This window comes from Mycobacterium sp., assembly GCF_965229265.1.
In the GTDB taxonomy this organism is placed as follows: Bacteria; Actinomycetota; Actinomycetes; order Mycobacteriales; family Mycobacteriaceae; genus Mycobacterium.
Genome location: NZ_CBDDIY010000010.1, coordinates 1888138 through 1942954, shown reverse-complemented (window position 1 = coordinate 1942954; position 54817 = coordinate 1888138). Strand labels below are relative to the sequence as shown.

Sequence of the window (54817 nt, the reverse complement as noted above, 5' to 3'; positions counted from 1 at the left end):
CGCGCCGATCTACGCCAGCAGCACGTTCGCCCAGGATGGCGTGGGCGGGCTGCGCGGCGGATTCGAATACGCCCGCACCGGTAACCCGACCCGCTCGGCGCTGGAGGCCGTCCTGGCCGCGGTCGAGGACGGCACGTTCGCGCGAGCGTTCAGTTCCGGCATGGCGGCCTCCGACTGCGCGCTGCGCGCGTTGCTGCGTCCCGGCGACCACGTGGTGATTCCCGACGACGCCTACGGCGGAACCTTCCGGCTCATCGACAAGGTGTTCACCCAGTGGGGGGTGCAGCACACCCCGGTCGCGCTGTCCGACCTCGACGCGGTTCGCGCCGCGATCACCGGCAGCACCCGGCTGATCTGGGTGGAAACGCCCACCAACCCGTTACTGTCGATCGCCGACATCTCCGCGATCGCCGAGATCGCGTCGGCGGCGGGACTGAAAGTGTTGGTGGACAACACGTTCGCGTCTCCGGCGCTGCAACAGCCACTGACGCTGGGCGCCGATATCGTGCTGCACTCGACGACGAAGTACATCGGCGGGCACTCCGACGTGGTCGGTGGCGCGCTGGTGACCAACGACGAGGAACTCGACACCAAGTTCGCTTTCCTGCAAAACGGTGCGGGCGCGGTCCCCGGCCCGTTCGAGGCCTACCTGACGATGCGGGGCCTCAAGACACTCGAGGTGCGGATGCAGCGGCACAGCTCCAATGCCGCACAGGTCGCCGAGTTACTCGCCGGGCACCCAGCGGTCAGCCATGTGCTCTATCCGGGGCTACCCGAACACCCCGGCCACGACATCGCTGCCCGTCAGATGAGCGGGTTCGGCGGCATGGTGTCGGTGCGGATGCGCGGCGGAGCCGAGGCTGCACGCCGGTTGTGCTCGCGGACAGAGGTTTTCATACTCGCTGAGTCACTGGGTGGGGTCGAATCGCTGATCGAGCATCCCGGTGCAATGACCCATGCTTCGACGGCCGGCTCGCAATTGGAGGTGCCCGCCGACCTCGTCCGGCTCTCGGTGGGTATCGAAGACCCGTCGGACCTGCTCGGCGATCTGGAGCAGGCCCTAAGCTAGCCCGGCGCGCACTGCGGCGGTGGTTACCGCCAGGTTGACGTCGGCCAACTTTGTGGCGTCAACCCATGTGCCACTTGCGATTTCACTGGCCCGGCCGCTGACCCACTGCCAGCCACGGTCGTTGAGGGACAACAGCACACCAAGACTGCCGGTGGCCGACAGTAGTGCGACGATGGCGGCTGTCACAGGGTCGGGGCGGTGCCCGTCGAACAGCGCCGCCAGCAGTGCCGAGCGTGCCCGGTCCACCCGCGCACGGCTGGCCAGCGGCCAGGCGTAGGAATTGCGCCGAAACCGGTGTGCCGACAGCGCAACCTGGTGCAGCTGCCCGGTGCGCAGCAACTGGTCGAGCACCTCGTCCTCGACGTGTTTGCGCAGTTTTGCGATCGCGGCCGCGGCGGTAATCGGTGCCTGCTGCAACCGGCTCAAGGCCGGGCGCATGACCGGGTCCAGCATTGGCGGGCCGGCCAGGACGACAAGTCGGTCCGAGGCCACCGGCTCCTGCGGCAGCGCCGGGCGAATCCGGCAGTCGTAGGCAAGGTCGAGCAGGATCGCTGCAGCCAGCAGCCGTTGCAGCCGGCCACGCTCCAGTCCGGGCTGCGCCGAGGCGTTGTCGAGCAGCAGGAGAAGCAGGTCTTCGGCGATGCGCGCCACGCGGCGAACCGCTACGAGTGGTAGGGCTCCGCGCTGACCAAGGAGACCTTCACGGTCTTACCGCTGGGCACCATGTACTCACGGGTATCGCCGACCTTGGCGTTCAGCAGGGCGGCGCCCAGCGGCGAGTTCGGCGAGTACACCTCGAGCTTGTCGTGGTCGATGCCCTCCTGGCGGGTGGCGATCAGGAAGGTCTCGGTGTCGGACTCGTCGCCGTCGTAATAGACCTTGACCACCGATCCCGGCAGCGCGACGCCGGACTGCTTGGGAGCCTCGCCCACCTTGGCGGTGTTGAGCAGCTCCTGCAGCTGACGGATCCGGGCCTCCTGCTGGCCCTGCTCCTCGCGCGCGGCGTGGTAGCCGCCGTTCTCGCGCAGGTCGCCTTCTTCGCGGCGATCGTTGATCTCGGCGGCGATGACCGGGCGGTTGGCGATCAACTGGTCGAGTTCGTTCTTCAGTCGGTCGTACGACTCCTGGGTAAGCCAGGTCACCTGGGTATCGGTCATCTCGTCGCGCTCCTCATTCGTTGATGCCGCGATGTTCGCGTTGCAGTCTGTCGTCGGTGCCGGGAGCTTGCGGGCGATTCCGCGTGTATTGCCTTCGAAAAGCTGCGATCAAACGCGCAAATGAAGCAATACACGGCCCCCAGCAGGAACCGTGTATTGAAAAAGTCTACCACCGCACCGACGGGCAGTTTTCATTCATTCGCAGTTCGCCGTTGGTTGCGCACCGGCCGATCAGGAGGCGATCAGGTAGCCAGGAACGTCCGTGCCGCACCCGTAGATGTCGCCGACGAACGGCCGTTTGTAGGACTTCACCGTGGTCGTGACCTGCACCGTCGCCTCGGCCGCCGGTGGCACCAGGATCTCGCGGCGGCCGGTCTCGGCCCCGTCGCGGGAGCGCACCCGCACGATGCAGTGCACCGGCCGGGACGGGTCTTTTCGGGTCACGCTGATCGTGACCGAGGCCGTCTGGTCGTCGAGGACTTCGTACGAGGCGATCTTGCCGTCGACGTCATTGCCCTCGAAGCGCTGGTAGGCGATCAGCGCAACGACGACCCCGGCCGCCACGGCCAGGACACCCAGCGCGAACGCCACCCGGCGGCGGGTGGCCGGACGCAGCCCGGGCCGCCCGTATCGCGATTCGGGCGGCCGCGCAGGACTGTGGGCCATAGGCGTGCGACGCAACTTTCGTGAGCAGGTTGGATTACGGGTATCCACCCCCCGGATGGAACTATTGGACTATAGGACGTGTTGAAAATGTTCCAGCACGACGTAAGGGAACGAACAACACAAACAAGTACAGGGGAGAAGTGACCGAACTGCGGTTGATGGCCGTACATGCCCATCCGGACGACGAGTCCAGCAAGGGTGCGGCCACACTTGCGCGTTACGCCGCCGAAGGTCACCGGGTGCTGGTGGTCACGCTGACCGGCGGTGAGCGCGGTGACATCCTCAACCCGGCGATGGACCTGCCGGAGGTACGAGGTCGCATCGCCGACGTCCGCCGTGACGAGATGGCCAAGGCCGCCGAGATCCTCGGCGTCGAGCACCGGTGGCTGGGCTTCGTCGACTCGGGACTGCCCGAGGGAGACCCGCTTCCGCCGCTGCCCGACGGGTGTTTCGCAGCGATCCCGCTTGAACAGCCGGTCGCCGAGTTGGTGAAGCTGATTCGCGACTTCCGTCCGCACGTCATGACCACCTACGACGAAAACGGTGGCTACCCGCACCCGGATCACATTCGGTGCCATCAGGTTTCGGTGGCCGCCTACGAAGCCGCCGCCGACTTCCGGCTGCATCCCGACGTCGGCGAGCCGTGGTCGGTCAGCAAGCTGTACTACAACCACGGGTTCCTGCGCGCACGCCTGCAACTGCTGCAGGACGAGTTCGCCAAGAACGGCCAGGAGGGCCCGTTCGCCAGCTGGCTGGAGAAGTGGGATCCGGAAATCGACGTGTTCGCCGGCCGGGTGACCACCCGGGTGCCCTGCTCGGACTTCTTCCACCAGCGCGACGAGGCGCTCAAGGCGCACGCCACCCAGATCGACCCCGACGGATTCTTCTTTGCGACGCCAATAGAGTGGCAACAGCGGTTGTGGCCCACCGAGGAGTTCGAACTGGCTCGTTCGCGGGTGCCCGCCGAGTTACCTGAAGACGACCTGTTCGCCGGAATCGAGATCTTTGAGTGAATGACCTGCTGATGACGGCCGTGTCGGTACTGGCCGACCCGCCCAAGAACACCGGCCCCGACTTCGGCAAGGCCAGCCCGATCGGTCTGCTCGTCGTCGTGCTGCTGCTGATCGGCGTCTTTGTCCTGGTGTGGTCGATGAACCGCCACCTCAAGAAGCTGCCCCAGAGCTTCGACAAGGAATCGCCCGAAACCGTCGACGACAACGTCGTCGCCGCGACCGTGGACGACAGCGCGGGCCAGGAGCGCACCACCGACAAGCCCCCGCATGAGCCCGGCGGGTAACACCCTCGCCGCCGCGACCAGTCCCTACCTGCGTCAGCACGCCGACAATCCGGTGCACTGGCAGCAGTGGACCCCAGAGGCACTCGATGAGGCCGCGCGCCGCGACGTGCCGATCCTGCTCTCGATCGGATACGCGGCCTGCCACTGGTGCCATGTCATGGCCCACCAATCCTTCGAGGACGAGCAGGTGGCTGCCGCCGCCAACGCCGACTTCGTCTGTATCAAGGTCGACCGCGAGGAACGCCCCGACCTCGACGCGGTCTACATGAATGCCACGGTGGCGATGACGGGGCAGGGCGGCTGGCCGATGACCTGCTTCCTGACGCCCGACGGGCGGCCGTTCTTCTGCGGCACCTACTACCCCAAGCCGCAGTTCCTGCAGCTGCTGGCCGCGGTGGCCGACACCTGGCGGACCCGCCGCGACGAGGTGGAGCAGGCCTCCGACCAGGTGGCGGGCGAGCTGCAGCGGATGGCCTCCGGGCTCTCCGGCGGCGGGCCGGACGTCGATCCCGCCCTGTGCGACCACGCCGTCGCGGCGATCCTGCGCGACGAGGACACCGAACGCGGTGGGTTCGGCCGCGCCCCGAAGTTCCCGCCCTCGGCATTGCTGGAGGCGTTGCTGCGCAGCCACGAGCGCACCCGTTCGCCGATGCCGCTGACCGCGGTCGAACGTACCGCTTCGGCGATGGCCCGCGGCGGCATCTATGACCAGCTCGCCGGCGGGTTTGCGCGCTACAGCGTGGACGCCGACTGGGTGGTGCCGCACTTCGAGAAGATGCTCTACGACAACGCACTGCTGCTTCGGGCGTATGCGCACTGGGCGCGGCGCACGGGTGATCCGCTGGCCCGCCGGGTTGCGATACAGACCGCGGCATTCTTGATCGACGACCTCGCCGACGGTGACATGTTCACCTCCGCGCTCGACGCCGACGCCGCCGGTGTGGAGGGATCTACCTATGTGTGGACGCCCGCGCAGCTGCGTGCGGTGTTGGGCGAGGGCGACGGCCGTTGGGCTGCAAAGGTTTTCGAGGTCACTGAGGGGGGAACCTTCGAACACGGCGCGTCGGTGCTGCAGTTGCTGACGGATCCGGATGACGCCGAGCGGTTCGAGCGGGTGCGGGTCGCGCTGCTGGCGTCCCGGCTGACCCGGGTGCAACCCGCCCGCGACGACAAGATCGTCACCGCGTGGAATGGGCTGGCCATCACGGCGTTGGCTGAAGCCAGTGTGGCACTTGGTGATCCGCGGTTACTGGACGCGGCTACCCGGTGCGCCTCGGCGCTGGTCGGATTGCACATGGTCGACGGCCGGCTGCGCCGGGCCAGCCTGGGCGGCGCGGTTGGCGACAGCGCGGCCATCCTGGAAGACCACGCCGCGCTGGCCACCGGGCTGCTGACGCTGTATCAGCTGACTGGGGACTCGTCGTGGCTGGCGACCGCGACGGAGCTGATCGGGCTGGCGCTGGACCACTTTGCCGATCCCGACCGCCCTGGCCGTTGGTTCGACACCGCCGACGACGCCGAGCGGCTGATGGTCCGGCCCGCAGACCCGCTCGACGGAGCGACACCGGCGGGCGCTTCCTTGATCGCCGAAGCATTGCTGACCATCGCGCACATCGTCGATGGCGACCAAGCCGCCCGGTACGGCGAAGCCGCCGAGGCCACCCTGCGGGCGCATTCGCCGCTGCTGGCCCGTGCGCCACGCTCGGCCGGCCACTGGCTGGCGGTGGCCGAGGCCGCGGTGCGTGGCCCGCTGCAGGTGGCCGTCGCGAGCGAGGACCCGGCCGCCGAATTGTTGCTTGCCGCACGGCGGCTGGCGCCGGGCGGCACCATCGTCGTTGGCGGCACCGTCGACTCTTCGCCGCTGCTGGCCGGCCGGGACCGCGTCGGCGGTCGCGACGCCGCCTACGTGTGTCGCGGCCGCGTGTGCGATCTCCCGGTTACTGGCACGGGGGAACTTGCCGAGGCGCTGGGTGCGTCCGTGTAGCGTGCCGCACATGACCGATGCCCTCGATCTCGAAGCCCTCGTTACCCGCTACCTGAATACCGTCGCCGCGGGCAATGCGGCCGACGTCGCGGCTCTGTATGCGGAGGACGCGACGTTGGAGGACCCGGTGGGTGGCGGTGAAGTCCACATCGGTAGGCAGGCGATCGAAGGCTTCTACAAGGTGGTCGAGGGTGCCGGTCTGGCAACCGAGCTGCTGAGCTTCCGCGCCGGTGGCCACGAGGCGGCGTTCGTCTTCGCCTTGACGGTCGGCGGCGCGATGCGGATCGAGCCGATCGAAGTGATGACATTCGACGGCAGTGGCCACATCACGTCGATGAAGGCCTACTGGGGCCCGGAGAACGTCACTCAGCTCTAGCTGACGCTGGAGAAGACCGCGAACCACATCGCGATGTAGTGGCAGATCGCGGCGACGGCCGTGCAGGCGTGGAAGAACTCGTGGTGGCCGAACGTCGTCGGCCACGGGTTGGGCCACTTCAGTGCGTAGAGCACCCCGCCGACGCTGTACAGCGCACCGCCGACGACGAGCAGCACCATCGCCGCGACCCCGGCGCCGTTCATGATCGGCCCGATGAACCACACCGCGACCCAGCCCAGCAGCAGGTAGAGCGGAACCCCGACCCAGCGCGGCGCCGACGGCCAGAACATCTTGAGCAGCACACCGGCCGACGCGCCGCCCCAGGCGATCCAGAACAGGATCCAGCCGCTGCGCTCGGGCAGGGCAAGCAAGGCGAACGGGGTGTAGCTACCGGCGATGAAGATGAAGATCATCGAGTGGTCGAGCCGCTTCATCCACTTGCGTGCCACCGGCGATGTCCAGTTCACCCGATGGTAGGTACCGCTGACAGTGAACATCGCCACGATGGTCAGGGTGTAGATCAGGGTGGCGATGCCGGCGCGGGTCGACTCCACTGACCACGACACCGACACCAGGGCCGCACCCGCGATCGCTGCGATGACGGCGGCGTAGACGTGAATCCAGCCCCGTAACCGGGGTTTTCCGAGGAACTGGGCGGCGGCGTCGACGACGGCTTCGGGGAAGTCCTCGGCCGCGTCGTTATCCGGTGACTGGGGTCGGTGGGGATCGGTGGTGTCGAGGCTTGCGGTCATGTGACCTCCATTCGCACCCGGTGGTACCTCAACCTCACAGTAGTCTTGATTTTCGTGGAGATCATTCCCCCGCGCCTCAAAGAACCGGCCTACCGGCTCTATGAGATGCGGCTGCGCCAGGAGCTCGGACGCTCGAAGTCTGAGCTACCGCGCCATATCGCGGTGCTCTGCGACGGCAACCGGCGGTGGGCTCGTGACGCTGGTCACGACGACGTCAGTTACGGCTATCGGATGGGTGCGGCCAAGATCGCCGAGATGCTTCGGTGGTGTGCCGAGGCGGGCATCGAGATGGCCACGGTGTACCTGCTGTCGACGGAGAACCTGCAGCGCGACCCGGATGAGCTGTCCTGCCTGATCGAGATCATCACCGATGTCGTCGAGCAGATCTGCGCACCGACAAATCGGTGGAGCGTGCGCACCGTCGGGGACCTGGAGTTGTTGGGGGACGAGCCGGCTCGCCGCCTGCGGGATGCCGTCGACAGCACCGCCGGGTTGCCGCCGGCGTCGTTTCACGTCAACGTCGCCGTCGGCTACGGCGGACGCCAGGAGATCGTCGACGCCGTGCGTGCTCTGCTGAGCAAGCAGGTGGCCAACGGCGCCACCGCCGAACAGCTCATCGAGGCCGTCACCATCGACGGTATCTCGGAGAACCTCTACACCTCGGGGCAACCCGACCCCGATTTGGTGATCCGGACCTCGGGGGAGCAGCGGCTGTCCGGATTCCTGCTCTGGCAGAGCGCCTATTCGGAGATGTGGTTCACCGAGGCGCACTGGCCGGCATTCCGGCGCGTCGACTTCCTGCGCGCGCTGCGGGACTACAGCCGCCGCCACCGGCGCTTCGGGCAGTAGCCCTAGGGGCTGCCGGGCTGGCCCGGTTGACCGTTCACCCCGGGCGCCAGTCCGGTGCCGGGATTGCCGCCTTGGCCCCCGGCGGTGCTACCGCCTTGGAGGGCAGTCGCGTCGCCGCCGTCGCCGCCGTCGCCGCCGTTGCCGCCCGCGACGGTGGCGTTGCCGCCGTTGCCGCCGGTGCCGCCGGTGGAGGTGCCACCCGCGTCGGTTTGCCCGACGCCGCCGGCACCGCCATCGCCGCCGGAAGCGCCGTCGCCGCCATCGCCACCCAGGCCTCCAACGGCGGTACCCGGCGCATTGGACGTCAGTCCGAAACCGCCCATTCCGCCGACACCACCGGTGCCGGTTCCGCCGGTTCCGCCGGTTCCACCTCTGCCGCCGGTCGCGAGACCGCCATCCAGGGTTTGGCCTTCCCCGCCGTTTCCGCCTGCGCCGCCGGCATTGCTGCCGGCAGCGCCCGCACCACCGACCCCGCCGGTGCCCGTGCCGGTGCTGTAGTTGACACCGATGCCACCAACTCCACCGGCCCCACCGTTCGGGCCGCTGCCGCCCGTTCCGCCGGCCCCGCCGACGGCATTGCCCGTCGAGCCGACTTGGGCAACGGTTGCCTCGCCGCCGGTTCCGCCGGTTCCGCCGGTGGTGCTACCGCCACCGCCCGTGCCGCCCGCGCCGCCGACGGCGTTCGCCTGCGACTGCTGAGCCGAGAGAAGGACCTGGCCGCCCGTGCCGCCCGTGCCGCCGACACCACCCGAGTTGTCGCCACCCTGACCGCCGGCGCCGCCGGTGACAGTCCCTTGAGCACTGGTAAAGGCGCTGCCGCCGGTTCCTCCCGTGCCGCCTCCGGTGGTGCCGGCGCCGCCGGTGCCGCCGGTGCCGCCGACTGCAGCCGTGGTGGAGCCGTCGTTGCCGATATCGGCGTGACCGCCGGTTCCACCGGTGCCACCCGCGCCGGCCGTGCCGGCACCGCCGGCGCCTCCGGTGCCGCCGATGATCGTGCCGGTCCCGGAGTTGCGGACGTCGCCGCCCTTCCCGCCGTCACCGCCGGTGGGCCCGGTACCACCGGCGCCACCGGTGCCTCCCGTGGAGGTTCCGCCGGTGACGTTGACGGCGGTGCCGCCGACTCCGCCCTGACCACCCACGGTGCTTCCTGTCCCACCGGCCCCTCCGGTTCCGCCGGTGACGTCGCGGACTCCGGTATGGGCCGACGACGCGCCGCCCGCTCCGCCCGACCCGCCCACACCGTCGGCCGCGTCGCCGCCCGCGCCGCCGGTACCACCGTTGCCTTCGCTGCCGCCGTCACCGCCCGCGCCACCGGCGCCGCCGTCGCTGCTCGAGGTTGTCGCGTCCCAGCCATGGCCGCCGTCGCCACCATTACCGACCGGGCCGGTGACCGGGTTGCCGTTGGAACCCGTCGTCCCCGCAGTGCCGCTGGTGCCGCCGGCACCCGCACGGCCGCCCACGGCGCCGAGCCCGACCGCTCCGGGATTACCGCCGTTGCCGCCGTTGCCACCCGTCTTCGTGGTGGCGTCGCCGTCGCCGCCATGGCCCCCGTCACCCGGTGTTCCCGCGTCACCTCCGGCGCCGCCGGACCCGCCGCTGCCGTTGCCGCCGGCCCTTCCGGCGAGGATGGAGCCCCGCCCGGCATCGCCGCCAGCGCCGCCTGCTCCACCGTTGCCGCCGTTGGTTCCGTTGCTGCCGTTGGCCCCATTCTGGCCGGCTGTGCCGGCGGCCCCGTCGGCCCCTGCACCACCGGAACCTCCCGTACCGCCGCCGCCACCGGCACCGCCGCTGCCGCCATTGCTGAACAGGGAGAGCAGCCCGGCGCTGCCACCCGAACCCGCTGCGCCGCCGGTGCCGCCCGCCCCTCCTGCGGTGATGGCGGTGCCCGCGGACCCCGCCGCGCCCTGCCCGCCGTCGCCACCTGAACCGGCGGTGCTGATCCAGGACAGCAGGCCGGTGTTGCCGCCGGCTCCGCCGGCGCCGCCGGTGCCGTTGTTGGTCCCCGCTACCCCGGCAGCCCCCTGGCCGCCTCCGCCGCCGTCACCGTGGAGCAGTCCGCCGGAGCCACCGGTGCCGCCGGCGCCGTTGGCCACTGTGATGACGCCGGCACCGCCGACCCCGCCGTTGCCGAACAGTCCGGCTGATCCGCCGTTGCCGCCATTGAAGCCGCCGCCGCCATTACCGGCGAGGAGGCCGGCCCGTCCACCGGTGCAGGCCAGCCCGCTGGTGCAGGTGGTCGCGGTGTAGGTGAAACCGTTGCCGACGAGCAGTCCGGCGTCGGGATGCTCGGCGGTGCCGTCGCCGACGAAGATGGCGATGAAATCGGCGACCGGGTTAGTGGTGACCGCCGCGGTGGTGGCGGCCGTCGCGCGGCTGATCTCGCGGCGGCTGTAGGCGGCGAGGGCCAAGTCCAGTGGGAGGGATTGTGGCGCCACCGGCGTGGTGTCGGTGCGTGCGCTCGAGAATGTCGTGGCCCCGGCTCGAGATCGGGTGCTCGCAACATACTGGCGGGTGCGGGGGGTACCCGTGGCGGCGCGCGCCGCCGAGTGCGACCGGCCTGGCGTGGACGAAGACGCCGAATGCGCCGAGTGCTGCCGCGCCGAGCCCCCCGTCGAGCCCCCTGTCGAGCCCCCCGTCGAGCCACTGTCAGCCTGGGCGGTGGCGGGCAGGCTCGCGATCGCCAACCCCACACCCAACGCCACCGCCAGTCCGCCGATGCGGCCGACGGAGTAGACCCGCTGGGCGGGCGAGGGAACGTGCGCTGAGCTCATGATTGGGCGTCCTCGGGATCGGTGCTACACGAACGTGAATCGAAGACGGACACCACGACACACCCCGGACCCGACCCCAATCAGCAAACCCTAACCATCGGATATTGACGCGGACAACACTTCCGCACGCCGGGATTTCTCGCATGTCACACTGGACCTATGGCTGCGCTGTCGGCGGTGGTCTTCACGCTGAGCTGGTGGCTGGGCCTGTACCTGCTGGCGCGTGATCCGCGAAAGCCGGTGCTGGCCTTGGCTGCCGTCGGGTTGTGCGGATTCGCGGTGGTAGTGGCGCTGGACGCGGTGCGGCTGGTCAGTCCCGCCCATGCCGAGCTGCTGAGCCAGGTCGAGATTTATCTGGTCGCGGTGCCCGGGGTGGCGTGGTTCGCCGTTGTCCTCGAACTCGCCCGGCCCGGCGACACCTGGCGCGGTCGGGCTACCGAACTGACGCTGGTCGGTGTCGTCGCCGCGCTGACCGTAGTTGGCGCGGGCATGGCAGGCAGCGTCGAAGGACCGCTGCGCGCCGGGCATTGGGTGATGTTCGCGGTGATCTCGACCTCGACGCTGGGGGCGATGGTGGCGGCCGTGCGCCGACCGTCGCAGCCGGTGCGGGTGGCCGGGGTGGTGATCATCGCGACGTTGTTCTTCGCGTTGGGCAACGCGATCCTGGTGATCCCGCTGGGCCTGGTACCGAGCTGGCTTGCCTTGGCGTCGACGGGATTCGATGTGCTGCTGCTGGGCGTGGCCGTCGCGCTGTGGGACGCCTTCGACGAGGGTCAGGCCCTGCGCGCCGACATGCGGCGCTCCTTCGTCGGGACCTCGGTGGTGGCCGTGCTGTTCGGTGGGCAGGCGCTCATCGCGATGGGGGTCACCGGCGCCGACGGGCCAGGACGCACCGCATTGATCGTGCTGCTGTTCACCAGCCTGGCCGTCGCGATCGCCATCAACGTGCTGGCTGATCCGCTGGCCGGTCTGCTCGACCGGCTGGCCTTCTCGCGCTCGCCGCGGCTGCGCGCCGACCGCGCCGCACTGCGCAGCACCGAGGCGGCGTTGCCGCTGGTATCGCCCAACCCATTGGACGACGTGGACGACGACACCTTTGCCCGGCTGACTCGCCGCGCGTTGGGCCATTACGGCGATCTGTCCAAACTGGTCGCCAGCCCGCTGACCCAACTGCCAGTGATCGACGAGCGGCTGACCGCTCGCGGCGCACCCGACCAGCCGCTGGAGCGGGCCAACGAGCTCAAGGCATTGCTGGCCGATCACATCGCCCGACTCAAGCCGCGCGACGGCGGCGAATTCGGCACCACCGAACACTGGCGGTACTACAACTCGCTGTACTTCCCCTACGTGGTCGGGGTGCGCGCCTACGCGCAGAACGCCACCGCCGCCGGCCTGGACCCGGTCGCCCGGCAGGCCTGGCAGTGGTTAGTCACCGAGGTGCCGCAACGGTCGCTGCACAACTGGCAGAACGCCGCTGCCCGGCTGATTGCCACGAACCTGCGTTCCCAGCCGGCGCCCGCATCGTCGCTGACCTGACCTGGGCGGGTCGGCTCCTCCTCGGGCTCGTTCCGCGCCCGCATCGTCGCTGACCTGCGCTTGGCAGTAGTTGGCAGCGTGGGGCGTCGATTTGGCAGTGCCTGTTGAGCAGTCTCGAGGGTGTCAGATCCCACGCTCATAGAGGAGCCGCTCATCATGACCGCCATCGTCACCAGAGCCCGACCACTGTCGGATTCCACCGACTCACTGCTGCGCTTCGCCATGCGCCTGGACGCCACGCTCACCGGCGTACTGGGACTGGGTATCGCGGCCATGGCCGACCCGCTGGCCGATCTAACCGGCCTGACCGCGGCTCAGGAGTACCTCGTCGGCGCGACCTTCGTGCTGTACGGGCTCGGCGTCTACGCGCTGGCCGCCATGCCCGACGTTCGGCGGGTCGGGACGGGCCTGGTGTGGTTCAACGCCATCGGCACGGTCGCGTTCGCCGCGGTCGCGATGGCCGAGGTGTTGCCGCTGACCGGGGCCGGCGTCGTCACGGCCTTGGCCAGTGCGGGCTACACCGCCGTGTTCGCGGTCTTGCAGTACCTCGGAGTGCGCCGTCTGGCGTGACTCCCGCCCCACACCGGCTTCGCCTTCAGCACCACGAAAGGACCGTCCCATGACCACTCTGTCCTCCACCCGCACCGCGCCGGATTCTCTGCTGCGACTGGCCATGCGTGCCGATGCCATCTTGTCCGGGCTATGCGGCATCGGTTTGATTGCGGCCGCCGGACCGCTGTCCGGTTTCACCGGCTACTCGAAGGTCGTCGAATACAGCATCGGCGCCGGGTTCGTCGCGTACGCGACCGCCGTGTTCCTGGCCGCCGGGCTGGAACGGGTGCGCCCGGCCGGCGTCGCGACCATGATCGCCAATTTGCTGTTCACCGTCGCGGCGGTGATCGTGGTGCTGGCCCGGCCGGTCGACCTCACTACCGCTGGAGTGGTGCTGACGCTGGCCAGCGGCCTGTACACCCTGGTATTCGCCGATCTGCAATACCTCGGGGCGCGACGGATCAGGCGCTAGCCCTGCTGGGCGCAACTTCTGACGGTGTCGGCACACGGAAGCCAGACCTTCTGCCGCTCGGGAAGCCGACCACCGCTAGTGTTGTCCGTCATGCAGGTCGACGCATTCGCGGCATCACGTAAGGCAGTACTGGAAGAAGCCGGCGGGGTTGCCGCTGAAGGCTTCCCGATGACCAGCTGCTATGTGGAGAGTTTGCCCGCTCAGATCACCGTTCCGCTGGTCCTGGCGGTGCACACCGCGGGTGGGACCGACTACGAGCCGCGCCGCTTCATCATCGCTAAGTCTCCAGAAGGGGAGCGGGTGGGCTTGCTGGAGTTCGCCTGGCAGTGGCCCGACAACCCCGGAGTGCCGGTCAAGTTCCGGGTCTTCGCCCACCACCTGCCGATCACGGTCTACTCCGCGGGTGTCTACACGGTGGGTCTCTACGACCACCCCGAGGCCGTGGAAGCCGAATCCTCGTTTCCGCTGCCGGTGTTGCGGCTCAACCCCCTGACCGGGGTGCCGACCAACTAGAGCTTGCGCAGGCGCAGCCGGTTGATGGAGTGATCGGCGTCCTTGCGCAACACCAGGGTGGCGCGTGGCCGGGTCGGCAGGATGTTCTCGATCAGGTTCGGCCGGTTGATGGAGCTCCAGATGTCGCGGGCGGCGGCAACAGCCTGGTTGTCGGTCAGGCCCGCGTAGTGGTGGAAGTGCGACGCCGGGTTGGCGAACGCGCCGGCGCGCATGGCCAGGAACCGGTCGATGTACCACTTCTCGATGTCCTCGATGCGTGCGTCGACATACACCGAGAAGTCGAACAGGTCCGAGACCATCAGCGTCGGCCCGGTCTGTAAGACGTTGAGTCCCTCGAGGATGAGAATGTCCGGGTGGGTGACGACGTGTTTTTCGCCGGGGACGATGTCGTAGATCAGGTGGGAGTAGACCGGGGCACATACCTGATCGGCACCCGACTTCACTGACGTGACGAACCGCATCAGCGCGCGACGGTTGTAGCTCTCCGGAAAACCCTTGCGGTGCATGAGGTTCCGACGGCTCAGCTCGGCGTTGGGGTAGAGGAAGCCGTCGGTGGTCACCAGGTCGACGCGGGGGTGATGCTCCCAGCGGGCCAGCAGCGCCTGCAGCACGCGCGCGGTGGTCGACTTGCCGACGGCCACACTGCCTGCCACCCCGATGATGAACGGCACCGGCCGGTTCGGGTTCTGCTGCTGCTCGCCAGCCGATTCGCCCAGGAATTCGGCGGTGGCGGCGAACAACCGTTGGCGGGCGGCCACCTGCAGGTGGATCAGCCGGGCCAGCGGCAGGTAGACCTCTTCGACCTCCAGCAGGTCGATCTGTTCGCCAAGCCCACGCAGCCCAACCAGTTCGTCCTCGGTGAGCTTCAACGGGGTCGACATGCGCAGTGAACGCCATTGACTCCGGTCGAACTCCACATAAGGGCTGGGTTCACTCAGCCGCGCCATGGTGCCAGTCTTGCAGTTAGCTTGGTTCCCATGCAGCCCGGCACCCTTATCCGCGACTACCTGACGCTCGGCTTGCGGTTCGACCGCATCGAGGAGGGTTACGTCGACTCCTTCACCGGCGATCCTGAACTGCGGCGTGCCGTCGCCGACGAACCCGCCCCCGACCCCGCCGAACTGGCCCGGCAGGCCGATCGGTTGCTGGCGGAATTGCCGAATGTCCCGCGCGACCCCGCCCAGTCCACGGGCTTCACCGATCAGCGTGCCGACTTCATCGGCGCGCACCTGCGCGCGTTGGCCTTCTCGGCGCGCAAGTTCGCCGGCGAGCCGGTGGGCTTCGTCGACGAGGTGCGCAACTACTTCGACGTCGAGATCAGCCGGGGGGACGAGGAGCGCTACCGGGCCGCGCATGCCCGCATCGACGAGGTGCTCGGTGGGGCCGGCCCGTTGGTCGAGCGCATGGAAGCCCATCGCCGTGCCGACGAGATCCCGCCGGAGCGTCTCGAGGAGTGCATCCACGCCTTCTCCAGCGCCCTGCGCGACACGGTGCGCATCACCTACCCACTGCCGGACGCCGAGACGATCGTCTACGAGGTCGTCACCGACAAGCCATGGTCGGGGTTCAACTACTACGAGGGCAACTACCGCTCCACGGTGGCGGTCAACGCCGACCTCAAACAGCAGATGGCGAACCTGCCTCGGCTGGTCGCCCACGAGGCCTACCCCGGGCACCACACCGAGCACTGCCGCAAGGAGGCCGGTCTGGTGGCGGGCCAGGACCAGCAAGAGCAGACCATCTTCCTGGTCAACACACCGCAATGTCTGATGGCCGAGGGCCTAGCCGACTTGGCGCTGCACGCCGCGGTGGGGCCGGGCTGGGGGCACTGGGCCGCCGAGATCTACGCCGACCTGGGCCTGCGGTTCGACGGTGAGCGCGCCGAGGCCCTGTCGGAAGCGACCTCCGCGCTGGCAGACGTGCGCCAGGATGCCGCCCTGATGCTGCACGACGAGCACCGCGACGTCGACGAAGTCGTCGCCTTCCTGCAGCGCTGGCTGCTGGTCAACGACACCCGGGCCCGGCAGATGCTGCGGTTCCTGTCCTCGCCGCTGTGGCGGGCCTACACCTCGACCTACGTCGAGGGGTACCGGCTGCTGCGCACGTGGCTCGACGACCGGCCGGCCGGGGTGGGGCTGACCGAGCGGTTCGGGCGGCTCCTCGACGAGCCGCTGATCCCGTCGGCGCTGCGCTCACTTGCCGGTTAGCTGGTCGATCAGGGTGTAGCTGGTCGGGTCGTCGGGTAGCACCCAGGCGAACCCCTCCAGGAAGATGATGGCGACGACGTTGGCGGCGATGACCGCGATGAAGAGCCAGATGATGCCCGTCGAGATCCGCCGCAGCGGGCTAGGAGAAGGTGGCGACGCGGGGATGCTGAGCGGCATCAGGACCAACATGACGCCGCAATAGATCATCACGATGACGAAGGTGATGAAGGCCCAGGTGTAGAGGTGCAGCCCCAATATCGGCTCGCCGTAGCCGGCGTTGCCCGGTTCGATGTGCAGTTCGATCTGGCGTGTCGACACCGAGGCTCCGGCGAGCGCTCCGAGGAGCCCGAGCCCGAGGCCTTGCGCGTAGCGGGAGGTCGTCAACGTGCCCTGGCGGGCCTGCACGATGACGAACAGCGCTCCCAACGAGGACAGGAACATCCCATATCGCTGCAGCATGCAGAGCGGGCAGGGGAACTCGCCCAAGGCGAACTGGATGTAGAACGCACTCAGCACGACCACGCTGTAGCCGAGGATCCAGGCGTGCAGGCCCCAGAAGGTGATCAATCCCCAGATGCCGTGACCGGGTGCCGACGACTCCGCCGGCGACTGCGCGACCGGTTCCCGCTCAGCCTGGACTGCCTCGCTCATCAGAAGCTCAGATCCAGCTGCGAGGTGACGTGGAACCGGAATAGGCCGACCATCGCCACGAGGGCCAGGATCCACAGCCCGAGGATGAGTCCGCGCTTGGACCCCCGCCAGATGAGCAGGGCAAGGCCCAGCAGAAGAACCATGATGAGGATGTCCACGCCCGCAGGGTAGGACGAACGGTGCAACAGCGGTGACCGTTCTCGCGATCTCATGTCCAACGGCAGGGCTCGAGAGTTTGCGCGCCGCCGCTGATCGCGTCGTCTGCGGACGCGGATAGGCTTGTGCCATGACCGCAGACTCGACGATTTCGACGCAGGTGTCCGCCCCGGGCGCCGACTACGCCGCCACCGCCAGCGAGGCCTACCGCGCGGCACTAAAGGTCATCGAATCGGTTGAACCGCGCATCGCGGCGGCCACCGCCAAAGAGCTTGCTGATCAACGGGATTCGCTCAAGCTGATCGCCAGCGAGAACTACGCCTCACCGGCCGTGCTGTTGACGATGGGCACGTGGCTGTCCGACAAGTACGCCGAGGGCACCGTCGGGCACCGGTTCTACGCCGGCTGCCAGAACGTCGACACCGTCGAGAGCATCGCCGCCGAACACGCCCGCGAGCTGTTCGGCGCCCCGTACGCCTACGCCCAGCCGCACTCCGGGATCGACGCCAACCTGGTGGCGTTCTGGGCCATCCTGGCCACCCGGGTCGAGGCGCCCGCCCTGGCCGATGCCGGGGTCAAGGGCGTCAACGACCTGTCGGAAGCCGAATGGGAACGGCTGCGCGCCCGCCTGGGCAGCCAGCGGCTGCTGGGCATGTCGCTGGACGCCGGCGGCCACCTCACCCACGGCTTCCGGCCCAACATCTCCGGCAAGATGTTCCATCAGCGCAGCTACGGCACAGATCCCGAGACCGGGCTGATCGACTACGACGCCGTGGCCGCCGTGGCCCGCGAGTTCAAACCGCTGATCCTGGTTGCCGGCTACTCGGCCTATCCGCGCCGGGTCAACTTCGCCACGATGCGTGAGATCGCCGACGAGGTCGGCGCCACCCTGATGGTCGACATGGCGCACTTCGCCGGCCTGGTTGCCGGCAAGGTCTTCACCGGCGACGAAGATCCGGTGCCGCACGCCCACGTCACGACCACGACGACGCACAAGTCGCTGCGCGGTCCGCGCGGCGGACTGGTGCTGGCCACCGAGGAGTACGCGCCCGCTGTCGACAAGGGCTGCCCGATGGTGCTCGGCGGGCCGCTGTCGCACGTCATGGCCGCCAAGGCCGTCGCGCTGGCCGAGGCCCGCCAGCCCTCGTTCCAGGCCTACGCGCAGCGGGTGGCCGACAACGCCCAGGCCTTCGCCGAGGGTCTGCTCAAGCGCGGTGCGCGGCTGGTCACCGGCGGCACCGACAACCACCTCGTGCTGCTCGATGTGCAGTCCTTCGGGCTCACCGGGCGCCAGGCGGAATCGGCGCTACTGGACTCCGGTGTGGTGACCAACCGCAACGCCATTCCCGCCGACCCCAACGGGCCCTGGTACACCAGCGGCATCCGGTTCGGCACGCCTGCGCTGACCACCCGCGGGTTCGGTCCGGCCGAGTTCGACCGGGTCGCCGAGCTGGTAGTCGAGGTGCTGTCCAACACCGAGGCCGACGGCGCCTCCAAGGCCAAGTACACGCTGGCCGACGGCACGGCGGAGCGCGTGCACGCGGCGGCCGCCGAACTGCTGGAGGCCAATCCGCTGTATCCAGGGCTGACGCTCTAGGGGCGCGAAACGCCGGCCGGCCAACTTTTCGGCAGCCGTGTCTGTGAGTTACAGTTACCGCATGGCACAGCTACCTGTCCCCAACGCGCTGACCCTCGAACTTGAGCCGGTTGTCGCCGAGAACCTGGCCCGTTTTCTGGAGACTGCCGACGAGTGGTACGCCCACGATTTCGTCCCATTCGACCAGGGTGAGAACTTCGCCTTCCTCGGCGGCCAGGACTGGGATCCCTCCCAGGTGACGTTGCCCTCCGACGTGGTCGACGCATGCGAGATCATGCTCGTCACCAAGGACAACCTCGCCGGATACCACCGTGAGCTCGTGGAGCACTTCATCCTCGAGGACAAGTGGGGCCGCTGGATGGGCCGGTGGACCGCCGAAGAGAACCTGCACGCCATCGCGATCCGCGAGTACCTGGTCGTGACCCGCAACTTCGACCCGACCGCCAACGAGGACGTCCGCGTCGCCCACGTCATGCGCGGCTACCGGGCCGACAACTACACCCAGATCGAGACGCTGGTGTTCATGGCGCTCTACGAGCGCGCCCATGCGGTGTTCCTGCGCAACCTCGAGGCCAAGATCGAGGAGCCGGTACTCAAGGGTTTGATCGGCCGGATCGCGAACGACGAGGAGCGTCACGAGGCGTTCTTCCACAACCTCGTCGCGTACTGCCTCGAGACCCACCGCGACTCGACGATCGCCGCGGTGGCGCGCCGGGCCGGTGGACTCGGTGTCGTCGGCGGCGACATCTTCGAGTACCAGGACAAGCTGCACAACGTCGCCCAGGCGGGCATCTTCAGCTTCGACGACGCGCGCCAGGTGGTCTCCGACCGCATCAAGGCCTGGGGCCTCGACGGCGAGTCGGTGCTGGCGAAGTTCGTTCTCGCCTGACACGGCGGCGCGCCTGAAGGGCGCGCGGGCGGGGACCGGAGTAGCGTCCCTGGTGATGGCTAGCGACATGCTCTGCTGTCCGGGCGGCACCTTTCGTTTCGACTACGACAGGACCGGCCCCGGTCCTGGTGCCGCAGTGTCCGCCGAGGGATTCGTGCGGGGCCGCGCGGGTCTGAGGAGCGCCCAGTGATCGATTCGCAGTCGCCCATTCGGACTTATGTGCTCGACACCTCCGTCTTGCTGTCCGACCCGTGGGCGTGCACCCGGTTCGCCGAACACGAAGTGGTGGTACCGCTCGTGGTCATCAGTGAGCTGGAAGCCAAGCGCCACCACCACGAGCTGGGCTGGTTCGCCCGGCAGGCGCTGCGGCTTTTCGACGACCTACGCCTGGAGCATGGTCGCCTCGATCAGCCGATTCCCGTTGGGACGCAAGGCGGAACGCTGCATGTCGAACTGAACCACAGTGACCCCGCAGTGCTGCCGGCCGGATTCCGGACCGAGAGCAACGACGCGCGGATCCTGACGGTTGCCGCCAACCTGGCCGCCGAAGGCAAGGCAGTCACGTTGGTCAGCAAGGACATTCCGTTGCGGGTGAAAGCCGGCGCGGTGGGCCTGTCGGCCGACGAGTACCACGCCCAGGACGTGATCACCTCGGGCTGGACCGGGATGTCCGAACTCGACGTCGCCACCGAGGACATCGACGCGCTGTTCGCTGAGAATGAGATCGACCTCGCCGACGCCCGTAACCTGCCCTGCCATACCGGCGTTCGGCTGCTGAGTGGCAGCTCGAGCGCGCTGGGCCGGGTCAACGCCGACAAGAAGATTCAGCTCGTACGCGGGGATCGCGAGGTGTTCGGCCTCCGGGGAAGGTCGGCCGAACAGCGCGTGGCCCTGGACTTGCTGCTCGACGAGTCGGTCGGCATTGTTTCGCTGGGCGGCAAGGCCGGCACCGGCAAGTCAGCGCTGGCGCTGTGCGCCGGGCTGGAAGCGGTGCTCGAGCGGCGCACCCAGCGCAAGGTCGTCGTGTTCCGCCCGCTGTACGCCGTCGGCGGGCAGGAGCTGGGCTACCTGCCCGGCAGCGAGAGCGACAAGATGGGCCCCTGGGCGCAGGCCGTGTTCGACACCCTCGAAGGGCTGGCGAGCCCGGCCGTGCTCGAGGAAGTGCAGTCTCGCGGCATGCTCGAGGTGCTGCCGTTGACCCACATCCGCGGCCGGTCGCTGCACGACTCCTTCGTGATCGTCGACGAAGCCCAATCGCTGGAACGCAACGTGCTGCTGACCGTGCTCTCGCGACTGGGCAGTGGCTCGCGGGTGGTGCTCACCCACGACGTGGCCCAGCGCGACAACCTGCGCGTCGGTCGCCACGACGGCGTCGCGGCGGTCATCGAGAAGCTCAAGGGCCATCCGCTGTTCGCCCACATCACGCTGATGCGCAGCGAGCGCTCGCCGATCGCGGCGCTGGTCACCGAGATGCTGGAGGAGATCAGCCCCAACGCGCTGCCGTGACGCGGTTGTGGCGCCCGGATACCGACGCTGCGTTGAATGCGCCGACTCTGCGATGAGCGTGCATTTTTCGGCTGAGGACGCGCGCTCAGCGCAGAATCGATGTGGCTGAGACGGTCGGTGGTGCCGCGCGGACAGGGACCGGTCAGCCGCGGCCGGTAAACTTGCCCGCGTGCCGCGCCGACCCGACAGCCTGTCCTGGTCCTATCTGCGGACCGTGATCGGCGTCTGCGCGGGCGTGGCCGTCGTCGTCGTCGGTGGATTCACCGGCCACGTCAAGGTGGCCAAGGCCGATACCGTCGACTGTTCGGTGGTCAAGTGTGTGGCGCTGACCTTTGACGACGGGCCGACGCCCTACACCGACCGGCTGCTGGGCATCCTGGGTGATGCCGACGCCAAGGCCACGTTCTTCATGATCGGCAACAAGGTGGCGGCCAACCCGGCCGGTGCCAAGCGGGTCGCCGACGCCGGGATGGAGATCGGCAGCCATACCTGGGAACACCCCAACATGACGACGATCCCGATCGAGGACGTCCCCGCCCAGTTCAGCAAGGCCAACGACGCGATCAAGTCCGCCACCGGGCAGACACCCACGCTGTGGCGCCCGGCCGGCGGCCTGACCGACGACGCCGTCAACCAGATCGCCGCCCAGTACGGTCTGGCCGCGATCCTGTGGGATGTCATCCCGTTCGACTGGATGAACGACTCCAACACGGCGGCCACCCGTTACATGCTGATGAGCCAGATAAAGCCCGGTTCGGTGGTGCTTTTCCACGACACCTACTCGTCCACCGTGGATCTGGTCTACCAGTTCATCCCGGTGCTCAAGGCCAACGGCTACCACCTGGTCACCGTCAGTCAGCTGCTGGGCCCGCGGGCACCGGGCAGTGTGTACGGCTCCCGGGACAACGGGCCGCCGGTCAACCTGCTGCAGGACATCCCCGCCAGCGACATTCCGACGTTGCCGGCCACCCCGTCGCCCAAGCCCATGCCGAACATTCCGATCACCGACATTCCCGGGGCCAATTCCGGCGGCTCCAACAATGGTGCTTAGAGCCGGCTCTTAGTTGCATACCGCCACCTCGTTCGTCCTGACCCTGCTGGTTCTCGGCTATGCCGTGGTGTCGGGTCTGGTGAGCCGGTGGTACGTCGCGCCGGCGCTGATCTTCGTCGGACTGGGCATGGCGCTCGGTCCGTTCGGGTTCAATCTGCTCGACGCCGGGCCGGGCACCCAGGGCTACACGGTGCTGGCCCAGCTGGCGTTGACGGTGATCCTGTTCAACCAGGCGGCCAAACTCGATCCGGCCCGGGTGCTGCGGCGCGGGCATGTCACCTTCCGGCTGCTGGTGGTCGGCATTCCGCTGACCCTGGCGCTGAGCACGCTGACGGCCGCGCTGCTGCTTCCGGTGCTGCCGTGGTGGGAGGCCATGTGCCTGGCCGCGATCGTGGCACCCACCGAGGTCGCGCTGATCGACGCGCTGCTGGAGGACCACCGCATTCCCGAGCGGGTGCGCAACGCACTGTCGGTCGAGAGCGGTTTCTACGACGGGTTCGCGTTGGCGGTGGTGCTGGCCGCGCTGGCGGTGGCCTCGGCGCACACCGATCCGCGGGCCCGCGACTGGACCTGGTTCCTGTTTCGCACCGAGGTGGTCTCACTGGTGCTCGGTGCCGGGGTCGGTCTGCTCGGCGCCGGGCTGATCGCGTGGTCGCGCCGCAAGGAATGGATGAGCGACACCTGGGCACAGCTGGCCACGGTGGCCGTGGCACTGATCTGTTTCGAGTTCGGTGAACGGGTGCACGCCAGCGGTTTCGTCGCCGCTTTCACCGGTGGACTGGCGTTCGCGGTGGTGGCGCGGCGCAGCAATGCGCAAGTGGCGACCCAGGTGTCGGATGCCACCGCGCAGCTACTGGAGCTGACGGTGTTCGCCATGTTCGGCGCCTTCGCGGTGATCGACGCCTGGCAGCACGCCAGCTGGCGGGTGGTGGTGTTCTGCATTCTGGCGCTGTTCGGGATCCGGCTGGTGGCGGTGCTCGTGGCGCTGATCCGCACCGATCTGCCGGCCTACAGCCGACTGTTCATCGGCTGGTTCGGTCCCAGGGGCATCGGCACCGTCGTGCTCGGGCTGCTGGTGATCGACCGCGGCGAGATCCAGCACGCCGACCTGCTCACCCAGGCCGGCGTCATCGCGGTGACGCTGAGCCTGGTGTTGCACAGCCTCACCGCGCCGCTCGGCATCCGCCGCTATGGCTAGTCGCCGTCTTCATCCAAAGATGCTCCGGGCTCGTTCGCGCAGGCGCTCACTCGCCGTCGCGCACCTTGGCCATCGCCAGCACGTCGAGGCGCTTGTCGAGCTCTTCCTCGGAGAGCTTGTCGCCGATCAGGCCGCGGTCGATGACCGTCTGCCGAATCGTCTTGTGCTCCTTGAGCGCTTCCTTGGCGACGGCGGCGGCCTCTTCGTAGCCGATCGCGGAGTTCAGCGGCGTCACGATCGACGGCGAGGACTCCGCGAGCCGGCGCAGGCGCTCCTCGTCGGCCACCAGGCCGTCGATGCAGCGCTCGGCGAACAGCCGAGAAACGTTGGCCAGCAACGTGAACGACTCCAGCAGGTTGCGGGCCATCATCGGGATGTAGACGTTCAGCTCGAATGCGCCCGACAGGCCGCCCACGGTGATGGCGGCGTCGTTGCCGATGACCTGCGCGGCCACCTGCGTGACGGCCTCGGGGAGCACCGGGTTGACCTTGCCCGGCATGATCGAGCTGCCCGGCTGCAGGTCGGGCAGGTGCAACTCGGCCAGGCCGGTCAGCGGGCCCGAGCCCATCCACCGGATGTCATTGGCGATCTTGGTCAGCGAGGCAGCGATGGTCTTCAGGGCGCCGGAGGCCTCGACGAGTCCGTCGCGGGCGGCCTGGGCCTCGAAAGAGTCCTTCGCGGTGCGCAATTCGGCCAGTCCGGTCTGCTCGACCAGCACTGCGACCACCTTGGCGCCGAAGCCGTCGGGGGCATTCAGGCCGGTGCCGACCGCGGTGCCGCCGATGGCCAGCTCGCCCAAACGGGGAAGGCTCGCGCGCACCCTTTCGATGCCGGCCTCGACCTGGCGAGCGTAACCGCCGAACTCCTGGCCCAGCGTGACCGGCACCGCGTCCATCAGGTGGGTGCGTCCACTCTTGACGACTGTGCGCCACTGGCGGGCCTTGTTGGTGAGCGACTCGTGCAGCACCTCAAGGGCCGGAATCAGCTGGCGCACAGCGGCTTCGGTGGCCGCGATGTGGGTGGAGGTCGGGAAGGTGTCATTGGACGACTGGGACATGTTCACGTCGTCGTTGGGGTGCACCGTGACGCCCTCGCGTGCGCAGATCGAGGCGATCACCTCGTTGGCGTTCATGTTGGAGCTGGTGCCCGAACCGGTCTGGAACACGTCGATGGGGAACTGGTCATCGTGTAGACCGTCGGCGATCTCCCCGGCGGCGGCGATGATGGCGTCGGCCTTCTCCGCGGGCAGTTTGCCGAGGTCCTTGTTGACCTGGGCGCAGGCAGCCTTCAGTAGCGCCATGGCGCGAATCTGGTTGCGGTCTAGGCCGCGGAAGGAGATCGGGAAGTTCTCGACGGCCCGCTGTGTCTGAGCGCGCCAGAGGGCTTTGGCCGGGACCCGGACCTCGCCCATGGTGTCGTGCTCGATGCGGTATTCGCCCTCGCCGGCTTCGCTGCCAACGACAGAGTCGGTCATGTAATGCCTTTCTTAGGGGAGTGGGTAGGCCGCGGACTTGTCCCCGGTGAAGTCCACCGCGGAGTATTCATTGAGCTTGGAAAGCCGGTGGTAGGCCTCGATCATCCGGACGGTGCCGGACTTCGAGCGCATGACGATCGACTGGGTGGTGCAGCCGCCACCGAAGAACCGCACGCCCTTGAGCAGGTCGCCGTCGGTGACGCCGGTAGCGCAGAAGAAGACGTTCTCTCCCGAGACGAGGTCGGTGGTGGTCAGCACCCGGTCCAGGTTGTGGCCCCGGTCGATGGCCTTCTGCCGTTCCTCGTCGTCCTTGGGCGCCAGGGTCGCCTGAATCTCGCCGCCCATGCAGCGGATGGCCGCGGCGGTGATGATGCCCTCCGGGGTTCCGCCGATGCCGACGAGCAGGTCGGTACCCGACTCGGGCCGGCACGCCGAGATGGCGCCGGCCACGTCACCGTCGGAGATCAGCCGGATCCGGGCGCCGGCCTCACGGACCTCGGCCATCAGCTTGGTGTGCCGGGGCCGGTCCAGGATGCAGACGGTGATGTCGGAGACCGAGGCCTTGCGGACCTTGGCGATGCGCTGGATGTTGGCCGCGATCGGCGAGGTGATGTCAATGAAGTCGGCGACGTCGGGTCCGGCGGCGATCTTGTTCATGTAGAACACCGCCGACGGGTCGAACATGGCGCCCCGTTCGGCCACCGCGAGCACGGAGATGGCGTTGGGCATGCCCTTGGCCATCAGGGTGGTGCCGTCGATCGGGTCGACGGCGAAGTCGCAGTCGGGACCGTCGCCGTTGCCGACTTCCTCGCCGTTGTAGAGCATCGGGGCGTTGTCCTTCTCGCCCTCGCCGATGACCACGACGCCGCGCATCGACACCGAGTTGACCAACTGGCGCATGGCGTCGACGGCGGCGCCGTCGCCGCCCTCTTTGTCACCCCGGCCTACCCAGCGGCCGGCGGCCATGGCGCCCGCTTCGGTGACCCTGACCAGTTCCAGAGCGAGGTTGCGATCGGGTGCTTCACGGCGACGGGCTTCTGGCATGGCTGAGATTGTCCCAGAAGACTCCCAGCCGTCCAGACCTGGGATACTGGCGGGCGTGACCATCGAGCCGCACGCGACCCCGGCGCCCAAGGAAGCCAAGCCGAGGCTGCTGCAGGACGGCCGCGACATGTTCTGGTCGCTGGCCCCGCTTGTGGTGGCCTGCATCGTCCTGGCCGGGCTGGTCGGCATGTGTTCGTTCCAGCCCAAAGGCCCCGGAGGTGGCGCGGTGCCGTCCTACGACGCGCCCGCCGCACTCAAGGCCGACGCGGTTGCGCTGGGCATCCCGATCCGGTTGCCGCAGGTGCCGCAGGGTTGGCAGGCCAACTCCGGCGCTCGCGGCGGTATCGAAGCAGGACGGACCGATCCCAAGACCGGCCAGCGGGTCCGCGCCGTCAGCTCGACCGTCGGCTACATCGCGCCGTCCAAGATGTACGTCAGCCTCACCCAGAGCAATGCCGATGAGCAGGCGCTGGTGGGCTCCATCCACCAGTCGATGTATCCGACCGGTGCCCAAGACGTCGACGGGGTGAAGTGGATCGTCTACGAAGGCGGGGAGGGCACCGAACCGGTGTGGACCGCCCGCCTGGACAGCCCGGCCGGTTCCGTTCAATTGGCCATAACCGGCGCCGGAAACAGCGATGACTTCCGTACCCTTGCGCTTGCCACCCAAACGCAGCAGCCCCTATCGACCGGCCCTTAGGAGTAGTCGATGCCCGGACCCGAAGCCGATCTCACCGGATGGAGCCGGGAGCCGTTCACCGCGGCCGGTTTCACCCACGATGTTTACCGCAAGGGTGAGGGCCCCGGTGTGGTGCTCATCCCCGAGATGCCTGGCGCCCATCCTGGGGTGCTGGCGTTGGGGAATTACTTGGTGGACAACGGCTTTACCGTTGCGATTCCGTCGTTGTACGGGACGCCGGGTGCGCCTGCGATGACGCCGGGCGCGGTGCCGACCCTACTGCGCGGGTGTGTGACCAAGGAGTTCGCGGCGTTCGCGACGAACAAGGAACGCCCGGTATCGCACTATCTGCGGGCATTGGCGCGCGACCTGAAGGACAAGACCGGCAGCAAGGGCGTCGGGGTGATCGGGCAGTGCTTCTCCGGCGGGTTCGCACTGGCGGCCGCCGTGGACGACAGTGTGCTCGCCCCGGTGCTCAGCCAGCCGTCGGTGCCGATCGGGCTGACCGCCAAGCAGAAGCGTGATCCCGGCTTGTCCGAGGGGGAGCTGAAGGTCATCGAGAAGCGGGCCGCCGAAGATGGCTTGTGCGCACTCGGCCTGCGGTTCAGTGGTGATCCGATGGCGCCCGCGGAGCGCTTCAAGACCCTCAAGGATCGGCTCGGCGATGCCTTCGAGGTCATCGAGCTGGACTCCTCGCGCGGCAATAAAGATGGTTTTGGGCGGATGGCGCACTCGGTGCTGACGCTGGAGGTGCGTGAGGTGGATAACCACCCTGCCTACGAGGCGCGCAAGCGCGTGGTGCAGTTCCTCAAGGAGCGCTTGAGCTGACATGCACGAGCAGACCCGCCGGGACAGGTGGTGCTGCTACTCGCGCTCGACTCGCTGTAGCCCGCCGGCCGGCGTCCACCATTCGATGACGAGCAGGGTGCCCTGTTCGTTGAGGTGGGTGAGCACGACCCCGGTGATGTCGGCGTGGAAGACGTCGCTGTCGGGACTGTCGGAGGGGATCGCGCGCCCGGAGATCTTCGCCTCGCCCGGCCATTGCGCTTCGGCTCCCTCGACCGGGTCGACGGTCGCGCTGTGCAACGCGAACCGCGGATCCGCAAGCAGATCGGCACCTTTGCGTGCCTTCGGCATCGAGCCGAAGGTGAGCATGCCGTCGTCGAAGGTCGCCTCAATGCCCGATATCCGCGGTGACCCGTCGGCGCGCACCGTAGCGATTGTCTTGTGCTTGTGGCTATCGAACAGCGCCTGGACCCGTCGGGCGAATTCCGGCACCGCGGCTTGGACATCACGCCATGTCGTCATGGACCCAGCATGCGCTGCGGGTGGCGATCTTGTCGGACCCCCCTGGCAGTATCGAACGTATGTTCGGAACGAGTCAGCTGCACGACTATTTCGAGCCGTCCGACACGGCCGAATCGCGTGCGCTGCTGGCCAGCATCGGCGCCTCAGCGCGCGCCGAGAACCAGGCGGTGGCGCGCCGGCTCAACGCAGTTGCTGAGCTCTTCGAACTGCGCCGCCTCGAGCGGGGCGAGCGCGAGGACTGGGCGGTAGATACGTGGGCGGCAGTCGGTGCCGAACTGGCCGCAGCCCTACGGATCAGCCTGGCCAAGGCTGGCAGCTACATGAACTACGGGCTGGCGATGAAGCGGTTGCCTGCGGTTGCGGCCGTCTTCATCGCCGGCGACATCGATATGCAGATGTTTCAGACCATCGTTTACCGCACCAGCCTCATCGACGATGACGCTGTCATGGTCGAGGTCGACCGCCGACTGGCCGAGCGGGCCGCCCGCTGGCCCTCGATGACGAGGGGGCGGCTGGCCTCGGAGGTGGACCGGGTTGTGGCCAAGCATGACCCCGACGCCGTGCAACGGGTGCGTGAGCGCGCTCGCGACCGCGAAGTGGTCTTCGGTGACGCCGAGAACGGCTGCACCGAACTCATGGGGCGACTGTTCGCCACCGACGCCCAGGCTCTGGATCAACGACTCGACGTCCTGGCCAAGTCGGTGTGCGATGCCGACCCGCGAACCGTCGCGCAACGCCGCGCCGACGCGCTTGGCGCCCTCGCGGTGGGCGCCGACAGTTTGGCGTGCCGCTGCGGTGAATCGCTGTGCGCGGCGGCTCAACGACCCAGCGCGGGAGCGGTTGTCATCCACGTCGTCGCCGACGAAGCGACCCTCGAGGGGCGTTGTGGCCAACCGGCCTACCTGTTGGGTGCCAATGCGCTGATCCCCGCCGAGCTGGTGGCCGATCAGGCCAAGCAGGCACGGCTTCGCCCGCTGATCCACCCCACCGATGCACCGGCCGAACGCGGGTACCGGCCCTCCCGTGCACTGGCCGACTTCGTGCGGGCCCGCGACCTGACGTGTCGCGCCCCTGGCTGTGACAAACCGGCGACTCGCTGCGACATCGACCACACCGTCCCGTGGCCGAACGGGCCGACCCACGCCGGCAATCTGAAATGTCTGTGCCGCGATCACCACATCCTCAAGACGTTCTGGGGCTGGCGCGACCGGCAATTGGCCGACGGCACGGTGATCTGGACGCTGCCCGACGATCAGATCTTCGTCACCACACCGGGCAGCGCCGTGCTCTTCCCCAGTCTGGTGGCACCCACCTCGGCGCCGCCGGGCCGGCCGGTGGCCACCGAGCCATCCGGCGATCGCACCCTGATGATGCCGCGGCGCAAGACCAGTCGGGCCCAGAACCGCGCCAGCTACATCGCCGCCCTGCGTGCCGGCAACCGCGCGCAACGACGAGCCCGTCACGCGGTGATCTTCGGTAACGCCCCGCCGTCGGGAGACGACGACGATCCGCCGCCGTTCTGATTGCGGTTAAATGCGGACGACGGCGTTGCGGCGCGCCTGCTTGGCTCGATACATCGCCACGTCGGCGCGGGCGGTCACCGCTGTTGCCGGTTCACCGGGCACCGCTACGGTGGCCCCGATACTGAGTGTCGCGCAGATCATCTGTCCGGCATGGTATATCGGCTCGGCGGCTCGGCAACGAATCTTCTCGGCGACTCCGGCTGCGTCATCGATATTGCGGATGCCCGGAAGGAGGACCACCATCTCGTCACCGCCCACTCGTCCGACCGTGTCCCCGTTGCGGACGCTGTCGGTGATCCGCGCGGCGATGGTCGAGAGCACCACATCGCCGGCGGAATGGCCGAAGGTGTCGTTGATGGACTTGAAGTGGTCGATATCGCAGAACAGGATGCCCAGCTGCGCGTTGGGTGAACAACGCTGCACCAGTGCGCTATCCAGGCGGTCGAGCACTTCGGAGCGGTTGAGAAGCCCGGTGAGGGTGTCGAACCTGGCTAGCCGGTCGAGCCGCTCCTGTGCCTCTACCTGCCCATCGACGATCCGCAACGCCGCGATGATGCCGTCGGTGTTACCGTCCGCATCCAGGTATGACTTTGCATTCCCGTCGACCCAGTGGTACTTGCCGCTGGAGGTGCGGACCCTGAATCGGGCAGATGCCGTTGTCTTGCAATCGATGTCGAGCATGGTTGTCGTCGCTGCAATGAGGTCGTCGTCGTGAATATGCACGCTCAGGTCAGAGCCGACCCAGCGTTCGGGTGGGTCGCCGAACGCGGCTGTCACCGATGGTGAGACCCATGCGACCCGGCCGCCGTGCAGATGGAACACGACGTCGACGGCGTTGTCGGCCAGCATGCGATAGCGTTTCTCCGCCTCGGCGCGTTCGATGAGAAGTCGCTGCTCCCGCTGACTGGCGTAGAACGTGACCACCCCGATGATGACGGTGGCGGAGGTCGTCGCAAGAATCCACGCCGCTTGGTTGCCCAACCCCAAGGCCAGGAACGGGAGGCGAGCCACGCTCACCAGAAAGGGCAGGCCGCACAGCACGACGACAAGTCGGAGCAATGACCACCGGTCCGAACGCGCGAGAAACCAGGCAATCGGGTTGCGGTCGGGACGCGCTAGCGCGGCGGCGGCAGCCAATAGCAGAACGCCGATGGCCGTGGGCAGCCCTTGGCCGGTGGTCTCCGCCATCTGCACCACCGAGGTGGCCCTGAACGTATGGCCGACGACGGTGGCCACCGGTGCAGCCATCGCCGCCGAAAGCAAGACGCCCCATACCAACCCGGCCCACCGGCGCCTGACGAGCATCAGCAGGCTGGCACCCGACAGATACAGGATCGACGTCGCAGTGCGCAGGGTCGGCCCGATCGGGTGGCCCATCAGGTGCGCGACGAGCACCACCGCGGCAGAGGTGCCCACCACCGCGGCGATTACGCGGCCACACCATATCTGGGTGACTGACGGCCGTCCGGTCTGCGCCAGGATCGCCGAGGCCAGCCCGCCTAGCCACACGGCTCTGCATGACGTGACGCCGTCGGCTCGACTCGCCGAAACCAGCAGGTCGACCGCGGCGATGACCAGCACCAGGCCCGCGACGCGTTGCGCCCACCTCGTCAGCCCGGCTTCAGCTGAGGCGACTGTGCTCCCCACTGGCTACTCCCTCGCGACGGAACATGGCAAAGGCGCTGCAAGTAAGCATTACAGCAGATGTGCTGCTTTAGCCGCCCGTCTCGGGCTTGCTCTGCCGAGTGAACAGGCGGCGTCGCTTTTCGGGTGTCTCGTGCACGGTCATCTCCACGCCTTTATATACGGCCAGATACACCGAGATCGTGGTGACGATGATGATCATCAGCACCGGCCCCAGGACGATGCCCCAGAACCCGAACATCGCGATGCCGGAGAACACCGCCAGCAGCATCAGCGCCGGGTCGAGCCGGGCCTCGCGGGGCACCAGGATGGGGCGCAGGAAGTTGTCGACGTTGGTCACACCGATGACGTGGAACAGCACCACGAACAATCCGCCGGGGATATTGCCGAAGAACATCATCCCGATGCCGAACGGGATGGTGACGATGCCGCTGCCCAGGGGGATGACCGACAGCGCACTCAGGAAGATCGCGAAGATGAAGAACCCGTTGTGGAAGCCGCCGATGTAGATCGACAACGCGCCAAGGATGCCCTGCACCAGGGCGATGATGAACTGCCCCTTGACAGTTCCCTTCACCATGGCGGCCATCTTCGTCAGGTAGAGGTCGGTGACCTCCTCGCCGAGCGGGTTGAGCCGGCGGATCAGCGTCAACACTTCCTGCTGGTTGGTCAGCAGCGAGATCAGCACATACAAGAAGATGATCGCCGAGGTGATCACGCCGATCGCGCCGCCGGCGGCGCCCTGCAAGGTATGCAGCAGCCACTGGCCGACATTCTGGGACACCGTCACCATGTTGTGGCGCAGCGATTCTGCAGTCACGCTGAAATGGCCGAACGGCAGTTTGGCCAGCAGCTGGTTGATCACCGTCAGCGTCTTGTCGCCGAGCGTGGACACGTCAGCGGTCTGCACCCACTCGGCGACGTGCACCACCATGTGCGAAATCTGCAGCACTGCAAGCGTTAACAGGGCGCCCACCGGGATGATCACCGTCGCCAGCGCGGCCAGCACGGTGAAGGCCGCCGAGAGCCCGGTGTTGAACCGGCGACGGCACCGGTTGTACAGCGGGGTGAACAGGTAGGCCACGATCGCCGCGATCACGACCAGGATGAAGTAGTGCCGCAGGAAGTAGGCGCCCAGCAGCACGGCGATCACCGTGACGACCGCCAGGGCCCGCTTCTGCGTCTGCGTGAATTCAGTGTTCACCGAACCTCACTGATTCATCAGCCGGGTCAGGTGCTCGTGGATGTTGGGGTACCGCTTGAGGTGCGCCCCGCCGTTGAGGTCGAGGATCTCCCCGGTCAGCCATGACGACTGCGGCGAGCACAGGAACGCCACCGCCTCGGCGATATCCTCCGGTGTCCCCGGCCGCCCCAGCGCGGTGTTCTCGACGTACTCGTCGACCACCCCGGGCACCACGGCCGCACCCTCGGTCAGCGGGGTGTGCACGAAGCCGGGCGCGACGGCGTTGACCCGGATCCCGCGGGGGCCGAGTTCCAGCGCCGCCACCTGGGTCAGCATCGACAACCCCGCTTTGGCTGCGCAGTACGCGCTCATTCCGATCGCGGGCTGACGGGCGTTGAGTGACGTCAACGACACCAGCGCGCCACCCTCGCGGAGGTGACTGCCGGCGTGCTTGATCACCAGGAAAGCGCCGTTGAGGCAGACGTCGATCACCGAGCGGAACTGCTCGGCGTCCAGCTCGGTGATCAGCCCGAACCCGCTGAACCCGGCGCAGTTCACCACGACGTGCACGCCGCCCTCGCGGGCCACCACATCGTCGAAGAGCGCAGACACCGTCGCCTCGTCGGTGACCTCGACAGCTGCCCAGGTGTGTGGATCACCCAGCGTCGCGGCCCGTTCGCGGGCCAGATCGGTGTTGCGGTCGGCGATCGTCACCCGGTCGCCGCGCGCGGCCAACGTCTGCGCCGTCGCCCAGCCGATTCCGGACGCACCGCCGACGATGACTGCTACCCGATCGGTCATGTTGTCTTCCCTTCGTTTTCCGGAGCGCCCCATTTGCGTCGTACGGCCTCCCACGGGTTGGTGTACCCGGGCGGCTGGCCGTAATACGGCGACTGGCGTCGTAGGTATTCGCGCGCCAACGGCGCGACAAGACGGAACAGGTAGCGCCTCCAGCCCACCCTGTTGGCCGTCTCGGTCAGCATGTCCGGCCACGAGTGGTGCTGATGCTTGAGTACCGCCTGCGCGGTCGCCGAGTCCATCCAGTCGGTGGCGAACCACGCCGCGTCGTCGTCGGGGTCGCCCTTGCGTCCGGTGGGCAGCGCGCCGACCAGACCCATCGCCGCCGCGGTGGACGGCCCGATATCGCCCTGTACCAACCGGTGGGAGTCGTCGCCGCCGATCAGCAGGATCTGCCCGACGGCGTCTGCGGTGGTGGCCGCGGCGAACGCGTGCGCCACGTCGCGGACGTCGACGGTCTGCAGCCGGCCGTCGGTGGGCAGCACACCCTCGAAGAAGATCAGGTTGGGATCCATCCCCAGGTTGAGCTCCACCGTCAGCACCCCGCCCAGTCGCAGGATCACCCAGTCCAGCCCCGACGCCCGCACGAGGGCTTCGGCTTCGACCTTGTGTTTGCCGTAGTTGTCGTAGGGGTTGACCGGTGTGTCCGCGGTGAGCAGGTCTTTGATGTGGTGGGGGTTTCGCGGCCCATAGACCGCGATGCTCGACGCCTGCACCAGCCTGGGCGGCTTAGCCTGTGCCTCAGCGGCTTTCACCAGGTTGGCAGTCGCCTCGACGTTCACCTTGCGGGCCAGGGCGGGCTTGGCGTAGCACAGCGGCGGGATCACCGCGGCCAGGTGGATGACCACGGCGGGGGAGACGTCGGCCAGTAGCCGCTCGACGGCGGCGGCGTCGGTGAGATCGGCCCAGCGCACCGTGATGCCGGCAGACAGATTGGTCGCGGCCTTGCGGGTGGCGGGGGTGTCGAGGTCGGTAGCGACCACGTGACGGCCGGCGGCCGCCAGGTGCTTGACCGTGGCGCTTCCCACCAGCCCGAATGCACCCGTTACCAGCACAGCGTCGGACATCGAGCTCCCTTCCGGATCTAGAACGCGTTCTAGTGAAGCACGGCGGGCAGCGTGACCCGCGCGGTTAGGGCGTGACGATGTTGAATCCGGGATCGAACTCGTCGAGCACCGCGGCGTAGCGGTCCACCACAGCGAGGTCGCCGTCGGCCGTCAGCGTGCCGGCCTCGATCCAGCCCTTGGCGACTGTGGGGGCCAGCAGGAACATCGCGATCGCCGCCTTGCCGCCCGACACCGCCAATCCGGCAGTGGCCGTGTGGGAGGGCCTGGCGTTGAGCACGCCGTTGCGGATCCACATGGTCCACTGCTCACCCGAATCGGTGATGGTTACGTTGATCCGGAGGTCGACGTCGCCGGCCTTCTCGCCGATCACGTGCACCGCTGCGAAGTCGAACAACAGACCGGTCGGCATTGCCAGGATGGTGTCGTAGCCCGATGAGCCCTTCATCACCGACACGTCGACGCCCTGGCGCAGTTCCAGCGCCGCGGTCAGGAAGATGCCCCGCCACTGCGGCCCTTCCATCTGGTAGCCGAGCTGTTCGTAGGCGTCGGCCATCAGGGTGCGCGCCTCGGTGTGGTCGGGGTCGGCGAACACCAGGTGGTGCAGGATCTGAACGGCCCAGCGGTAATCGGCGGATTCGATGGCGCGGCGGCCTTCGGCCAGAATCCGGTCGACGCCGATCAGCTCGACGTGCCGCTTGGCGGTCTCCACCGGCGGCAGCGGAAACAGCGAGGCCGGGTCGCCGTCCCAGAACCCCAGCTCCTTGGCATACACAGCGCGCACGTTGTGGTGCAGTGTGCCGTGATAGAAGCGGTTGAACCACCTGCGCGCCAACGCTTCCGGCAGCATGACCTGCTCGGCGGCCTCCAGCGGGTGCAGGCCCTTGTTAGCCAGCCGCAATGCCTGGTCGTGGATGAACTTGTAGGTGTCGCGCTGGGATTCCAGGAACGCCACCACGTTGGCGTTGCCGAACACCGGCCAGGTGTGCGGGCCGTAGTGCACTTCGGCGAGATCTCCCCAACGCACCAAGGTTTCGTCGATGAACCGGGCGAAGTTGCGCGCGTCGCGGGTGCGGGCGCCGCGCAGTGTCTGGATGTTGTGCATCGTGTGGTTGACGTTCTCCGCGCAGCTGAGCGCCTTGAGCTCGGGGATCCAGATGTGCAGTTCCTCGGGCGCTTCGGTGTCGGGGGCGTACAGGAACTCGAATGTCAGCCCGGAAATCTTTCGTACTGAGCCGGTTTCGGTGATCGGGTCGGTGGGGGACAGGTAGGTGATGGTCTCGTTGTGATTGGCTCCGCAGCCGATCCCGCAGGTGACGAACCCCCGCGGCCCTGGCGTAAGCAGGCCGCCGAACGGGTAAGTCGCCCGCCGGATCATGGCGTTACCGGCGATGACGTTCTCGCCGAGCGCGTGCTTGTCGAACGAGGCGATGGTGCCCGGGGCGATGATCGGCACCGTGCCGGAGGTCACGTCGGCCTCGTCGACGACGCCCTTGATGCCCGCGTAGTGGTCGATATGGGTGTGGGTGTAGATGACCGCGACGACGGGCTTGTCCACAACGTGCTCGCGGAACAGGGCCAACGCCTGACGTGCGGTCTCCACCGAGGTGGCGGTGTCGATGACGATCAGGCCGTCATCGCCTTCGACGATGGTGACGTTGGCCAGGCTGCTGTTGCGCACCTGATAGAGCCGGTCGACCACCTTGTATAGCCCGGCGCGGCGCATGATCTGGGCTTGCCGCCACAGCGCCGGATTGACGGTGTCGGGGTTGGGCTCGTCATCGGTGATGAAGTCGTAGACCGAGCCGTCGTAGACCACCTTGCCGGCGTCGTTGACGGTGCGCCGTTCCGGGATCGGGGCGATGAAGCCGCGGTCGGCGTCGCCGAAGTCATCGCGGTTTGCCAGGTCGTAGCGTGCCTTGGCGGCCTCGTTGACCTCGGCGGTGGCCGCCGTTGCCGCTTTGCTCGTCATGCCCACACGGTATTCGTCTGCGCTCGGGACGGGTAGGCCCCGGATACACACCGCGCGATGTCGTTACGCTCGGTCCATGCCGAGGAGACGCCGACTGATAGTCGCGAGCCTTGCGCTGGTCGCGGCCGTGGCCGGCTGCGGCGGCGGCGGCCAGGATTCGAACGCGCCGACGGCTCCCGCCACCCCGGCGGGTCCGGTGATCTTGAACGACGTCTCTGTCGCCGAGGTATTGGACGCCATCAACAAGGCGAAGCTCCCGGCGCTGAACCCACGTGACGCCACGGCCTCGACGTGCCCGGCCGCGGGCTGCGTGCAGGCCACCGATACCGACACGGTGTCGATCCTGAAGTTCCCCAATACCGGCCGCGCCGAGGTGTACGCCGCCGCGATGCCCGACATGCTGGCGGTCGAGGACGTCGTCGTCATCTTCCTTCCGACCGTGACCGACGAGCAGAAGTCCGCCTACCGGCGGGTGGTCAAGGCCGCGGTAAGTTGATCGTCTGGACGATCGCGTTGCGTCCTTGGCGGAAGAAGTCGATCAGGTCGGCGGCGGCCGCCCGGACATGATCGGGACCGACCTCGTTTTCGCCGAGCAGTGCCGTGACAGCGGCGGCGAACACCCGCAGCGGGTCGACGCTTTCGATCAAGGCGGGTCGGACCAGCGACATCATGATGCCGCCGGTCAGCGCTAGCAGGGCCATGACCTGTTCGTCTTGATCCCAGTCGGTTCGTACCATCCCGTGGGCGCGCCACGACGGCAGCGCGACTCGCAGCACCGCGCGGGGACCGATTGCGGCGTCGAGTGCGGCGGCGCGCGGATGGGTGGTCAGCAGCCCAAGAACATCGTCGTTGTGATCGTGCAGGGCCGTCATGAGGGGCCGGCTCCGTGCCGTGCTCACCATGACGGGGCAGAACCGTGACGGGCGTGCGACATCGGGATCGGCGTTCAATCTCGCTATCAATTCGTCTGTGGTGCTGAGAAAGTCGCGACCGATCAGTCCGATCAACAGATCTTCCTTGGTGGGCCAGAACAGGTAGACCGTGCCCTTTCCGACGTAGGCCTTCTGGGCGACGTCGGCGATCGTGAGGCCTTTGAAGCCGCGATTGATCAACAGCTCCGTCGCGGCGGCAAGGATGCGAGCCGCCTTGGGTGAGCGCGATTCAGGCAGGGCTGTCATAACGGTGTCTATCATCGCGCACGTCGGACGCTGAGCAGCCACGCCAGTATCGGAGCTTCGAACTCGACCTCGTCGGACCACAGCGGTCGACGGATGCGGGCTGTCCTGGTGCTGTCGATCGACCAGTCTCGGCCGACCAACTCCCGTAGCGCCGGTGGCGCAGGGGACGGTGCATCCGGCTGGATCGGTTGTGGCTCGAGTTCGACGGCGAACCGTGCGATACCTTGGCTCGACGCCGGCAAGTGGCCGCCGAGCGTGGCCGCCCATTGGCTGCCGTAGCCGAGGAGTTGGCTGATCTCGGCTATGGCCAGAGTGACCGAGTGCGATGGTCGGCGAACGGCCTGCTGGCACGCCAATTCCAATGATTCCGGAGATATTTCGAGGGCGATGATGGCGCAGTCATCCGCGACTCTGACGATGAGGAGGACGGCCTCAGAGCGTCCGATGTCCAACATGTCCCCGAAGAACCTGCCAGGTTCGGTGAGGGCCAGCACCTCGTCGCTGGAGCAGAGGCCGTCCACGATCGCCATCGTCACATCGCCTGGGTCACGGCGTCAGCGCCGAACGCCACGCTGTTGGGTTCAGGCTGCGGTACGGGTCACGGCGTCGGATCTCCTGCAGCTCGCTGAGGTCGTTCTCCAATTGGGATTGGACCCGGGTTTTGACCTGCTGTGTCCAGTCGTCGGCCGACACGTTCTGCGGCCCGACGGTCGGGATGACGTGGCCGAATCGCAGATACATGCGTTGCGGGCGAGGCACCAGTGTCGGTCCGATCCCACGGATAATCGGCATCGCCATGTCGTCTCGGCCGCTGAGCTGCTTGGCAACCCAGGTGCCGGCCTTGCCCCACAGGCTGTCTCGCTCGGTGACGCTGATGTAGACGTCGTCGCCGCCGACAAGGGCTGCAGTCACGATCGGATACTGGTGCGCTATCGCGACCCGGGCGAAGCCGGCCCGGTTCTCCCACCGCAGCCGATACTCCTCGCCCTTGAACTTCGCGATTTCCCGTCCGCCCCCGGGGAAGACCAGGACGGGCTCGTTCTCACGCATCAGCGCTGAGGCGGACTCGGGCGAGCCAACCACGCCACCGAAGGCGTCCATCAGATGCTGTTGCGGACCGCGTGCCCGGCCGAATTGCCGATCGGCCAAGGGGCGCACGCGCTTTCCGACCTGACGCCGAACGAAGTAGGGGATCAACACGATCTCGCACGCCGACATCTGAGTGTGGTTACCGACCAGCAGGAAGCGCCCATCGGCTGGCAGGTTGTCCAGGCCGTCGACGTACGGGCGATAGAGGTCCACCAGCGGCTGGGCGTTGTCGGCGCCGGTCCTCAGCAGGTGCCGCCATGCCGATATTTGCAGTTCATCCACGCGTGACACCCGCGACCGCCTCTCTCTTAGGTCAGCTCAATATTACTGACCAAATTGGTCGATTGGTCAGTAGGTGAACTAGATCACACAAGAGTTGTGGCTATGAGGAATGTGGCGCTGCTCAGCGCCAGGCGGGTCAGGCCGTGACCGGTGTCTTCGCCGTGCCCTTCATCTGCGCGTAGAGCTCGGTGTAATAGGGCAGGCAGTGCTGCAGTGCCTCGGCGGTGGTGTAGAGCGGCTGGTAGCCGAGGTCGCGGCGGGCCTTGTCGATGGAGAAGTAGTTGTCCAGGTAAACCCGTTCCACCGCAAGGGGTTCCAGCGGCGGCTGGGGAAGCCCGAACCGGAAGTGCAGCCATTGCCAGGCGGTCAGCGCCGCGTGCACCGGACGCCCGGGCACTCGCAACGTAGGCCAGCGTTCGCCGCAGGCCTCGACGACGGGTCGGGCGAAATCGAACATGTTGATCGGCTCGCCGTCGTTGATGAAGTACGCCTGGCCGGGTGCGGTGCCGCCGGGCACCAGGTGCTGGGCGGCCAGGATGAACCCGTGCACCAGGTTGTGCACGTAGGAGTTGTCGAGTTTGGCGCGCTCGCTGCCCACCAGCACCTTCACCTGGCCGGCCAGCACTCTTTCGAACAGCTTGCGGAACATGGTCTGATCGCCGCGGCCCCAGATGCCCGAGGGCCGGATTGAGCAGGTGAGCAGGCCGTCGACACCGTTCTGGCTCAGTACGAACTTCTCTGCGGCCACCTTGGTCTCGGTGTAGAGATCGTTGAAACGTGCTGTGTAGGGCATGGTTTCGTCGCCGCCCGCGATGGGTTGACCGCCCACTACGACACTGTTGGAGGCGGTGTAGACGAACCGCTGCACCCCGGCTGCCTGTGCGGCGTGCACCAGGTTCGTGGTGCCACCGACGTTGACGTCAAAACTGCGCTTGCGGTACTCCTCGGTGACCGAGGCGCCGCCCATCAGGTCGATGATCGCCGCAGTGTGGACGATCGTGTCGATCCCGCTGACGGCGGCGGCGACGGTATCGGCGTCGCAGATGTCACCCTGGAGCACCTCGAGCCGCTCGTGGGGTGGCAGCGCAGAGGGTGCCCGGTCGAAGGCGCGGACGAAGTGCCCGCGCTCGAGCAGCTCGGTGACCAGGTTGGCGCCGACGAACCCGGCGCCTCCGGTGACCAGTACGCGGCCGAGTTCGGTGGTCAGCGTGGCATCACCCATGCCGGCGAGAATAACTGAAACACGTTCCAGTTTGCCAATGTCGCTGGTTGGCCGCCTGGGATCGGTCAGTCCTCGGTGTCGTCGCGGGAGGCGAGCGCGTCCTCGATGCGCTTGCGGGCCCCGGCTAAGTGCTCCTCGCAGCGTCGGGCCAGCTCCTCGCCTCGCTCCCATAGTTTCAGCGACGCATCAAGATCGAGTCCGCCTTGTTCGAGGACGCGGACCACCTCGATCAGTTCGTCGCGGCACTGTTCATAGCCGAGCTCACTAATGGGCTTCGTCGGTTGTTCGCTCATGCGGCTCCATCCGTCGGGCCGGTACTGGTGGCGCCCACTGCGCCGTCGGAAACCCGGACCCGCAGCCGGGTCCCGGCCGGTGCGTCGGTGGTCGAACGCAGGATGCTGCCGGTCGCCGTCTGAACCACCGCGTAGCCGCGGGCCAGCGTGGCCGCTGGGCCCAGCGTCGCCAGCCGGGCGGCCAGATGGCCAATCCGGTCCGACTCGACGGCCACCAGGCGGGTGATGTCGCGGCGCACCGCGGCGCGGGCCCGCTCGACCTCCTCAGTGCGCTGGGTCAGGCCACGCAGCGGGTCGGCCAGCACCGGGCGGCTGCGCAAATGGGTCAGGGTGCGCTGTTCGCGGCCGACCCAGTTGCGCAACGCCTGCGCGCTGCGGTGCCGCAGTTCGCTCACCAGCGCCAGCTCGGCCGCGGTGTCAGGGACCACCTTCTTGGCGGCGTCGGTCGGCGTGGCCGCGCGCACGTCGGCGACCAGGTCGCACAGCGGGTTGTCCGGCTCGTGACCGACCGCGCTGACCACCGGCGTGGTGCAGGCGGCGATCTCCCGGCACAGCGTCTCGTCGGAGAACGGCAGCAGGTCTTCCACGCTCCCGCCGCCGCGGGCGATCACGATGACGTCGACGTCGGGGTCGCTGTCGAGCTCGCGCAGTGCCTCGACGATCTGGGCCACCGCGTTGACGCCCTGCACGGCGGTGTTGCGAATCGCGAAGCGCACCGCCGGCCAGCGCGCCGCGGCCACCGTCGTCACGTCGTGCTCGGCCGCGCTGGCTCGCCCGGTGATCAGCCCGACAGTCGACGGTAGGAACGGCAGCGGCCGCTTCAGGCGTGGATCGAACAACCCCTCGGCTTCCAGGAGCCGGCGTAGCCGCTCGATCCGGGCTAGCAGTTCGCCGACGCCGACAGCGCGAATATCGGTGACCCGCAATGAAAACGAGCCCCGGACGGTGTAGAACGTGGGCTTGCCGCAGACCACCACCTGAGTGCCTTCGGTGAGCTTGACCGGCGCTGAGTGCACCAGGTCACGAGGGCAGCTGATGTCCAGCGACATGTTGGCGGCCGGGTCGCGCAGCACCATGTAGGCCGTCGAGCTGCGCACGTTGATCTGGGTCAGTTGACCCTCGACCCATACCGTGCCCAGCTTGTCGATCCAGCCTGCGACGCGGATGGCCACGGCGCGGACCGGGAACGGGTTCTCCGCGGAGTTGCCCGGCGCGCTCACTTGGCAGTCGCGCGGGTGATCCTGTTGGCCAGCAAGGTCTGGAACGGCGCGCGGGCCTTGGAGGCTTCCTCGTAGGCCAGCAGCGCCTCGAGGTCGGCGACGCTCAGCGACTGCAGTCGGGCCCGCAGCTGGGCCAGCGTCAGCGACTCGTAGTCGAGTTCCTCGGCGATCGGCGGCGCGCTCACCGAGGCGGGCTCGGTGACCACCGGTTCGGCGGCCTTGGCGTCGACCCCGTCGGTCACCGAGTACAGGGCGAACCGTCCTTCGGTCAGGCGCTCGCCGTCGACCACTGGGACGTCGGCGTCATCGGGCAGGTCCTCGTCGAACGTCGCCCATTCGGCCTGCTCGTCCTTCGGCGGGAACAGGCTGTCCAGGGTCGCGTCGCCCTTGATCACCAGGTCCGCCAAGTCCTGCTGCACCTTCATCACGACGTGCGCGACGGTGCTGGCCACCGTCATCGGGTACATCAGGATGGTCTGCGGCAGCTTGCGGGTCTCCTCGATGGCGGTCACGGCGGCCCCGACCAGCAGACGAACCCCATACGGTGCTGTTGCCATGGGCCCAAGCCTACGGCTGGCCCGCCCGTGTTGCGGGAACGTACCCTGAAACCATGCCGCCAACTGTCAACATGGGGATTCCCGGTGCGTCGAGCACGGCGGCCGGGGGAGTGACCGGCAAGCGGGTGCTGCTGGCCGAACCCCGAGGGTATTGCGCCGGGGTGGACCGGGCCGTCGAGACGGTCGAGCGGGCGCTGGAGAAGCATGGCGCCCCGGTATACGTGCGGCACGAGATCGTGCACAACCGCTACGTCGTGGACACCCTGGCCAAGGCCGGTGCGGTGTTCGTCGAGCAGACCGACGAGGTACCCGAGGGCGCCATCGTCGTGTTCTCCGCCCACGGCGTCGCGCCGACGGTCCACGAAGAGGCCGCGGCGCGGAATCTGAAGACGATCGATGCCACCTGCCCGCTGGTCACCAAGGTGCACAACGAGGCCAAGCGGTTCGCCCGCGACGACTACGACATCCTGCTGGTCGGACACGAGGGCCACGAGGAGGTCGTCGGCACCGCCGGTGAGGCGCCGGACCACGTCCAGGTTGTCGACAACCCCGACGCCGTGGACAAGGTCACCGTGCGCGACCCGAACAAGGTCATCTGGCTGTCGCAGACCACGCTCAGCGTCGACGAGACCATGGAGACGGTGCGCCGGCTGCGGGAGAAGTTCCCCACGCTGCAAGACCCGCCCAGCGACGATATTTGTTACGCCACCCAGAACCGCCAGGGCGCGGTCAAGGCGATGGCCCCGCAGTGCGAGCTGGTGATCGTCGTCGGCTCGCGCAACTCCTCGAACTCGGTGCGCCTGGTCGAGGTCGCCCTGGGCGCCGGCTCCAACGCGGCCAAGCTGGTCGACTACGCCGAGGACATCGACCCGGCCTGGCTCGACGGTGTCACGACCGTCGGGGTCACCTCGGGCGCCTCGGTCCCGGAGATCCTGGTGCGTGGCGTGCTCGATCGGCTGGCGGAGTTCGGCTACGGCACCGTGCAGCCGGTGACGACGGCCAACGAGACGCTGGTGTTCGCCCTACCGCGAGAGATCCGCCCGACCCGGGCCTGACCCGTCAGCGGTCGTAGCGCCCGCCCTGGTCGGGGGCATCGCCTCGATAGCGCACCCGGGACACCGGGTGGCGCGAACCGCTGTCGCCGTTCGGCGGTGCGGGCGGCCGTCGCCGTGGCGGCGGCTCGTACGGCGGATACGGCTCGTACGGCTCATAGGGTTCGAAGGAGCTGCGCCGTGGGGGCGGAGCGTATGGATCGCGGCGTTCGCGGGGTTCCCGAGGCACCCGCGATTCGCGGGGCTCGCGCGGTTCGCGCCGTGGCGGAGGAGGGGTCCGCGAGCCCGGGTCGCGCGGTTGGCGGGTGCGCCGTCGCGGCGCGTCGACATCGTCGCGGACGGCCGGATCGTCGTCCGGCGCGGTGCGGCGCCGGGTGGGCTGACGGCGCGGACGCTCGGGTGCGACTTCGGTGATGTCCTCCAGCGGGGGACGGGCGTGGCGCGAGCGGGTCGGCGCCGGGCGTCGGGTGGGCCGGCTCGAGCGCGGTCGCTGCTCGGCGGTCGCCGGGCGATCGATGCCGTGCTTGCGCGCCGGCTTTTCCTCGGCGTCGTCGTCGGGCTCGGCGCGGTTGAACAGCGTGGCGGCCTTGGCGGCCAGCCCGGCGAACATGCTGGGCGCGGCGGTGGTTTCGGCGTCGGTCGGCGCGGCGGCCGCGGCACGGCCCGACATTCCGAAGTACCAGCGCACCAGTCCGATCAGCAGCACACCGGCCGAGGTGAACAGCATCAGCGGGAAGCGTTCGATCAGCGGGTAGCCGCAGTTGATCAGGGTGTCCTTGAGGCCGGTGAAAGAGGCGCCGTGGAACAGAAAGTACGCACCAGGGACCGCTACGAACAGGATCAGTGGCGGCTGGATGACGGCGGTGAAGATGCTGGACTGCCGCACCGCCAGTACCGCGGCCACGCATCCCAGGGCATACAGCGCAGAGAACACGCCACCGAGTTCTTTGTCGGCTGACCCCGCGTCGATGGCGAAGCCAATTGTGGTGGCGATCACAGCAATCAAGACAGCGGCCCACCACGGCACGCCGGCAAGGTTCGGGTGCGCGGAGCGATTCGCGGTCGCCACCGACGACCTGGCCCGCTGTGCTGACACACGTAGACCGTACCGTTTCTGGATGAATGTGGACTGGCGGCGGGGCCGCGCGCCGACCGGCCGGCCGCCGGCTTCTCCTAGACTGTGGACCCTGTGAGCCTTAGTCTCGGGATCGTCGGCCTGCCCAACGTGGGAAAATCGACCCTTTTCAACGCGTTGACCCGCAACAACGTGCTGGCGGCGAACTACCCGTTTGCCACGATCGAGCCGAATGAGGGTGTCGTTCCACTGCCGGACCCACGGCTGGCCAAGCTCGCCGAGATCTTCGGCTCCGAGAAGATCCTGCCGGCGCCGGTCACCTTCGTCGACATCGCCGGCATCGTGAAGGGCGCCTCGGAGGGTGCGGGCCTGGGCAACAAGTTCTTGGCCAACATCCGTGAGTGCGACGCGATCTGTCAGGTGGTGCGGGTGTTTGCCGACGACGACGTGGTTCACGTCGACGGCAAGGTGGACCCGAAGTCCGATATCGAGGTCATCGAGACCGAGCTGATCCTGGCCGATATGCAGACCTTGGAGAAAGCGGTGCCCCGGCTGGAGAAGGAAGCCCGCACCAACAAGGACCGCAAGCCGGTGCACGAGGCGGCGGTGGCCGCCCAGCAGCTGCTCAACGAGGGCACCACGCTGTTCGCCAGCGGTAAGGACTGGTCGTTGCTGCGCGAGTTGAACCTGATGACCACCAAGCCATTCCTGTACGTGTTCAACGCCGACGAGTCGGTGTTGACCGACTCGGCACGGATCGCCGAGCTTCGGGAGATGGTGGCCCCGGCCGATGCGGTGTTCCTGGACGCCAAGATCGAGGCGGAGCTCCAAGAGCTCGACGACGAGTCGGCTGCCGAGCTGCTCGAGTCGATCGGGCAGTCCGAGCGCGGCCTGGATGCCTTGGCGCGGGCCGGTTTTCACACCCTGAACCTGCAGACCTATCTGACCGCTGGGCCAAAAGAGGCGCGCGCGTGGACGATTCACCGCGGCGACACCGCGCCCAAGGCGGCCGGGGTGATCCACTCCGACTTCGAGAAGGGCTTCATCAAAGCCGAGATCGTGTCCTTCGACGATCTTGTCGAGGCCGGTTCGATGGCCGCGGCGAAGGCGGCGGGCAAGGTGCGGATGGAGGGCAAGGACTACGTCATGGTCGACGGTGACGTGGTGGAGTTCCGCTTCAATGTCTGACGGTGGTTCGGATGATCTTGGAATGGGACCGGCTCTCTAGTCAACTGCGGGAGACTCAGAGACCCATATCAGCATCAGGCGGAGCGTCTGCGTCTCGCTTACCTGAGACGGTCGCAACGGGATCCTGAGTTGTGCCAGCGTGTCGGAGGTACCCGACAAGATGAAGTGGTGCCGGACACTCCGCGGAAACCAGTCCTCGACCGCTACACATTTTCGACACGAAGCATCGAGCTACTCGACGATCAGAAGCGTCGATTTATGACGGGTTCTGGCTTTGTCACGGAGGTCGACGGACGCTAGTACCTCGTCAGCAACGCGCATGCGTTCTCTGGACTGAAGCCGAACAATGACTACATGGTGCCGGAGGCGTGGTCCATACCGTTCTATGCCAGGGTTTCCTTCCTAGGTCCGGCTGGGATCGGGAAATTTGTCACCTGGACGCTGCCGTTGCTTGATGCTGACAATCGGGCGCTGTGGCCTCAGCACGCAGGCAATGGCAGAGCAATAGACGTAGCGGCCTTGCCGCTGGAGACGGTGCCTCAGATCGAGTACTTCCCGATTGAACTCGACGGGAAGGTCCCAGTTACTGACCACAACGGTGCGCGCATGCGGTTTACGGTGGAAGTCGCTGTGACTCAGCGCGTTTACGTCGTGGGTTTTCCGCTCGGTCTCGACGGTGGTCTGAACACCGCGTCTATCTGGGTCGGCGCGACGATCGCGACCGAGCCCGTATTTGACATCGATGGGTATCCGCGGCTTCTCGTGGACGGTGCGACGCGCAACGGGCTGTCGGGAGCGCCTGTTTACGCTCGCTGGGCCAGAGGAGAGATGGTTCCCTTCAGCGACCCGGCGTACGACGTGGCTTCGGCGGCCCTGGTGAGCCCAACGACGTCGCTAGTTGGTATCTACTCCGGCCGGATCAGCGAGGCATCGGACCTGGGGTACGTATGGAAGCCATCGGTGATCGAGATGCGGCCGAGGAACCGATGTGGTGCGGCGACGGCTCCTGACTGCGGCGGGCGGCCCGCGTCGTCGGTGTGCTGCCTCGTGAGCAGAAGCATGCAGTGCCCGACCAGGTGTAGGCGGTTGTCGGCAAGGAGGCGCACAATGGGTGTCGTGTCGAGTGCAGGCAGTCGGTTGGGGCGTATCAAGATCGATCCCTTCGTGCTGCACGGCAAGCCCTCGATTCGTGGGATGAGGATCTCGGTGCAATCTCTACTGGAGCTATTGGCCAGCGGGATGTCCTTTGATGAGGTGTTGGCAGACTATCCAGATCTAGAGCGCGAAGACCTTCTCGCAGCTCTGGAGTACGGTGCCCTGGCGGCTGGGGGCCAGCAGCTGAACCCGTCCGGTTCGTGAAGTTTCTTGTCGATGCTCAGCTGCCAGCTCGATTGTGCGACTTCCTGAATCGCCGGGAGCATGACGCAATGCACGTATCGGCTTTGCCGAACGGCAACAGGTCGTCGGACGCCAGCATTGCTGAGCTGGCCGATGCAGAGGACCGTATCGTTGTTACCAAGGATTCGGATTTTCGATACTCGCATCTGACGAACAACTCGCCGAGGCGGTTGCTGATCGTCGCGACCGGAAATACTTCCAACACCGACCTACTCGACCTGGTCGAAAGTCGTCTCGACGATCTGGCGAGCGCGTTTGGCAGTGCTGAGTTGGTCGAACTGCGTCCGGATCTGTTGGTTATCCATCAGCGTCGATGACGTTGTTCTATCGCGGAATGTGGTGGAGTTCCGGTTCAATGTCTGAACAGCAGAAGAAGTGATGTATGGCTCAGGCTGACCTGTTGACCATTTACCGCGACTACCTGGGGTGCTTGAACGCCCGACGATGGGACGAACTCTCGCGGTTCGTGTCGGATGAGGTCATCTACAACGGAGTACGGCTGGGACTCTGCGGCTACCGGGCGATGCTGGAAAGCGACACCGGCGCAACACCGGACCTTCAGTTCGTTCCCGAAATTCTGATCGCCGACGATCGGGTAGTTTCTTGCAGGCTCTTCTTCCAGTGCACTCCACAGCGGGGTTTCTTGGGCTTCGAACCGACGGGCGGGCAAGTGTCGTTCGCGGAGCACGCCCTGTACAGATTCGAGAACGGACGGATAGCCGAGGTGTGGTCTGTGATCGATAAGGAAGCCGTTCGCCAGCAGATTTCTCATCAGAAGTAGCGCCGACGGTGACGTGGTCGAATTCCGGTTCAATGTCTGAGGTTCTGCCGCCGTGTCCGGCATGCGGCGAGGCGGACTCGGTCGGCAACGTCCTCGCTGACGGAGACACTGTGATTGTCGCGACGACTGTGAAGGTCAAGGGCGGCGGTGGAGGGGTCATCAAGGCTGGCACGAAGGTCCGTGGCATCCGGCTCATCTCCGATGGCGTCGGCGATCACGACATCGACGCGAATGTCCCCGGTTTCGGTCGCATGCAGCTCAAGTCGAGCGTGGTCAAGAAGGTCGTCTGAGCACGCTGCACGGCGCCGAGTGTGGGGGATGTGTACGCGGGCGGACCTGTCGGGGTGCGCCCCTAGCATGTGGGGATGAAATTCGTTTCGACCCGCATCATCACAGCAGACGTCAACAGGCTGGTCGCCTTCTACGAGAAGGTCACCCAAACCGCCGCGGTATGGGGCAACGAACTGTTCGCGGAGATCCCGACGCCCATTGGGACGCTTGCCATTGGCAGCGATAAGACCGTCCCACTGTTCGGGCGAGGAGCCGCTGAGCCGGCGGCCAACCGAACGGCCATCCTCGAGTTCATCGTGGACGATGTGGACGCCGAGTATGAGCGGCTCCGCGGGAGCATCGGCGAGGTGGTGACCGAACCCACGACGATGCCGTGGGGCAATCGAGCCCTGCTGTGTCGCGACCCGGACGCAAACCTGGTCAATCTGTTCACGCCCGTCACGCACGAGGCTCGGCTGAAGTTCGGTTTGAAAAGTCCCTAGTTCGGCTGCGGAGCGGTGGTGGCGCTCTGGCAGGCGGCGCCCAGCGCCTTGGACGAGTCGTACAACTGCTCGGCCGGACCGTTCGGGTCCTCGGCGATCGCCGTATAGGCGGCCGCCACCGCCTCGATCAGATCGGCGTCCGGTGTGGTGACCTCGGCCTTGATGTCTTCGAGCTTCTTGGCTGTACCGGCCGGATCGGCATCAGGGTTGTCGCCCATCACCGTGTCGATCTGCGAGCACACCGCCGCCAGCGTGCCCGACTCGGCAGCGGCGGTCGCACTGGCTGAGGTCGATGCGCTGGCAGACGAGGAGGACGCCGACGATGCCGTTGATGAAGTCGAGGAACCTCCACAGCCGGACAGCGACAGGCTGAGGGCGGCCACCGCGATGGGTGCGACCAGGGTGGTCGTGAGCAGTCTGGACATGGCAGTTCCCTCTCCTTGAAAGCTGTCCGACGGAGCATAGCCTCCCGAGTGGGCGCGCGTTGGAAAGGCGGGCTGTATCGCTCGAGGTAGCCGACCCACCGTGCCGAAGTTAGGTTAGCCTAACTCGCATGGACTCACTCACGATGTCACCGGTCGCCGACGTTTTGGACCGGCTGTTTGACGAGGCGGAGATCGCCGACCGCCCCTTCATCGACCAGATCCTCGACAATGCCGGCGCGGGGGTCGACCCGTTGGCCAGCCTGCTCGAGGCCGAAGCCCGCGACTACAAGGGGCTCTACCACCGGGCGGTGAACAACTTCCTCAGTGTCTCTGCGGATTTCGGCCGCCTCCTCTACATCTGCACCCGCGCCCGAAACTCCGAACGCGTCGTCGAATTCGGTACGTCGTTCGGCATCTCGACGATCTACCTCGCGTGCGCACTTCGCGACAACGGAGGGGGTACCGTCATCGGCACCGAACTCGAGCCCAGCAAAGCCGCACGGGCACAACAGAATCTGACTGCCGCGGGTGTGGCGGAACATGTCGAGATACGGGTCGGCGACGCACTGGACACGCTGCGTGATGGGGTCGGAGGGCCCATTGATGTCGTCCACCTCGACGGGGCCTTCAGCCTCTATTTGCCGGTGCTGCGGCTACTGGAACCTCATCTGAAGCCCAACGCGCTGATCCTCGCCGAGAACGGGACGCCGAACTACCTCGACTACGTCCGTGGCCCGGGCAACGGATACGTCTCGCTCGCCTTGCCGTTCGAGCCGGCACGCGGCAACGAACTCTCGCTGTACACGCGCTGACTCGTGCTCACGCGTAGCAGACCCAGCCGCGAAAGGTGAAGGCAGAGAAGAACTCGGTGATGTCGCTGAAGCCGGACTCCTCCAGGACTGCACGGTCCTGCTCCGGTGTCAGCACCGGAACGCCGGTCGCGATCGCCGTGTGTGCTTTGGCTACGTCGCCGGGATCGATCCCGGAGGCGAGCAGCCGCGCCACGTGACGGTTGATCCACAACTCCCGCTCGGTGTCGTCGCGCTGCGGAAAGCTCAGGTGCGCAACGACAAAAGGGGCACCCGGGGCCAGTCGGCGGCGCACTTGCTCGGCTGTGCGACGACGTTCGTCAGGGGACAGGAAGTGCAGCGTGAGCAGGCTGGTCGCGGCGGCGAACGGACCCGGCGGTGCGGCGTCGATGTACCCGCAGTGCATGCGCACCCGCGACGCATGCGGTCCCAGCGTGTGCCGCGCGAGGTTCAGCATCTGTTCCGACGGGTCGACGGCATCGAAGGTCCACCGGGGACGGGCCTCGGCGAACGCCTTGGTCTCCAGCCCTCCGCCCGCCCCGAGGACCAGAACCTCGGCGTCGGCGGGTGCATGTTCGTCGATGAGGACTGTGGCCATCCGGTGCAGATCTCGGTAGGCGGGCACCATGGGCGCGACTCGCTCGGCGTACCGGGCGACGAACTGCGGATCATCGAAGGGGATTGGCGGGATTGTCACTCCACGATGGTGTCGACCGCGCCTGGCATCGGCAAGATCCCTTGCTGATCAGGCAAACCGGTAACCACGGGCCAGCCGCCAGCGGGCCCGCGCTAGGATCCGCGAATGCGCGGAACACGGGTGTTTGTCGGCTTGGCTGCCGTCGCTCTGATCACTGCGGGCTGCGCGGGCTCCGACCCGAAGACCGCCGACAGCTCCACCGCGCAGGCCGCGGACAACAGCACCGCCGCGCCGGCGTCCCAACAGGCTGCGGCCTTCGGAGCCACCCTCGACATCGCCTCGTCGACCGGGACGGCCGCCTACACCGTCGACAACCTTCGTCCGGTACCGCCCGACGCCCAGATCATCCCGGCCAAGGGCACGATGTACGCCATCGACGTGACGATCGCCGCCAAGACCGGCACGACAACCTACAACGGCTTCTACTTCGTCGCCCGCGCGGCTGACGGCTCGACCATCGCTCCCGCGGTCGGCGCCGTCCGGCCGGGCATCACCTCCGGGCAGCTGCCGCAGGGCCAGCAGATCGCCGGCCACGTCGCCTACGACGTCCCGCAGGGCCAGACCATCGCCGCGATCGGTCTGCGTGATCCCAAGGGTGCGATGCTGGCGGTCTGGGCGGCCGGCTGACCATCAGTCGGCGAGCACTTCGATCTCGTCGCCGAGCCGGTAACCCCCGAGCAGAGGCAGGGTGTCACCGCTCCAGAATCGTCCCGGGTCGAACCAGTTCTCCTGCTTCTCGGTGGCCAGCAGGCCCATTTCCTCGTAGGTGATGGCCACCGTCTCGGCGCAGTACGCGGTCTCCAACCCGGCCTCCCGCCGAGCGGCCTTGCGGCGCTCCGCCGACTCGCGAACCTTCTTGTGCACAAACGGGATTCCACGCGTCCAATCACTGGCCGTGGGGACCCGGCCGCGCAGCCAGCGGCCGGTCAGCCGTGCCGTCGAGGGAAACGGAGTGCCGTCCATGCGGGCGATCACCTTCAGCAGCCGGTCTTCCTGCTTACCGCTGGCGTGCGGCTGGAGCTGGCGTAGCCAGCAGCGCTGACCGTACTGGTGCAACCACTGCTCGACGGCCTCCCGGGCATCGTTGAGCTGCACCCCACGGTGGTTGGTGCCGGTCCACAGGTCGAGCAGCTTGTGGCCGAGTTCGGCGTGCCACATCAGCGGCGGCAGGTCGTCGATCGCCACCGTCATGCCGACGTGATTGACCGGCGCGTTGGTCAGAGCCTGGATCGCGCGGTCCGGGCCCGAGTCGCCGCGGAAGAGCCAGACGTCGCCGGTGCGGGTCTCGTTCAGCGCCTGTGTCAGTGGCACGCTGTGCTCGGTCACCAGCGCAGCTTAGTGTGATTCCCATGCGCAGCATCTGGAAGTGGATCGGGCTGGCGGGTGCAGCCGGCGTCGTCGCGGGTGGCGTGCTGGTCGCCCGGGATCAACGTCGTCGCAACGCCTATACCCCCGAGGAGATCCGGGCCCGGCTGCATCAGCGCCACGACGAGGCCGCAGTCGCCCAGCCCGCCACCGGCAGCTAAGCCGCCACGGCGAAGAGGCGATGCGTGCCGGCGAACCCCTTCAGTTCCACTTCCCGGCCCGCGTCGAAGCCCTGCCCGTCGCCCACCGCCTTGCGCACCGGCTCGCTGACCAGGATCTCGCCGCCGTCGGCCTGACCGGCGACGCGGGCCGCCATCGCGACATTGCGGCCGAACACGTCGTCGCCGCGCAGCACCGACTTGCCCATATGAATGCCGATCCGCACCCGAATGCTGTTGTGCCGCATTCGCTTCGCATCGCGCTCTAGCGCCTGCTGCATCGCCACGGCGCACCGCACCGCCGCGCCGGGGTCGGCGAAGGCCACCATGAACCCGTCGCCCTGGCTCTTGACGACATGCCCGTCGTGCGCCCTGACCAGGCGTCGCACCAGCCGGTCGTGACTGCCGATGAGCCTGACCCAGGCGCGGTCACCGATGCGTTCGTTGAGCGCCGTGGACTCCTCGATGTCGGAGAACATCACCACCAGGTTGCCGTCCGGGGCCAGCCGTGCCAGGTCCGGGCGCTCCACGTCGGCCCAGTCGGCGAGTTCCTCGATCGAGGACCGCACCGCCCCGCCGAAGCCGTGCGTGCGCACCAGGTTGGCGGTCTGCCAGACCGTCTTGACCGCCTCCCGCCCGCCGGTCCACAGCAGATTGCGGGTGTCCAGGCGCTGACGCAGGTCCTCGGCTTCGGCACGGCTGGCCTGCAGCCGCGACCGCAGCACCAGCAGCGCCACCGCCTCGGCGACGGCCAGCACGGCCAGCACCGCGATCGCGATCGTCCAACCCACCAGTGCGCCGCCCTCCCGTCGGGAATCCTGAAGTGATGATGCCCCCTTATTACGAGAGCAGGTTCATTCGCGCCAACCATCCCGACCGCGCGCAGGCGATATGGCTGCGTTGGACGCTGCTGGTTCCCGAGCCCGGTCTCCCGGTGGCCGACGTCTGGGTGATGATGTTCGACCCAGACGGCACCGGGAACCGCGCACTGAAGGTGCCCCACCCGCTGCGGGCCGCCGACTACCGCGAGGATCCGTGGATGGCAAGCATCGCCGACACGGCGATCGACGACGTGAGTGCGCGGGGAACCCTGGACGGCGCCCGTTGGGACCTGGCGATCAGGCCCGGGCCGGAGCCCGCGGTCAAGCTGCTCACCGACCGGGCCTACCGGGCGAAGTTCCCGACCGCCAAGACGCAGGTGCGCCATCCGCTAGCCCGGTTCGACGGCAGCGTCACCCTCGGCGACTCCGTGCTCACGCTCGAATCGTGGACCGGCAGCGTCAACCACAACTGGGGCAGCAAGCACACCCCGGCCTACGCCTTCGGCCAGGCGTGCGGCTTCGACGGCCACCCGGACACCAGCCTGGAGGTGGTCACCGCCCACGCGGGGCTCGGGCCACTGCGGCTGCCGGCGGCCACCCTGTTCGTGCTGCGCCACGACGGCCGCGAGATCGCGGTGCGCTCGGTGCTGGCCGCCCGACACACCCGTGGATCCTACGAACCGTTCACCTGGTCGTTCGGCGGTCGGGTCGACGGCGTGCAGCTGCGCGGCGACATCCGCGCCGACCCGCGCGACGTGATCGGCCTGACCTACACCGACACCAACGGCGACACCAAGTTCTGCTACAACTCGGCGTTAGCGAACTGTCGAATCACCTTGTCCGGCAATGGTTTCCATACCGAACTGACGGCATCGCGGCGGGCGATGTTCGAGATCCTCACCGACCGGCCCCACAGCGAGGTGCCGCTGCTGGTGTAGCAGACTGGGCAGCATGGCCATTCTCTCCGTCGGCAGGCTCGAACCGTCTCTGGAACAACAATTGACCGCCCGGCACAGCCCGCTGCGGTGGCCGGTCCAGGCCGAGCATGCCGCCGAGGTCACGGTGATCGTGTGCGGCGGGTGCCCCGGGGTGGATGCCGCCTTGATGGACGCACTGCCGAACCTGGCCGCGATCGTCAACTTCGGCGCCGGCGTCGACGCCATCGATGTGGCCGCGGCGCGGCAACGAGGGATCGGGGTCAGCAATACCCCCGACGTGCTCAACGACACCGTCGCCGATACCGCACTCGGGCTGATCCTGGACACCATGCGCGGCTTCGGCGCGGCCGACCGCTACGTGCGGGCCGGGCGGTGGGCTGACGAGGGGCCGTTTCCCTACACCCGGGATGTCAGCGGCAGCCAGGTCGGGATCCTGGGCCTGGGCCGGATCGGCTCGGCGATCGCCACCCGGCTGCTCGGATTCGGTTGTGCCATCGCCTATCACAACCGCCGGCCGGTCGCCGACAGCCCCTACCGCTACGCCACCTCGCCGGTGGTACTGGCCGAATCCGTCGACGTCCTGGTGGTCGCCACCGCCGGCGGCCCCGATACCACCCATCTGGTGGACCGCGCCGTCCTCACCGCGCTCGGCCCCAGCGGCTATCTGGTCAACATCGCCCGCGGCAGCGTCGTCGACCAGGACGCCCTGATCGAGCTGCTGGCCAGCGGCGGCCTGGCCGGCGCGGGCCTGGACGTCTACGCCGACGAACCCCACGTGCCTGCCGCGCTGCGTGAACTGGACAACGCGGTGCTGCTGCCGCACATGGGCAGCGCGACCGCCCGGACGCGCACCGCCATGGCCGCGCTGGCCATGCGCAACCTGGAGGAGTTCCTGGCGACCGGACGGTTGGTCACCCCGGTCGGCTAGCTGTCGGACGGGTCCGGCACGAAGTGCGTGTCGGCGCCGGGCTTGAACACGACGTAGGCGCGCTTCCACGGGGCATCGTCGATCAGGCGCCACTTGTGCCCGGTGCCGGTGTGATCGACGGCAAGCAAGACGTCGCCGGGGTGGATGGTGAACGTCTCGCCGCCGACCGTGGTGAACTCCAGGACCCCGGACAGGGTGATGACGTACTGGGGGATCGGATCGTTGTGCCAGTCGTACGACGAGTGCGGCTCGGTTTCCTTGAACTGCACCGATTCCGCGTCGACCAGCGCCCCGCCGGCAATGCTGCCGCGCTCGACATGGGAGTTGCCGTCGGGACCGGTGTAGAGCCGATAGGCTCGAATCATTGCTTCATCCTTATCTTTCGGCGGTCAATCGAGAACGTCGTCGTGCAGCTGCGCGGCCAGGTCGGTGTTGGAGCGGTAGTCGACGCGGACGTCGATGATCGTGATGCCCGTATCGTCCAGTGCATGTTTGAACGCGTCCTCGAAGTCGTGCAGGGTGTCCACCCGGATCCCGGTCGCGCCGAACGCCGCGGCATAGTGCGCGATGTCGTAGTCGCCGAGCTGCACCCCGGATTCGCGGCCGTATTTCAGCTTCTCCTGGAAACCC

The 54817-nt window shown here is 67.6% G+C and carries 62 protein-coding genes (2 of these 62 running past the window's edge); 32 read left to right on the top strand and 30 right to left on the bottom strand.

Translation table 11 applies throughout. The features are described from left to right. Positions 1-1069 carry the 3' portion of a cystathionine gamma-synthase gene (locus ADBZ9K_RS10925; protein ID WP_526620178.1) on the top strand. 104 nt of this gene lie to the left of the window's left edge, so only the last 1069 of its 1173 coding nucleotides appear in the window; its start codon lies off the left edge, out of view; the stop codon is at positions 1067-1069. Here ADBZ9K_RS10925 and ADBZ9K_RS10920 read toward each other — a convergent pair. The 3 genes from ADBZ9K_RS10920 to ADBZ9K_RS10910 all read right to left on the bottom strand — a co-directional run bounded on the left by ADBZ9K_RS10920 (position 1061) and on the right by ADBZ9K_RS10910 (position 2892). Beyond that, positions 1061-1720, bottom strand: coding sequence for a GPP34 family phosphoprotein (locus tag ADBZ9K_RS10920; RefSeq protein ID WP_526620177.1), 660 nt, complete (start codon positions 1718-1720; stop codon positions 1061-1063). The two genes, ADBZ9K_RS10925 and ADBZ9K_RS10920, sit on opposite strands and share 9 nt — an antisense overlap. 11 nt (positions 1721-1731) lie before the next feature. Next, the gene (greA, locus tag ADBZ9K_RS10915) at positions 1732-2226 is read right to left on the bottom strand and encodes a transcription elongation factor GreA (protein ID WP_526620175.1); all 495 of its coding nucleotides are present in this window, start codon (positions 2224-2226) and stop codon (positions 1732-1734) included. Positions 2227-2457: 231 nt separating this feature from the next. Further along, the gene (locus tag ADBZ9K_RS10910) at positions 2458-2892 is read right to left on the bottom strand and encodes a DUF4307 domain-containing protein (RefSeq protein ID WP_526620173.1); all 435 of its coding nucleotides are present in this window, start codon (positions 2890-2892) and stop codon (positions 2458-2460) included. A gap of 140 nt (positions 2893-3032) precedes the next feature. Between ADBZ9K_RS10910 and mca the strand changes: the two genes are divergently transcribed. From mca to ADBZ9K_RS10890, 4 genes are read left to right on the top strand one after another with little or no spacing between them, the layout of a single operon-like run. Then, positions 3033-3905, top strand: a complete 873-nt coding sequence (gene mca, locus ADBZ9K_RS10905; RefSeq protein ID WP_526620172.1) for a mycothiol conjugate amidase Mca — start codon at positions 3033-3035, stop codon at positions 3903-3905. Positions 3906-3916: 11 nt separating this feature from the next. Further along, the gene (locus tag ADBZ9K_RS10900) at positions 3917-4189 is read left to right on the top strand and encodes a hypothetical protein (RefSeq protein WP_526620170.1); all 273 of its coding nucleotides are present in this window, start codon (positions 3917-3919) and stop codon (positions 4187-4189) included. Then, complete coding sequence (locus tag ADBZ9K_RS10895; protein WP_526620169.1) at positions 4173-6173, top strand: thioredoxin domain-containing protein; 2001 nt, start codon at positions 4173-4175, stop codon at positions 6171-6173. Before ADBZ9K_RS10900 ends, ADBZ9K_RS10895 begins: the two co-directional genes overlap by 17 nt. A 10-nt stretch (positions 6174-6183) precedes the next feature. After that, positions 6184-6549 carry a nuclear transport factor 2 family protein gene (locus ADBZ9K_RS10890; RefSeq protein ID WP_526620167.1) on the top strand — a complete coding sequence of 122 codons (366 nt, stop codon included), beginning with the start codon at positions 6184-6186 and terminating at the stop codon, positions 6547-6549. Here the strand turns inward: ADBZ9K_RS10890 and trhA are convergent. Then, positions 6546-7301, bottom strand: coding sequence for a PAQR family membrane homeostasis protein TrhA (gene trhA / locus ADBZ9K_RS10885; RefSeq protein ID WP_526620165.1), 756 nt, complete (start codon positions 7299-7301; stop codon positions 6546-6548). The two genes, ADBZ9K_RS10890 and trhA, sit on opposite strands and share 4 nt — an antisense overlap. 54 nt (positions 7302-7355) lie before the next feature. On the opposite strand from trhA, the gene ADBZ9K_RS10880 reads away from it, so the two are divergent. After that, the gene (locus ADBZ9K_RS10880) at positions 7356-8150 is read left to right on the top strand and encodes a (2Z,6E)-farnesyl diphosphate synthase (RefSeq protein ID WP_526620163.1); all 795 of its coding nucleotides are present in this window, start codon (positions 7356-7358) and stop codon (positions 8148-8150) included. 2 nt (positions 8151-8152) lie between these two features. Here the strand turns inward: ADBZ9K_RS10880 and ADBZ9K_RS10875 are convergent, their stop codons facing one another. Then, complete coding sequence (locus tag ADBZ9K_RS10875) at positions 8153-10921, bottom strand: PE family protein (RefSeq protein ID WP_526620161.1); 2769 nt, start codon at positions 10919-10921, stop codon at positions 8153-8155. A gap of 159 nt (positions 10922-11080) precedes the next feature. Between ADBZ9K_RS10875 and ADBZ9K_RS10870 the strand changes: the two genes are divergently transcribed. The 4 genes from ADBZ9K_RS10870 (at position 11081) to ADBZ9K_RS10855 (ending at position 13994) form a co-directional block, all read left to right on the top strand. Then, entirely contained in the window at positions 11081-12457 is a 1377-nt protein-coding gene (locus tag ADBZ9K_RS10870) for a hypothetical protein (protein WP_526620159.1), read from the top strand. 156 nt (positions 12458-12613) lie between these two features. Further along, positions 12614-13027, top strand: coding sequence for a hypothetical protein (locus ADBZ9K_RS10865; protein ID WP_526620158.1), 414 nt, complete (start codon positions 12614-12616; stop codon positions 13025-13027). A gap of 49 nt (positions 13028-13076) precedes the next feature. Further along, positions 13077-13481 (top strand): hypothetical protein, encoded by a 405-nt coding sequence (locus tag ADBZ9K_RS10860; RefSeq protein ID WP_526620157.1) that lies wholly within the window; start codon positions 13077-13079, stop codon positions 13479-13481. A 90-nt stretch (positions 13482-13571) separates the two neighbouring features. After that, complete coding sequence (locus ADBZ9K_RS10855) at positions 13572-13994, top strand: hypothetical protein (protein WP_526620155.1); 423 nt, start codon at positions 13572-13574, stop codon at positions 13992-13994. Here ADBZ9K_RS10855 and coaA read toward each other — a convergent pair. Then, on the bottom strand, positions 13991-14941 hold the full coding sequence (gene coaA, locus ADBZ9K_RS10850) for a type I pantothenate kinase (protein WP_526620153.1): 951 nt from the start codon (positions 14939-14941) through the stop codon (positions 13991-13993). The two genes, ADBZ9K_RS10855 and coaA, sit on opposite strands and share 4 nt — an antisense overlap. 30 nt (positions 14942-14971) lie before the next feature. Between coaA and ADBZ9K_RS10845 the strand changes: the two genes are divergently transcribed. After that, a complete protein-coding gene (locus ADBZ9K_RS10845; protein WP_526620151.1) occupies positions 14972-16201 on the top strand; it encodes a DUF885 domain-containing protein in 1230 nt (409 codons plus the stop codon). Here ADBZ9K_RS10845 and ADBZ9K_RS10840 read toward each other — a convergent pair. Together ADBZ9K_RS10840 and ADBZ9K_RS10835 are read right to left on the bottom strand one after the other, a co-directional pair. Next, on the bottom strand, positions 16187-16852 hold the full coding sequence (locus tag ADBZ9K_RS10840) for a disulfide bond formation protein B (protein WP_526620150.1): 666 nt from the start codon (positions 16850-16852) through the stop codon (positions 16187-16189). The genes ADBZ9K_RS10845 and ADBZ9K_RS10840 overlap by 15 nt on opposite strands. Next, a complete protein-coding gene (locus ADBZ9K_RS10835) occupies positions 16852-17010 on the bottom strand; it encodes a DUF5993 family protein (RefSeq protein WP_526620148.1) in 159 nt (52 codons plus the stop codon). Before ADBZ9K_RS10835 ends, ADBZ9K_RS10840 begins: the two co-directional genes overlap by 1 nt. Positions 17011-17138: 128 nt before the next feature. On the opposite strand from ADBZ9K_RS10835, the gene ADBZ9K_RS10830 reads away from it, so the two are divergent. The 5 genes from ADBZ9K_RS10830 (at position 17139) to ADBZ9K_RS10810 (ending at position 23249) form a co-directional block, all read left to right on the top strand. After that, positions 17139-18605 (top strand): glycine hydroxymethyltransferase, encoded by a 1467-nt coding sequence (locus ADBZ9K_RS10830; RefSeq protein ID WP_526620146.1) that lies wholly within the window; start codon positions 17139-17141, stop codon positions 18603-18605. 61 nt (positions 18606-18666) lie between these two features. Next, a complete protein-coding gene (locus ADBZ9K_RS10825; protein WP_526620144.1) occupies positions 18667-19494 on the top strand; it encodes an acyl-ACP desaturase in 828 nt (275 codons plus the stop codon). Between the two features lie 207 nt (positions 19495-19701). Beyond that, on the top strand, positions 19702-21000 hold the full coding sequence (gene phoH2, locus ADBZ9K_RS10820) for an RNA 5'-3' helicase PhoH2 (RefSeq protein WP_526620908.1): 1299 nt from the start codon (positions 19702-19704) through the stop codon (positions 20998-21000). Between the two features lie 169 nt (positions 21001-21169). Next, on the top strand, positions 21170-22051 hold the full coding sequence (locus ADBZ9K_RS10815) for a polysaccharide deacetylase family protein (RefSeq protein ID WP_526620142.1): 882 nt from the start codon (positions 21170-21172) through the stop codon (positions 22049-22051). Positions 22052-22064: 13 nt separating this feature from the next. After that, positions 22065-23249 carry a cation:proton antiporter domain-containing protein gene (locus tag ADBZ9K_RS10810; protein WP_526620140.1) on the top strand — a complete coding sequence of 395 codons (1185 nt, stop codon included), beginning with the start codon at positions 22065-22067 and terminating at the stop codon, positions 23247-23249. A gap of 46 nt (positions 23250-23295) precedes the next feature. Here the strand turns inward: ADBZ9K_RS10810 and ADBZ9K_RS10805 are convergent, their stop codons facing one another. Then, a complete protein-coding gene (locus tag ADBZ9K_RS10805) occupies positions 23296-24723 on the bottom strand; it encodes a class II fumarate hydratase (protein WP_526620138.1) in 1428 nt (475 codons plus the stop codon). Positions 24724-24735: 12 nt separating this feature from the next. Continuing rightward, complete coding sequence (gene glpX / locus ADBZ9K_RS10800; RefSeq protein WP_526620136.1) at positions 24736-25767, bottom strand: class II fructose-bisphosphatase; 1032 nt, start codon at positions 25765-25767, stop codon at positions 24736-24738. Positions 25768-25822: 55 nt separating this feature from the next. On the opposite strand from glpX, the gene ADBZ9K_RS10795 reads away from it, so the two are divergent. Together ADBZ9K_RS10795 and ADBZ9K_RS10790 are read left to right on the top strand one after the other, a co-directional pair. After that, positions 25823-26467 carry a DUF4245 family protein gene (locus ADBZ9K_RS10795; RefSeq protein ID WP_526620134.1) on the top strand — a complete coding sequence of 215 codons (645 nt, stop codon included), beginning with the start codon at positions 25823-25825 and terminating at the stop codon, positions 26465-26467. A 9-nt stretch (positions 26468-26476) separates the two neighbouring features. Continuing rightward, complete coding sequence (locus tag ADBZ9K_RS10790) at positions 26477-27274, top strand: dienelactone hydrolase family protein (RefSeq protein ID WP_526620132.1); 798 nt, start codon at positions 26477-26479, stop codon at positions 27272-27274. A gap of 36 nt (positions 27275-27310) precedes the next feature. Here ADBZ9K_RS10790 and ADBZ9K_RS10785 read toward each other — a convergent pair whose 3' ends face one another. Next, entirely contained in the window at positions 27311-27754 is a 444-nt protein-coding gene (locus tag ADBZ9K_RS10785; protein ID WP_526620130.1) for a pyridoxamine 5'-phosphate oxidase family protein, read from the bottom strand. 59 nt (positions 27755-27813) lie between these two features. On the opposite strand from ADBZ9K_RS10785, the gene ADBZ9K_RS10780 reads away from it, so the two are divergent. Further along, entirely contained in the window at positions 27814-29277 is a 1464-nt protein-coding gene (locus tag ADBZ9K_RS10780) for an HNH endonuclease signature motif containing protein (RefSeq protein WP_526620128.1), read from the top strand. 6 nt (positions 29278-29283) lie between these two features. Here the strand turns inward: ADBZ9K_RS10780 and ADBZ9K_RS10775 are convergent, their stop codons facing one another. From ADBZ9K_RS10775 to ADBZ9K_RS10755, 5 genes are all read right to left on the bottom strand, one after another. Then, positions 29284-30924: a diguanylate cyclase domain-containing protein gene (locus tag ADBZ9K_RS10775; protein ID WP_526620126.1), complete on the bottom strand. Its 1641-nt coding sequence runs from the start codon at positions 30922-30924 to the stop codon at positions 29284-29286. 67 nt (positions 30925-30991) lie between these two features. After that, positions 30992-32125, bottom strand: coding sequence for an AI-2E family transporter (locus ADBZ9K_RS10770; protein ID WP_526620124.1), 1134 nt, complete (start codon positions 32123-32125; stop codon positions 30992-30994). A 6-nt stretch (positions 32126-32131) separates the two neighbouring features. Beyond that, positions 32132-32905, bottom strand: coding sequence for an SDR family NAD(P)-dependent oxidoreductase (locus tag ADBZ9K_RS10765; protein WP_526620122.1), 774 nt, complete (start codon positions 32903-32905; stop codon positions 32132-32134). Then, positions 32902-33969 (bottom strand): NAD-dependent epimerase/dehydratase family protein, encoded by a 1068-nt coding sequence (locus tag ADBZ9K_RS10760; protein ID WP_526620121.1) that lies wholly within the window; start codon positions 33967-33969, stop codon positions 32902-32904. The genes ADBZ9K_RS10765 and ADBZ9K_RS10760 overlap by 4 nt, the downstream gene beginning before the upstream one ends. A 64-nt stretch (positions 33970-34033) precedes the next feature. Then, positions 34034-35938 (bottom strand): alkyl/aryl-sulfatase, encoded by a 1905-nt coding sequence (locus ADBZ9K_RS10755; RefSeq protein WP_526620120.1) that lies wholly within the window; start codon positions 35936-35938, stop codon positions 34034-34036. Between the two features lie 76 nt (positions 35939-36014). Here ADBZ9K_RS10755 and ADBZ9K_RS10750 point away from each other — a divergent pair, with 76 nt between their 5' ends. Next, positions 36015-36434, top strand: a complete 420-nt coding sequence (locus ADBZ9K_RS10750) for a hypothetical protein (RefSeq protein ID WP_526620119.1) — start codon at positions 36015-36017, stop codon at positions 36432-36434. Here the strand turns inward: ADBZ9K_RS10750 and ADBZ9K_RS10745 are convergent. The 7 genes from ADBZ9K_RS10745 to ADBZ9K_RS10715 all read right to left on the bottom strand — a co-directional run bounded on the left by ADBZ9K_RS10745 (position 36415) and on the right by ADBZ9K_RS10715 (position 41779). Continuing rightward, a complete protein-coding gene (locus ADBZ9K_RS10745) occupies positions 36415-37116 on the bottom strand; it encodes a TetR/AcrR family transcriptional regulator (RefSeq protein ID WP_526620117.1) in 702 nt (233 codons plus the stop codon). The two genes, ADBZ9K_RS10750 and ADBZ9K_RS10745, sit on opposite strands and share 20 nt — an antisense overlap. Positions 37117-37127: 11 nt before the next feature. Then, complete coding sequence (locus tag ADBZ9K_RS10740) at positions 37128-37637, bottom strand: hypothetical protein (RefSeq protein ID WP_526620115.1); 510 nt, start codon at positions 37635-37637, stop codon at positions 37128-37130. Between the two features lie 25 nt (positions 37638-37662). Further along, positions 37663-38487: a lysophospholipid acyltransferase family protein gene (locus tag ADBZ9K_RS10735; protein WP_526620114.1), complete on the bottom strand. Its 825-nt coding sequence runs from the start codon at positions 38485-38487 to the stop codon at positions 37663-37665. Between the two features lie 136 nt (positions 38488-38623). Next, on the bottom strand, positions 38624-39721 hold the full coding sequence (locus ADBZ9K_RS10730) for a 3-beta-hydroxysteroid dehydrogenase (RefSeq protein WP_526620906.1): 1098 nt from the start codon (positions 39719-39721) through the stop codon (positions 38624-38626). A 53-nt stretch (positions 39722-39774) separates the two neighbouring features. Beyond that, on the bottom strand, positions 39775-40002 hold the full coding sequence (locus ADBZ9K_RS10725; RefSeq protein WP_526620112.1) for an exodeoxyribonuclease VII small subunit: 228 nt from the start codon (positions 40000-40002) through the stop codon (positions 39775-39777). Then, a complete protein-coding gene (xseA, locus tag ADBZ9K_RS10720) occupies positions 39999-41222 on the bottom strand; it encodes an exodeoxyribonuclease VII large subunit (protein ID WP_526620110.1) in 1224 nt (407 codons plus the stop codon). The genes ADBZ9K_RS10725 and xseA overlap by 4 nt, the downstream gene beginning before the upstream one ends. Beyond that, positions 41219-41779, bottom strand: coding sequence for a lipid droplet-associated protein (locus ADBZ9K_RS10715; protein WP_526620108.1), 561 nt, complete (start codon positions 41777-41779; stop codon positions 41219-41221). The genes xseA and ADBZ9K_RS10715 overlap by 4 nt, the downstream gene beginning before the upstream one ends. A 53-nt stretch (positions 41780-41832) precedes the next feature. Here ADBZ9K_RS10715 and ADBZ9K_RS10710 point away from each other — a divergent pair, with 53 nt between their 5' ends. Continuing rightward, positions 41833-42834, top strand: a complete 1002-nt coding sequence (locus ADBZ9K_RS10710) for a 4-hydroxy-3-methylbut-2-enyl diphosphate reductase (RefSeq protein WP_526620106.1) — start codon at positions 41833-41835, stop codon at positions 42832-42834. Between the two features lie 4 nt (positions 42835-42838). On the opposite strand, the gene ADBZ9K_RS10705 is transcribed toward ADBZ9K_RS10710, so the two are convergent. Continuing rightward, positions 42839-43927, bottom strand: a complete 1089-nt coding sequence (locus tag ADBZ9K_RS10705) for a DUF6542 domain-containing protein (protein ID WP_526620105.1) — start codon at positions 43925-43927, stop codon at positions 42839-42841. A 93-nt stretch (positions 43928-44020) separates the two neighbouring features. Here ADBZ9K_RS10705 and ychF point away from each other — a divergent pair, with 93 nt between their 5' ends. The 6 genes from ychF to ADBZ9K_RS10675 all read left to right on the top strand — a co-directional run bounded on the left by ychF (position 44021) and on the right by ADBZ9K_RS10675 (position 48046). Then, positions 44021-45094, top strand: coding sequence for a redox-regulated ATPase YchF (gene ychF / locus ADBZ9K_RS10700; RefSeq protein ID WP_526620103.1), 1074 nt, complete (start codon positions 44021-44023; stop codon positions 45092-45094). 354 nt (positions 45095-45448) lie between these two features. Beyond that, a complete protein-coding gene (locus tag ADBZ9K_RS10695; RefSeq protein WP_526620101.1) occupies positions 45449-46453 on the top strand; it encodes a DUF433 domain-containing protein in 1005 nt (334 codons plus the stop codon). Further along, entirely contained in the window at positions 46450-46809 is a 360-nt protein-coding gene (locus ADBZ9K_RS10690; RefSeq protein WP_526620100.1) for a DUF5615 family PIN-like protein, read from the top strand. Before ADBZ9K_RS10695 ends, ADBZ9K_RS10690 begins: the two co-directional genes overlap by 4 nt. Before the next feature lie 65 nt (positions 46810-46874). Then, positions 46875-47273, top strand: a complete 399-nt coding sequence (locus tag ADBZ9K_RS10685; protein WP_526620099.1) for an ester cyclase — start codon at positions 46875-46877, stop codon at positions 47271-47273. Positions 47274-47305: 32 nt separating this feature from the next. Continuing rightward, positions 47306-47563 (top strand): PhnA domain-containing protein, encoded by a 258-nt coding sequence (locus ADBZ9K_RS10680; RefSeq protein WP_526620097.1) that lies wholly within the window; start codon positions 47306-47308, stop codon positions 47561-47563. 75 nt (positions 47564-47638) lie between these two features. Beyond that, positions 47639-48046, top strand: a complete 408-nt coding sequence (locus ADBZ9K_RS10675; protein WP_526620095.1) for a VOC family protein — start codon at positions 47639-47641, stop codon at positions 48044-48046. Here ADBZ9K_RS10675 and ADBZ9K_RS10670 read toward each other — a convergent pair. Next, complete coding sequence (locus ADBZ9K_RS10670) at positions 48043-48471, bottom strand: hypothetical protein (RefSeq protein ID WP_526620094.1); 429 nt, start codon at positions 48469-48471, stop codon at positions 48043-48045. The genes ADBZ9K_RS10675 and ADBZ9K_RS10670 overlap by 4 nt on opposite strands. 128 nt (positions 48472-48599) lie before the next feature. Between ADBZ9K_RS10670 and ADBZ9K_RS10665 the strand changes: the two genes are divergently transcribed. Then, a complete protein-coding gene (locus tag ADBZ9K_RS10665; protein WP_526620092.1) occupies positions 48600-49283 on the top strand; it encodes an O-methyltransferase in 684 nt (227 codons plus the stop codon). A 7-nt stretch (positions 49284-49290) separates the two neighbouring features. Here the strand turns inward: ADBZ9K_RS10665 and ADBZ9K_RS10660 are convergent, their stop codons facing one another. Further along, positions 49291-49977, bottom strand: a complete 687-nt coding sequence (locus ADBZ9K_RS10660; RefSeq protein ID WP_526620090.1) for a class I SAM-dependent methyltransferase — start codon at positions 49975-49977, stop codon at positions 49291-49293. Between the two features lie 105 nt (positions 49978-50082). Here ADBZ9K_RS10660 and ADBZ9K_RS10655 point away from each other — a divergent pair, with 105 nt between their 5' ends. Then, the gene (locus ADBZ9K_RS10655) at positions 50083-50604 is read left to right on the top strand and encodes a DUF1942 domain-containing protein (protein WP_526620088.1); all 522 of its coding nucleotides are present in this window, start codon (positions 50083-50085) and stop codon (positions 50602-50604) included. 3 nt (positions 50605-50607) lie between these two features. On the opposite strand, the gene ADBZ9K_RS10650 is transcribed toward ADBZ9K_RS10655, so the two are convergent. Then, positions 50608-51288, bottom strand: a complete 681-nt coding sequence (locus ADBZ9K_RS10650; RefSeq protein WP_526620904.1) for a guanylate cyclase — start codon at positions 51286-51288, stop codon at positions 50608-50610. A gap of 38 nt (positions 51289-51326) precedes the next feature. Between ADBZ9K_RS10650 and ADBZ9K_RS10645 the strand changes: the two genes are divergently transcribed. Then, positions 51327-51503 carry a hypothetical protein gene (locus ADBZ9K_RS10645; protein WP_526620086.1) on the top strand — a complete coding sequence of 59 codons (177 nt, stop codon included), beginning with the start codon at positions 51327-51329 and terminating at the stop codon, positions 51501-51503. Here ADBZ9K_RS10645 and ADBZ9K_RS10640 read toward each other — a convergent pair. After that, positions 51500-52291 (bottom strand): adenylate/guanylate cyclase domain-containing protein, encoded by a 792-nt coding sequence (locus tag ADBZ9K_RS10640; protein ID WP_526620084.1) that lies wholly within the window; start codon positions 52289-52291, stop codon positions 51500-51502. The two genes, ADBZ9K_RS10645 and ADBZ9K_RS10640, sit on opposite strands and share 4 nt — an antisense overlap. A gap of 35 nt (positions 52292-52326) precedes the next feature. Between ADBZ9K_RS10640 and ADBZ9K_RS10635 the strand changes: the two genes are divergently transcribed. Further along, on the top strand, positions 52327-53259 hold the full coding sequence (locus ADBZ9K_RS10635; protein WP_526620082.1) for a hypothetical protein: 933 nt from the start codon (positions 52327-52329) through the stop codon (positions 53257-53259). Positions 53260-53272: 13 nt separating this feature from the next. Next, a complete protein-coding gene (locus ADBZ9K_RS10630) occupies positions 53273-54187 on the top strand; it encodes a 2-hydroxyacid dehydrogenase (RefSeq protein WP_526620080.1) in 915 nt (304 codons plus the stop codon). Here the strand turns inward: ADBZ9K_RS10630 and ADBZ9K_RS10625 are convergent. After that, complete coding sequence (locus ADBZ9K_RS10625; protein WP_526620078.1) at positions 54184-54552, bottom strand: cupin domain-containing protein; 369 nt, start codon at positions 54550-54552, stop codon at positions 54184-54186. The two genes, ADBZ9K_RS10630 and ADBZ9K_RS10625, sit on opposite strands and share 4 nt — an antisense overlap. 24 nt (positions 54553-54576) lie before the next feature. Beyond that, positions 54577-54817: the final stretch of an acetolactate synthase AlsS gene (gene alsS, locus ADBZ9K_RS10620; RefSeq protein ID WP_526620076.1), read on the bottom strand. It continues 1430 nt past the right edge of the window; 241 of the gene's 1671 nt are visible here — the last part of the coding sequence; the start codon falls outside the window, past its right edge — the gene reads right to left on this strand; its stop codon occupies positions 54577-54579.

Coding starts and splice junctions, on each gene's coding strand:
- greA (WP_526620175.1), bottom strand. CDS start 2,226: ATGACCGATACCCAGGTGACCTGGCTTACCCAGGAGTCGTACGACCGA.
- ADBZ9K_RS10910 (WP_526620173.1), bottom strand. CDS start 2,892: ATGGCCCACAGTCCTGCGCGGCCGCCCGAATCGCGATACGGGCGGCCC.
- ADBZ9K_RS10900 (WP_526620170.1), top strand. CDS start 3,917: ATGACGGCCGTGTCGGTACTGGCCGACCCGCCCAAGAACACCGGCCCC.
- ADBZ9K_RS10895 (WP_526620169.1), top strand. CDS start 4,173: ATGAGCCCGGCGGGTAACACCCTCGCCGCCGCGACCAGTCCCTACCTG.
- ADBZ9K_RS10890 (WP_526620167.1), top strand. CDS start 6,184: ATGACCGATGCCCTCGATCTCGAAGCCCTCGTTACCCGCTACCTGAAT.
- trhA (WP_526620165.1), bottom strand. CDS start 7,301: ATGACCGCAAGCCTCGACACCACCGATCCCCACCGACCCCAGTCACCG.
- ADBZ9K_RS10875 (WP_526620161.1), bottom strand. CDS start 10,921: ATGAGCTCAGCGCACGTTCCCTCGCCCGCCCAGCGGGTCTACTCCGTC.
- ADBZ9K_RS10870 (WP_526620159.1), top strand. CDS start 11,081: ATGGCTGCGCTGTCGGCGGTGGTCTTCACGCTGAGCTGGTGGCTGGGC.
- ADBZ9K_RS10865 (WP_526620158.1), top strand. CDS start 12,614: ATGACCGCCATCGTCACCAGAGCCCGACCACTGTCGGATTCCACCGAC.
- ADBZ9K_RS10860 (WP_526620157.1), top strand. CDS start 13,077: ATGACCACTCTGTCCTCCACCCGCACCGCGCCGGATTCTCTGCTGCGA.
- ADBZ9K_RS10855 (WP_526620155.1), top strand. CDS start 13,572: ATGCAGGTCGACGCATTCGCGGCATCACGTAAGGCAGTACTGGAAGAA.
- coaA (WP_526620153.1), bottom strand. CDS start 14,941: ATGGCGCGGCTGAGTGAACCCAGCCCTTATGTGGAGTTCGACCGGAGT.
- ADBZ9K_RS10845 (WP_526620151.1), top strand. CDS start 14,972: ATGCAGCCCGGCACCCTTATCCGCGACTACCTGACGCTCGGCTTGCGG.
- ADBZ9K_RS10840 (WP_526620150.1), bottom strand. CDS start 16,852: ATGAGCGAGGCAGTCCAGGCTGAGCGGGAACCGGTCGCGCAGTCGCCG.
- ADBZ9K_RS10830 (WP_526620146.1), top strand. CDS start 17,139: ATGACCGCAGACTCGACGATTTCGACGCAGGTGTCCGCCCCGGGCGCC.
- ADBZ9K_RS10825 (WP_526620144.1), top strand. CDS start 18,667: ATGGCACAGCTACCTGTCCCCAACGCGCTGACCCTCGAACTTGAGCCG.
- ADBZ9K_RS10805 (WP_526620138.1), bottom strand. CDS start 24,723: ATGACCGACTCTGTCGTTGGCAGCGAAGCCGGCGAGGGCGAATACCGC.
- glpX (WP_526620136.1), bottom strand. CDS start 25,767: ATGCCAGAAGCCCGTCGCCGTGAAGCACCCGATCGCAACCTCGCTCTG.
- ADBZ9K_RS10790 (WP_526620132.1), top strand. CDS start 26,477: ATGCCCGGACCCGAAGCCGATCTCACCGGATGGAGCCGGGAGCCGTTC.
- ADBZ9K_RS10785 (WP_526620130.1), bottom strand. CDS start 27,754: ATGACGACATGGCGTGATGTCCAAGCCGCGGTGCCGGAATTCGCCCGA.
- ADBZ9K_RS10780 (WP_526620128.1), top strand. CDS start 27,814: ATGTTCGGAACGAGTCAGCTGCACGACTATTTCGAGCCGTCCGACACG.
- ADBZ9K_RS10765 (WP_526620122.1), bottom strand. CDS start 32,905: ATGACCGATCGGGTAGCAGTCATCGTCGGCGGTGCGTCCGGAATCGGC.
- ADBZ9K_RS10760 (WP_526620121.1), bottom strand. CDS start 33,969: ATGTCCGACGCTGTGCTGGTAACGGGTGCATTCGGGCTGGTGGGAAGC.
- ADBZ9K_RS10755 (WP_526620120.1), bottom strand. CDS start 35,938: ATGACGAGCAAAGCGGCAACGGCGGCCACCGCCGAGGTCAACGAGGCC.
- ADBZ9K_RS10750 (WP_526620119.1), top strand. CDS start 36,015: ATGCCGAGGAGACGCCGACTGATAGTCGCGAGCCTTGCGCTGGTCGCG.
- ADBZ9K_RS10745 (WP_526620117.1), bottom strand. CDS start 37,116: ATGACAGCCCTGCCTGAATCGCGCTCACCCAAGGCGGCTCGCATCCTT.
- ADBZ9K_RS10725 (WP_526620112.1), bottom strand. CDS start 40,002: ATGAGCGAACAACCGACGAAGCCCATTAGTGAGCTCGGCTATGAACAG.
- ADBZ9K_RS10715 (WP_526620108.1), bottom strand. CDS start 41,779: ATGGCAACAGCACCGTATGGGGTTCGTCTGCTGGTCGGGGCCGCCGTG.
- ADBZ9K_RS10710 (WP_526620106.1), top strand. CDS start 41,833: ATGCCGCCAACTGTCAACATGGGGATTCCCGGTGCGTCGAGCACGGCG.
- ADBZ9K_RS10695 (WP_526620101.1), top strand. CDS start 45,449: ATGGTGCCGGAGGCGTGGTCCATACCGTTCTATGCCAGGGTTTCCTTC.
- ADBZ9K_RS10685 (WP_526620099.1), top strand. CDS start 46,875: ATGGCTCAGGCTGACCTGTTGACCATTTACCGCGACTACCTGGGGTGC.
- ADBZ9K_RS10680 (WP_526620097.1), top strand. CDS start 47,306: ATGTCTGAGGTTCTGCCGCCGTGTCCGGCATGCGGCGAGGCGGACTCG.
- ADBZ9K_RS10675 (WP_526620095.1), top strand. CDS start 47,639: ATGAAATTCGTTTCGACCCGCATCATCACAGCAGACGTCAACAGGCTG.
- ADBZ9K_RS10670 (WP_526620094.1), bottom strand. CDS start 48,471: ATGTCCAGACTGCTCACGACCACCCTGGTCGCACCCATCGCGGTGGCC.
- ADBZ9K_RS10665 (WP_526620092.1), top strand. CDS start 48,600: ATGGACTCACTCACGATGTCACCGGTCGCCGACGTTTTGGACCGGCTG.
- ADBZ9K_RS10655 (WP_526620088.1), top strand. CDS start 50,083: ATGCGCGGAACACGGGTGTTTGTCGGCTTGGCTGCCGTCGCTCTGATC.
- ADBZ9K_RS10645 (WP_526620086.1), top strand. CDS start 51,327: ATGCGCAGCATCTGGAAGTGGATCGGGCTGGCGGGTGCAGCCGGCGTC.
- ADBZ9K_RS10635 (WP_526620082.1), top strand. CDS start 52,327: ATGATGCCCCCTTATTACGAGAGCAGGTTCATTCGCGCCAACCATCCC.
- ADBZ9K_RS10630 (WP_526620080.1), top strand. CDS start 53,273: ATGGCCATTCTCTCCGTCGGCAGGCTCGAACCGTCTCTGGAACAACAA.
- ADBZ9K_RS10625 (WP_526620078.1), bottom strand. CDS start 54,552: ATGATTCGAGCCTATCGGCTCTACACCGGTCCCGACGGCAACTCCCAT.